General features: G+C 35.4%; 29 protein-coding genes and 1 pseudogene (1 of these 30 running past the window's edge). 26 read left to right on the forward strand and 4 right to left on the reverse strand.

The features are described from left to right. The 15 genes and pseudogenes from H561_RS22755 to H561_RS23700 form a co-directional block, all read left to right on the forward strand. A partial coding sequence (locus H561_RS22755) for a non-ribosomal peptide synthetase (RefSeq protein WP_155845840.1) occupies positions 1-2433 on the forward strand: 2433 nt, incomplete at its 5' end. Between the two features lie 8 nt (positions 2434-2441). Then, a complete protein-coding gene (locus H561_RS0117720) occupies positions 2442-6764 on the forward strand; it encodes a type I polyketide synthase (protein WP_027388225.1) in 4323 nt (1440 codons plus the stop codon). 14 nt (positions 6765-6778) lie between these two features. Continuing rightward, positions 6779-12934: a non-ribosomal peptide synthetase gene (locus H561_RS0117725; RefSeq protein WP_027388226.1), complete on the forward strand. Its 6156-nt coding sequence runs from the start codon at positions 6779-6781 to the stop codon at positions 12932-12934. Positions 12935-12941: 7 nt separating this feature from the next. Next, entirely contained in the window at positions 12942-13928 is a 987-nt protein-coding gene (locus H561_RS0117730; RefSeq protein WP_034762689.1) for a TauD/TfdA family dioxygenase, read from the forward strand. Between the two features lie 22 nt (positions 13929-13950). Next, a complete protein-coding gene (locus H561_RS0117735; protein WP_027388228.1) occupies positions 13951-27168 on the forward strand; it encodes a non-ribosomal peptide synthetase in 13218 nt (4405 codons plus the stop codon). Between the two features lie 13 nt (positions 27169-27181). Continuing rightward, on the forward strand, positions 27182-29563 hold the full coding sequence (locus H561_RS0117740) for an outer membrane beta-barrel family protein (RefSeq protein ID WP_027388229.1): 2382 nt from the start codon (positions 27182-27184) through the stop codon (positions 29561-29563). A 24-nt stretch (positions 29564-29587) separates the two neighbouring features. Further along, on the forward strand, positions 29588-30826 hold the full coding sequence (locus tag H561_RS0117745; RefSeq protein WP_027388230.1) for a glycosyltransferase: 1239 nt from the start codon (positions 29588-29590) through the stop codon (positions 30824-30826). Next, the gene (locus H561_RS22760; RefSeq protein ID WP_034762691.1) at positions 30826-31542 is read left to right on the forward strand and encodes a thioesterase II family protein; all 717 of its coding nucleotides are present in this window, start codon (positions 30826-30828) and stop codon (positions 31540-31542) included. The genes H561_RS0117745 and H561_RS22760 overlap by 1 nt, the downstream gene beginning before the upstream one ends. Beyond that, complete coding sequence (locus H561_RS0117755) at positions 31529-33145, forward strand: cyclic peptide export ABC transporter (protein WP_027388231.1); 1617 nt, start codon at positions 31529-31531, stop codon at positions 33143-33145. The genes H561_RS22760 and H561_RS0117755 overlap by 14 nt, the downstream gene beginning before the upstream one ends. A gap of 11 nt (positions 33146-33156) precedes the next feature. Next, a complete protein-coding gene (locus H561_RS0117760; RefSeq protein WP_027388232.1) occupies positions 33157-37563 on the forward strand; it encodes a non-ribosomal peptide synthetase in 4407 nt (1468 codons plus the stop codon). A 65-nt stretch (positions 37564-37628) separates the two neighbouring features. Continuing rightward, a complete protein-coding gene (locus tag H561_RS0117765; protein WP_027388233.1) occupies positions 37629-39560 on the forward strand; it encodes an alpha/beta fold hydrolase in 1932 nt (643 codons plus the stop codon). A gap of 37 nt (positions 39561-39597) precedes the next feature. Beyond that, positions 39598-40842: a DUF6625 family protein gene (locus H561_RS23425; RefSeq protein WP_051349437.1), complete on the forward strand. Its 1245-nt coding sequence runs from the start codon at positions 39598-39600 to the stop codon at positions 40840-40842. A 23-nt stretch (positions 40843-40865) separates the two neighbouring features. After that, the gene (locus H561_RS0117775) at positions 40866-41237 is read left to right on the forward strand and encodes a cysteine peptidase family C39 domain-containing protein (protein WP_027388234.1); all 372 of its coding nucleotides are present in this window, start codon (positions 40866-40868) and stop codon (positions 41235-41237) included. Positions 41238-41430: 193 nt separating this feature from the next. Then, the gene (locus tag H561_RS22770; protein ID WP_051349438.1) at positions 41431-42177 is read left to right on the forward strand and encodes a 4'-phosphopantetheinyl transferase family protein; all 747 of its coding nucleotides are present in this window, start codon (positions 41431-41433) and stop codon (positions 42175-42177) included. 393 nt (positions 42178-42570) lie between these two features. After that, a pseudogene (locus H561_RS23700) lies at positions 42571-42663 on the forward strand (integrase core domain-containing protein); the annotation flags it as partial. Positions 42664-42842: 179 nt separating this feature from the next. Here H561_RS23700 and H561_RS0117785 read toward each other — a convergent pair. Together H561_RS0117785 and H561_RS0117790 are read right to left on the reverse strand one after the other, a co-directional pair. Further along, complete coding sequence (locus tag H561_RS0117785; protein ID WP_027388235.1) at positions 42843-43736, reverse strand: cation diffusion facilitator family transporter; 894 nt, start codon at positions 43734-43736, stop codon at positions 42843-42845. 64 nt (positions 43737-43800) lie between these two features. After that, entirely contained in the window at positions 43801-44103 is a 303-nt protein-coding gene (locus H561_RS0117790; protein ID WP_228372299.1) for a winged helix-turn-helix transcriptional regulator, read from the reverse strand. Positions 44104-44270: 167 nt separating this feature from the next. Between H561_RS0117790 and H561_RS0117795 the strand changes: the two genes are divergently transcribed. The 8 genes from H561_RS0117795 (at position 44271) to H561_RS0117830 (ending at position 51438) form a co-directional block, all read left to right on the forward strand. After that, positions 44271-44900, forward strand: coding sequence for a nitroreductase family protein (locus H561_RS0117795; protein WP_027388237.1), 630 nt, complete (start codon positions 44271-44273; stop codon positions 44898-44900). A 481-nt stretch (positions 44901-45381) separates the two neighbouring features. Further along, the gene (locus H561_RS0117800) at positions 45382-45672 is read left to right on the forward strand and encodes a putative quinol monooxygenase (protein WP_027388238.1); all 291 of its coding nucleotides are present in this window, start codon (positions 45382-45384) and stop codon (positions 45670-45672) included. 3 nt (positions 45673-45675) lie between these two features. Further along, positions 45676-46500 (forward strand): SDR family oxidoreductase, encoded by an 825-nt coding sequence (locus tag H561_RS0117805; RefSeq protein WP_027388239.1) that lies wholly within the window; start codon positions 45676-45678, stop codon positions 46498-46500. Between the two features lie 42 nt (positions 46501-46542). Then, entirely contained in the window at positions 46543-47271 is a 729-nt protein-coding gene (locus H561_RS0117810; protein ID WP_228372303.1) for an SDR family NAD(P)-dependent oxidoreductase, read from the forward strand. Positions 47272-47345: 74 nt separating this feature from the next. After that, the gene (locus H561_RS0117815; protein WP_027388241.1) at positions 47346-48257 is read left to right on the forward strand and encodes a helix-turn-helix domain-containing protein; all 912 of its coding nucleotides are present in this window, start codon (positions 47346-47348) and stop codon (positions 48255-48257) included. Positions 48258-48778: 521 nt separating this feature from the next. After that, positions 48779-49756 carry an aldo/keto reductase gene (locus H561_RS0117820; protein WP_027388242.1) on the forward strand — a complete coding sequence of 326 codons (978 nt, stop codon included), beginning with the start codon at positions 48779-48781 and terminating at the stop codon, positions 49754-49756. 12 nt (positions 49757-49768) lie between these two features. Continuing rightward, the gene (locus H561_RS0117825; protein WP_027388243.1) at positions 49769-50506 is read left to right on the forward strand and encodes an SDR family oxidoreductase; all 738 of its coding nucleotides are present in this window, start codon (positions 49769-49771) and stop codon (positions 50504-50506) included. Next, the gene (locus H561_RS0117830) at positions 50503-51438 is read left to right on the forward strand and encodes a helix-turn-helix domain-containing protein (protein ID WP_316929428.1); all 936 of its coding nucleotides are present in this window, start codon (positions 50503-50505) and stop codon (positions 51436-51438) included. The genes H561_RS0117825 and H561_RS0117830 overlap by 4 nt, the downstream gene beginning before the upstream one ends. Positions 51439-51676: 238 nt before the next feature. Here the strand turns inward: H561_RS0117830 and H561_RS0117835 are convergent, their stop codons facing one another. Then, complete coding sequence (locus H561_RS0117835; protein WP_027388245.1) at positions 51677-53332, reverse strand: serine hydrolase domain-containing protein; 1656 nt, start codon at positions 53330-53332, stop codon at positions 51677-51679. A 118-nt stretch (positions 53333-53450) separates the two neighbouring features. Next, the gene (locus H561_RS0117840; protein WP_027388246.1) at positions 53451-54539 is read right to left on the reverse strand and encodes a helix-turn-helix domain-containing protein; all 1089 of its coding nucleotides are present in this window, start codon (positions 54537-54539) and stop codon (positions 53451-53453) included. An 887-nt stretch (positions 54540-55426) separates the two neighbouring features. Between H561_RS0117840 and H561_RS0117850 the strand changes: the two genes are divergently transcribed. The 3 genes from H561_RS0117850 to H561_RS0117860 form a co-directional block, all read left to right on the forward strand. Beyond that, positions 55427-55669 (forward strand): class I lanthipeptide, encoded by a 243-nt coding sequence (locus tag H561_RS0117850; RefSeq protein ID WP_027388248.1) that lies wholly within the window; start codon positions 55427-55429, stop codon positions 55667-55669. Between the two features lie 66 nt (positions 55670-55735). Further along, the gene (locus tag H561_RS0117855) at positions 55736-56962 is read left to right on the forward strand and encodes a lanthionine synthetase LanC family protein (protein ID WP_162143034.1); all 1227 of its coding nucleotides are present in this window, start codon (positions 55736-55738) and stop codon (positions 56960-56962) included. Between the two features lie 8 nt (positions 56963-56970). Beyond that, positions 56971-57671 carry the start of a lantibiotic dehydratase family protein gene (locus H561_RS0117860; protein WP_027388250.1) on the forward strand. It continues 1513 nt past the right edge of the window, so the window shows 701 of its 2214 coding nt (coding positions 1-701); it begins with the start codon at positions 56971-56973; its stop codon lies beyond the right edge, outside the window.

A 57671-nucleotide genomic window follows, 5' to 3' on the forward strand; every position in this document is an offset into this window, starting at 1 on the left:
TATGTCCAGGGAGTCTGGTCTTACCTTTTAAGTTCTTATAATGCCTCCGAAGAAGTTGTATTTGGTAGCGTGGTTTCAGGTCGACCTGCTGAAGTCCACGGTATAGAGAATATGGTAGGATTATTTATCAATACGATACCAGTATGTGCCCGAATCCGTGAAGAGGATACTCCACGAAGTTTATTAGATCAGATTCATCAGGACTCTATTCAGAATAGCCGTTATCATTTTAATAGTTTAGCAGAGATCCAGTCTTTATCCTCTTTAGGTAAAGAACTGATCAATCATATTATTGTTTTTGAGAATTATGTGAAGAATGAACAAGGGAATGCAGAAGCAAGTTCAAATGCAGGCCTATCGTCTGAGTCAGCAGGTTCTTTTGAACAGACCAACTATCCGTTTACCATTGTTGTGGTTCCTGATAACGGAAGTCTGGATATTGAGTTCCGCTATGATTCTTCCATATTTGCTCCATCTTCAATGACATCTTTATTATCTCATTTTAAAGAAGTTTTTCATCAGTTTGTAAGTGCAGCGGATACTCCTTTAAGAACACTGGATTATGTAAGTGCTGAAGAAAAGGCAGTTTTAGAATCATTCAATAATACGGAAGTTAATTATCCTGTTGATGAAACCATTGTAAGTTTATTTGAAAAACAGGTATTAAGTACTCCGGACCATACAGCGGTTGTTTACGAAGATATTTCGCTGACGTATGCTGAGCTCAATGCAAGATCAAATCAGTTGGCTCATTATTTAGGTGAAAAATATTCTATAGAGGGAGATGACCTGATTTGTATTCAATTGCCTCGTAATGAGAATATGCTGATTTCAATATTAGGGATATTAAAATCTGGAGGAGCTTACGTACCTATAGATGTTGATTATCCACAAGAAAGGATAGATTACATTTTAAGTGATACCCAGGCCAAAGCCAATATTGATGAATCTTTCCTTTTAGAGTTTGATTCTTTAAAAGAAAGATATTCCACAGAGAATCCTGAGACAGTAATCAGACCAGATCATTTAGCTTATATTATCTATACTTCAGGGACCACAGGAAATCCTAAGGGTGTAATGATTGAACATAAAAATGTAGTTCGTTTATTGTTCAATGACAAAGCATTGTATGATTTTAACAGTAATGACTCGTGGACTCTATTCCATTCCTATAATTTTGACTTTTCGGTATGGGAATGTTATGGTGCTTTACTTTACGGAGGCAGTCTTCACGTAATCTCTAAACAAACATCCCAGGATCCCGGAGCCTTCTTAAACTATCTGATCAGGAACAAGATCACCGTTTTAAATCAAACTCCTGCTGCTTTTTATAACCTGTTGGAATATGACAGTGAATTTAATAACGAGAATCTGTCATTACGCTATGTAATTTTTGGAGGAGAAGCCCTTAATCCTGTTCTGTTGCAGGATTGGCATTGTAAATATCCGGAAATCCGAATGATTAATATGTACGGGATCACGGAAACTACGGTCCATGTTACCTATAAAGAGCTTAATGCTGCGGATATGACCCGTTCTTTATCCAATATAGGAAAACCTATCCCAACGTTAGGCTGCTATATTCTGGATCCACAGGGTCGTTTGCTTCCTGTAGGAGTGAGTGGTGAGATGTATGTTTCCGGTGATGGTTTGGCCAGAGGCTACCTTAACCTAGAAGATTTAACCAAAGAAAAATTTATCGATAATCCGTTTGTGAAAGGCACTAAAATGTACCGTTCCGGTGATCTTGGAAGATGGCTGCCGGACGGTAATATTGAGTACTTAGGAAGAATTGATCATCAGGTTAAAATTCGTGGGCACAGGATAGAGCTCGGAGAGATCGACACACAGGTACTTTCTTATAGAGATTCGATCAAAAATGTCGTTACTGCTGTTAAAGAACATCAAGGCAGTAAGAACTTGGTGGTGTATTATGTATCAGACATATCGATTGATAAGCAAGAACTGTCTCAATATCTGGAAACAAAACTTCCACAGTATATGCTTCCTGGTTTTTATGTGGAACTGGATTTTATTCCTTTAACCAGCAATGGTAAGATTGACCGAAAAAGCTTACCTGAAGTGGAAAGTTCGGATCTGATAAAGAACGAATATGTGGCACCTCAGACAGAAACCGAGCAACTACTGGTTGAACTAGTAGCAAAAATTTTGAATTATCAGAAAGAAGAGATCAGTATTCAGGATAACTTCTTTGATATGGGATTAAATTCATTGTCTATTGTAAAGCTCTCCCAGCTATTACGTAAAGATTTTGGTTTAGAAATAGAAATTGCCAAATTCTTTTCTTACCCAAGTGTATCAGGGTTAGCCCACTTCATACAAAGCATGAACTCATATACTGAAGAAACGACAGCGGAAGATCAAAATCTGTCGGATCACGTAGATAACCTTATTGATAACCTATTCGATTAAATTGTACTATGCAAAGAGAATCCTTAAAAAGAGATATAGCCATAATAGGTGTTTCCTGTATGTTTTCAGGTTGCGATAATCCCCATACATTCTGGGAAAAGCTCGCCAATGGAAATGAGCTGATTGAGTTTTATACAGATCAGGAATTAGTAGAAAGCGGAATAGAACCCAAGCTTATTCAGGATCCTAATTATGTGAAAGTAAAGACATTTATTGACCATTCCGATGCTTTCGATTATACATTTTTTGGCTACACAAAAGATGAGGCCAATAGTATGGATCCACAAATCAGAATTTTACATCAGTTGGTTTGGGAAGCATTTGAAGATTCATGTTATGATCCATCAAAAATTCAGGATAAAGTAGGTGTATATCTTACTGCACCGGACAATTTCAACTGGATTGCCCATACCACCATTAATAAAAAAGATACGGTTGATCCTTTTTATTTATCACAAATCAACAATAAAAATTTCTGCAGTTCTTTAATTTCTTATAACCTGAATCTAAAGGGACCGAGTATTTTCATGGATACGGCATGTTCAAGCTCTTTGGTTGCGATGCATACAGCATGCAGGGCATTGTTATTAAGAGAGTGTTCGATGGCGGTAGCAGGAGGGATTGCCTTAAACACTAAAGATGAAAAAGGGTATATATATGAAGAGGGAATGATCTCTTCTAAAGATGGACATTGCAGGGCGTTTGATGAAGATTCAAGTGGAACAGTAACTACAGAAGGTGGTGGTGTAGTGGTCTTGAAGAGGCTGGAAGATGCTCTTAATGATAATGATCATATCTACGCTATTGTAAGAGCAACTGCTGTTAATAATGATGGGAAAAGAAAAGTAGGGTATACGGCGCCCAGCATATCAGGACAATCTGATTGTATAAAGCAGGCTCATAATTTTGCCAAGGTTTCCCTCGACGAGATTTCTTATATCGAAACCCATGGTACCGGAACAAAACTGGGAGATCCTATTGAAATAGAAGCACTTAATAAGTCTTTTAACTATGATCAATCTTTGAAATGTGCCATAGGAGCCGTGAAGTCAAACTTAGGGCATACAGGTAATGCAGCAGGAATTGCAGGAATTATTAAAACAGCCTTATCTTTAGAGAACAAGGTTATACCACCATCTTTGCATTATGTAAAACCTAACTCAGAAATAAGTTTTAGCAAAGGTCCATTTTATGTTAATACTCAGGCAAAACAATGGGAGACAAAAGACAACCGTCCATTGATTGCGGGAGTAAGCAGTTTTGGAATTGGGGGAACCAATGCTCACGCAATTTTAGAAAATTTTGTAGCTGATCATTCAAGTGATTATAGAGACAAACAGGTAAATAATGTGATAACCTATTCTGCTAAAAGACCGGAAGCTGTAAGGCAATATTTTACAAAATTAAAAAAGTTTATCACTGAAAATAAGAGAATTAACCTGTCGGATCTTTCCTATTCTTTAAACACAGGAAGAGCTCAGTTTGATTATAGAAATACAATCGTTTTCAAAGACAGAGAAGATTTATTAAATGAGTTAGAAACTAAAAAGGATTTTTACCAAAAAGCAAAATCTTCACAACAAATTGTTTTTGTTTTTCCAGGTCAGGGAGCTCAGTACTTTAAAATGGGGGAACAGCTTTATCATCAGGAAGAAGGCTTTAAACAGTATATAGATGAAGGGCTTTTAATCCTGAAGAATAAATTCAATGCAGACTATTCTCAGGTTCTGGGATATGGTAGTACTCAAACTTCTGATCCGTTAAAAATTAATGAAACTCAATATACGCAACCGTTGTTATTCCTTATTGAATATGCATTGGCAAAATTTCTTATTGAACTTGGAATAAAACCTTCATTAATGATAGGCCATAGTTTGGGAGAATATGTTGCAGCATGTATTTCCGGAGTACTTTCTTTTGAAGATGGATTATTGCTGGTTGCAGAAAGAGCTTTATTAATGAGTAAAATACCAACCGGGAAAATGGCTGCCATAAATGCTTCTTTTGAGCAGATAAAAAATGAAATCACAGATAAAGTCTCAGTAGCAGCGGTCAATTCAGATCATACAACAGTTTTGTCTGGAACAGAAGAAGATATTCAGGAGTGTATCAATATATTTAATGAAAAGAATATTACAACCACTCTTTTAAAAACTTCACATGCATTTCATTCCCGAATGATGAATGATATTGCTGCAGATTTTGAAAATTTATTTTCTGATATTCAATTGTCAGCACCTGAGATTCCGTATATATCGAATCTTACGGCCAACTTTATTTCAGGAGACGAAGCAAAATCACCTCAATATTGGAGAGAACAAATGTTGAATACGGTTCTTTTTGAAAAAGGAATTAAAAATATTCTGAAGGATCCAAAAGACTATATATTCATAGAATTAGGACCTTCTACACTAACTAATGCAATTAAACAAAACGAGTTCTATAATGATAATACGATTATCCGGTTATTGCAAAGGTCCGGGCAAAATGAAGAATTGCAATTTTTAAACAAAGCTTTGGGTGAATTATGGCAATCGGGTATTGAGATAGATTGGAGAACATATTATCAAAATCAGAAAAGAAAGAAAATTTCATTGCCCACCTATGCATTTGAAAAAAATAAACTGGATTTTCATGTCAATCCTTTTAAAAGGTTTACGGTGGACAACAATCCTTCGTCTTTAGACCTTTTTTATCAAAAAAGATGGAAGAACAGTCAGTTGTCTAAAGGCGCAAAGGAGGAAAAGGCAACATTTATTATTTTTTCTGAAAATAGTTTTGTATCACAAAGTATCCTTCACGAACTGGAAAACAGGGACATTAGCTTTATCGAATTAGAAAAAAATGAATTTTTTAAAGCAAATGGGGAGATAGATCTTGGAAGTATTACGGATTATCTGGATAAAATCAATACTACAGACCGTACTAATTATCAGATTATTTTCACCTGGAATATACAGGATGATCAATTAAGTTCCATGGTCTCTGTTTTCAGGTTGTTTAATATCATCGGAAAATTCCTCATCTCTAGTGATCTGACATTAAATTCGAAGATTACTTTAATAGGGGATTTCAGTAATATGGAGGTTAATGCAAACAGCAATACTACATTACTATCTTCATTTGGCCAGCTGTATGTCTGTGCGCAGGAAAATAAAAATATCTTCAGTTTTCTTTTAGATATTCCATCAGGGAATGATCTTCCTTATGGAAAGATCATTGATGAAATAGAATACAACTTTTCTGATCCTTTTGTAACTTATAAAGGAGACCAAAGATATGTTCCGTTTTATGAAAGATGGAGTGAGGAGAAAGGTGATGTTCAGCTGGATTCCAAAGTTATCGTTGTCATTGGAGGTTCAGGTAAGATCGGAAAAATTCTTACCGGTTACCTGTTAGAAAATAAAGCTAAAGTTGTTGTTGTAGGCAGAAAATCAATTGATCAACTGGACGAAGGATTCAGAAACAGAATAGGAAATGAAGTGTCTTACTTTACTTCAGATATTTCAGATCTGGCATCTTTAGAATCAACGATTACCCGTATAGAGCAGGAATATGGAAAAATTCATGGCGTGCTGAATTTAGCCGGGAACCCTTCAAATGATTCTTTAAAATTAGTAGAGCATCTGGATATGGAAGCAATCCAGGATCAGCTGTCTCCGAAGGTACAGGGAATCATTAATTTGTATGAAGTATTCTCCGTCAAAAAACTTGATTTTGTATGGATCACTTCCAGTTTGTCAGCAATCCTTGGCGGTCAGACTTTTGGAGCGTATTCGGTAGCTAATTCTTATATGGATTATTATATCGGAAAATCCAAACCTCAGAATTGGGTCAGCGTAAATCTGGACGGAATCAGTGATCGTGCGATAAATGAAGCTAAGCTCATTGAAATTTTTAAGACAACACTGTCTTCCAATGGACAAAATCATCAGATCATTGCATCGGCAAAAAATCCCAATCAACACCTGACCTATGCTTATAAAACGAATAACAATCCGGTAGATCCTATTTCTACCAACAACCTATACAGCACCGGGTATGTAGGACCTGTCTCTGCTATGGAAATTAAGCTTTGTGATGTATTTAATAGTTTTTTTGAACCTAAAAAAGTGGGAACTACCGATAATTTCTTCGAATTAGGCGGGGATTCATTAAAAGCAATGACCATTTTAAAGAATATCAATAAAGAATTCGATCTGGAACTAACACCGCAGGATCTTTATACTTCACCTACGATAAAAGGCCTTGCGCTTCATATTGAGATGATATCATATGTTTCAAAAACAGAAGTAAGCAATGAGCCCAACCGAAAGATAATCATTATATAAATCCTATTCTTTATATGTTAAATTTATTAGAAGAATTAAAAGGTAAAAATATTCACATCTCTGTAAAAGATAATAACCTTGTTATTGATACGACAGAAGATATTGAAGAAAGTCTTATTAAAAGAATCAGAGTTTATAAAGAGGAGATCATATCCTATATTTTAAAACATAATTCTAATAGTATAACCAAACATACCTCTACCGGAAAAGATCATCCTGTTTCAGATGCTCAGAAAAGGTTGTGGCTGCAAAGTCTTACTGAAGAGGGATCCAAATCCTATCATATCAATTTTCCTGTTGAATTTTCCTCCTCTTACGATCCGCAAGTGATGCGGCTTGCTGTTTTACAATTGATCAAAAATTTTGAGATCTTCAGAACGGTATTTCATCTCAATGACGAGGTGGAAGTAAGACAAATCGTTTTAGAAGAAAATAACATAGGATTCGATGTTGAGGTTATAGATCTTAAAGAAGAATTATCTGATATTAAGGTCATAGAAGAAGCAGTTAAAAACCTAAATTCACAGGCATTCGATCTGGGTAAAGGACCTTTGCTTAGATGTAAAATTTTTGAACTTAAAGACAAGATCGTCGCCTATTTTATCTTCCATCATATTATTATCGACGGAGTATCTCTGAATGTTGTGAAGCAAAACATTCTTACTTATTACCATGCAATAGTTCACTCAGAAGAAATAAGCGGTCCAAAGCTCCAGTATCTGGACTACACGTACTGGAAACTTGCGGGAATTAATAATGGAAATTACAATGCTGCGCAGCGGTATTGGACAGATCTTTTATCAAAGAAAATTCCAACGATCAATTTACCTTCTTATGCTAAGAGGCCTTCTGTTAAAACATTCAACAGCTACTCATTAAAAACAGTTATTTCATCAGAACTTACCCAAAAGCTGGACGCTTTTGCTAAACAGAACATGGGAACTTTAAATGTAAGTTTACTAAGCGCTGTTTATGTCTTATTAAATAAATATACTTCAGAAAATGACATTACGTTAGGAACTTTTACCTCCGGAAGAAATCATCCAAGCCTTAATGAAATACCCGGGCTTTTTGTCAATACCATCGTATTAAATAATATACTGGACCCTCAGAAAGACACTTTAACAGATACATTCAGAAAGGTAAAAGAATCTTTTACAAAAGCATTTACACATCAGGATTACCCTTTTGATCTTTTAATTGAAGATTTACACTTATCCCAGGATACTTCGAGAAATCCTTTATTTGATATCACGGTGGTTTTTCAGGATTATCTGGATAATGAATCAGCTGAAGTATACAGTGATGAAATAGAAGACATTGGATTTACAAAAAGGGCTTTTGATATCAATTTTGAGTTTATCAATAAAGGTTCATTTTTAGAAATGATTGTTGCATTTAATGCAGATGTTTATGATAAAAAGACCATTACTTCTTTTATAAATCATTTGAAACAAGTACTCCATCAGTTTGTAAGTGCTGCTGATATTCCTTTAAAATCCTTGGATTATATAAGTGCAGAGGAAAGGGCAGTTATGGATTCATTTAATCATACACAAGCAGATTATCCATCAGATGAGACAATTGTAAGTTTATTTGAGAAGCAGGTTTCAATAGCTCCAGATCATCCTGCAGTTATCTATGGAGGTATTTCTCTTAGCTATTCAGAATTAAATGCAAGATCAAACCAGTTGGCGTATTATTTACGTGAAAAGTATTCTATTGAAGGAGATGATCTGATCTGTATTCAATTACCGCGCAGTGAGAATATGCTGGTTGCAATTTTAGGAATTTTGAAATCAGGAGGGGCGTATGTACCCATATCTCCGGACTATCCACTAGACAGGACCAACTATATTTTATCTGATACCCAGGCTAAAATTAATATTGATGAATCTTTCCTTTTGGAGTTTGAATTTTCTAAAGACATATATTCGACAGAGAATCCAGAGTCTGTAATACGACAGGATCGCTTAGCTTATGTAATCTACACTTCAGGGACAACTGGAAATCCAAAAGGAGTGATGATTGAGCATGGTTCCCTGGTCAATCGACTGATGTGGATGCAATCGCGCTATCCTTTAGCTGATGGAGATGTACTTATTCAGAAAACGCCTTATACATTTGATGTTTCTGTCTGGGAACTTCTTTGGTGGTGTATTTATGGTGCAACGTTATCTGTTTCTGGACAGGGAACTGAAAAAGATCCGTCTCTTATCATAAAGACAGTAGAAAAGGATCATGTAAGTGTTATTCATTTTGTACCATCTATGTTTACGGCTTTCCTGAATCATATTGATACGTATCCTGAAGAAAAGCAAAAGCTGATAAGTCTGAAGACTGTTTTTACCAGTGGAGAGGCATTATCTGTTTATCAGAAAGAGTTGTTTTACAGACTGTTTCCTGAAAAGGTTTCATTGGTCAATTTATACGGACCTACGGAAGCATGTATAGATGTTACTTACTATGATTGTAAGAAAGACCTGGAAAACACAATAATACCGATCGGTCAGCCTATTGATAACACTCAGATGTATGTTTTAGATCATGCACATTGTATCGTACCAATAGGAGTGACCGGAGAATTGTATATTTCGGGTGATGGTTTGGCAAGAGGCTACCTGAACCGAGTAGAATTAACAGAAGAAAAATTTGTAGACAACCCTTTTACACCAGGTGCTAAAATGTACCGTACCGGAGATTTGGGAAGATGGTTGCCTGATGGTACAATAGAGTATCTGGGAAGAATTGACCATCAAGTCAAGATCCGTGGACATCGTATCGAGTTAGGCGAGATCGACAGCCAGGTGCTTTCCCTCAGTGAATCTATTAAATCTGTTGTTACAGAGGTAAAAGAACATGAAGGAGACAAGAGTTTGGTGGTGTATTATGTAAGTGATACTCCGATCGACAAGCAGGATCTGGCGAGACATCTTGAGAGCAAGCTTCCCAAATATATGCTTCCTGGTTTTTATGTAGAACTTGACCAGATTCCTTTAACAAGTAATGGTAAAATCGACAGAAAGAGTTTACGGGAAGTAAGCAGTTCAGATTTAATAAAGAATGAATATGTAGCTGCTACCAGCGAAGAAGAAAAAGTATTGGTTTCTGTCTGTGAGCAGATCTTGAAATACAGTCCGATCAGCATCCGTGATAACTATTATAATTTAGGAGGAGACTCTATAAAGTCTATTCAGATTGTCTCAAGGCTTCGTCAGCAGGGTTATAGTTTGAAGGTAGAGCATATCTTACAGTATCCGGTGCTAGAAGAGCTGGCTCGTTATATGACAACAGATGTTGCTAAAATTGATCAGTCTGTAGTTACTGGAGATAGTATTCTTACGCCTATTCAAAGGTATTTCTTTGAGAGTGAGTGTGTTACTAATAAAAATCATTACAACCAGTCTGTTATCTTAAAGAGTAGAGAAAGAATGTCAGCTTCTGTTTTAGAAACTTCTCTTAAACGTCTTGTTGAGCACCACGATGCTTTAAGAATGGTATACAGCCAGAAAGACAGGGAGTGGAACCAGCATAATGCGGGAATTGATGGGGCGCATTATCGTTTAGAGTCTTTTGATATCAAGAGTGGTAGTGAATCAGAAGAACTATCCCAATTGCAGCAAATAGGTGAGGACCTTCAGAGCAGTATAGATATTGAATCAGGCATTTTATTCCATGCAGGTCATGTCTCGATGAGTGATGGCGACCGTATCATTTTAGTGGTTCACCATTTGGTCATGGATGGAGTTTCATGGAGAATTTTGCTTGAAGATTTAGGGAAACTATATGAATCGGGAGGTCAGGGCTTATCTTTTGATCTTCCTTCCAAAACGGATTCCTTCCAGAGTTGGGGTAAAGCTTTGGATGAGTATAGCAGAAGCCTGGAATTATCCAAAGAACGTTTGTATTGGGAAGGGGTAGAATCTGAAAATTATATAGCTCTGGCTACAGATTATCCTTCAGAAGGCAAACAGATTTTAGATAAAAGCATAGGCTTTAGTTTGAGTTCAGATTCAACGAAATTATTACAGACGCGTGCCGGGAGGAAATACAGCGCAGAGATCAATGATGTTTTACTGACGGGTTTGGCATTAGCTTTACAGGATCAGTTTGGAATAACCAGGACTAAGGTGTTAATGGAAGGTCATGGTAGAGAAGTGATGAACACAGGCTTGGATATCAGTCGGACAATAGGCTGGTTTACCAGTGTATATCCTTTCAGTCTTGATATCAGCAATAACAACCAGCCTGCTTTAGTCAGTGTAAAAGAAGGTTTACGTAATATCCCTAACAAAGGAATAGGTTATGGTATTTTACATGATCTAAAAAAAGAGATCAGTTCACAGTCAAATCCTTCTGTTTTATTCAATTACCTTGGGGACTTCAATGAAGAAGGAGATAAAGCGATGAATGCGACAGGGAAATTTTCCTTCTTCCGTTATAGCTCCGAAAATATAGGTTCTTCCGTTGATCCTGTCAATTTATCAACAGATATTTTGTTCGATGTATCAGGAATGACAGTTAATGGAGAAATGAATATCAGTATCCGTTATTCAACTAAAGTATTTAAAGAAAGTACCATAGAAAATCTTTTATCTGCCTATCAGGCACACCTGGAAGCTGTAGTGAAAGAGAGTGAAGATTCATCTGTGATTCTAACCCCATCGGACCTTACTTACAAAGGATTATCCTTCAATACCATTGCAGAGATTAGTAATGGCCATGAAATAGAAGATATTTATGAGCTTTCCCCAATGCAGCAGGGATTATATTTTCATTGGTTGGTGAACGCTAAAGGCTCGGCATACTTTGTCCAGACCTCGTATAGGGTCAAGTCTACTAATCTTGATCTATCATTGGTAGAAAAGGCTTTTGGAATGTTATTAAACCGCTATACGATTCTTCGAACTTCTTTTGAAAACCGTTACGGTGAAGTACCGCTTCAGGTTGTTCATAAAAAAGCCCGTGTAGATTTCAGGCATTTGATCCTTGGATCAGAAACCGGATTGGATAACATCAAACAGGAAGATATCGATCAGGGTTTTGTCTTAAGTGAACCTACGCAGATGCGTTTGGTTGTGGTGGAATTACCAGATAATTATTACGAGTTTATATGGAGTCATCATCATATCGTTATGGATGGATGGTGTCTGAGTATTCTGATCAATGATTTTGCGACCATTTTACAGAGCCTTCAACAGCAAACTATTTTGTCGTTACCGGAAGCAGAGAAATATTCTTCGTACATCCAATGGTTAAAAAGTATTGATAAAGAAGAAGTCCTTACTTATTGGGAGGATTATCTTCAGGGAAAAGACTCTCCAACTCTGATTCCTTTTGCAAAAGAAATTCAGGAAGATACCACTCAATATGAGTTGTCGTCCCACATTTCATTTGTAGACCAGGATGTATATAAAGAGATTGTACAGTTTTGCAAAAACTCAGGAATAACATTAAATACGTATATCCAGGCAATATGGTCTTATCTTTTAAGTGCTTATAATGATTTTGATGAGGTAATTTTCGGAGCAGTAGTATCAGGAAGGCCGCCGGAAGTGCGGGGCATCGAAAGTATGGTAGGATTGTTTATTAATACAGTTCCTGTACGAGTAGCCATCAATAAAGATGAAACCCCACAAATCCTTTTGGATAGAATGCACCGTGAGTCTATCGGCAGTGCAAAATATCATTATCTAAGTTTGGCGGAAATACAGAACAAAAGTACTTTGAAGAGAAATCTCATCAATCATATTCTGATCTTTGAAAATTTCTTAATGGCTGAACGTTCAGTTGATCCTGAAAATGATAAAGATTCTGATTCCCTAAAAATTGAAAAATCTAAGTTTCAGTTGCAGACATCTTATCCTTTTAATTTTGAGGTTTTCCCTACAGATAAGGATTTAAGGATTCTGGTTGATTATAATAAAAATGTTTTTGATGACTATTCAGTGATCAATATTGTAAGGGTATTTAAGGAAATCCTTGCGTTTTTCAAAGAAAATATAAATGTCCCGTTTGCTGAAATTACTGATGAGCTGGAGAAACAGAGCATATATTTTAAAGCAATCAGACAAAAGGATATTAAAGAAATTGTGACCACTGCAGATTCCGATCTGATCAAGCAAAAGAACTCAAACAAGCTTAGTGCATTTATAAAAAATAAAAAATAATAATAATATGAACAGATTAAACAAATTAAAAAATCAAAACAGTGCTCCGGTATCTTCGGAGGAGCCTGCTTTGAAGGAATTTTTTGATGAGAATACATTTCCTTTGTTGGTTCAGCCTTCAAACCCAAATACCGGTTTAAAAAACTGGCTGATTGAGAATAACGAATATTTTAATACCTCTTTATCCGAGAATGGAGCCATCTTATGCAGAAATTTTGGAATTGATACTGTGGAAAAATTTCAGGATTTAGTTTCTGTTTTTGATCAGCCTCTTCTTGAATACAAATTTCGCTCTTCCCCAAGACATTCTCTTATGGAAAATGTGTATGTATCAACAACCTATCCTAATAGTTACAGCATCAATATGCACAGCGAAAATTCTTATGCTCCGACGCCACCCAATAGAATTATATTTTGCTGTATTATCCCTGCAACGCTGAAAGGAGAAACACCTATTGCAGATAATAGAAAAGTATTGGCATACATCAGTGATGATCTCAGGAATAAATTCCTTGAAAAAGGAATTCTGTACAGAAGAAGAATGAATGGGATGTTGGGATTATCCTGGAAAGAGGTTTTCCAGACTGAAAATAAAGATGAGGTGGAACAAGAGTGTGAAAAGAATGGAATTACCTATGAATGGCTGGATGATAATGATCTTGTGATCAACTGGAAGAAAAAGGCCATCATAGAGCATCCTGTTACCAAAGAATTAATATGGTTTAATCACGGAGTGTTTTTTAATAAATACAGTTATGATGAGGTCCTGCTTTCAGCCATAGAATCAGATGACGAGCTTCCTAATAATACCTACTTTGGTGACGGACAGGAAATCACTAAAGAAGAATATTCAGAGCTTTATGAAGCTTACCAAAAAGCAACGGTAGATTTTCCGTGGGAAAAAGGAGATGTCCTGTTCCTTGACAACTATTTGTCTTCTCATGGAAGAAATGCGTATGAAGGTGAACGTAAAATAATTGTTTCTATCTGCTAATTCCCAAAAAAATACTAAATAAATGGAGAAAATCGAAGGATATAAATTATCTGAAAATCAGATTAATTATGTGTCAAATCAGGCTAATAATGCCGACTGTCTTTATAATCAGGTTATTATTAAAGTAAAGGATCAATGTTCTGATGAGGAACTTACTTTACATATCAATGAAGCGATAAAAGAACATGAAGTATTGTTTTATACATTGTTTTCCAATAACGATCTAAACAATGCGATCCAGTATAAAGATCATAAAGAGCATGAAATCAAACGTTGGTATTTTGATACGGAAATTGATAAGGATCACTTCATCAAAGTGGTTGATAATGATTTTGACTCTCCTTATCACTATCATGAAAACAAAGCGCTTAAAATCGGAGTGGGTATTTCAGGAGAAGCTAGGTATATAGCTATAAGAATCTACTCATTATTTGGAGACCTGTATAGCTGTACCTATCTCTCTAATGAAATTATACAAAGGATAAAAGGAAGTTATGAACATCCGGAAAAAATAGAATTTTATAACTATTGCTCATGGCAAAATGAGCTTTTGGCAGAGCCCGAAGAAGAAGCAAAATTATTCTGGGAGACCTATAATGCAGATCCTGAAAATAAGATTATTCCTTTTGGGAAAAAAATCGAAGCTTTCAAGCCGGTAAGGAAAAATATAATTTCTGTTGACAAAGAAAATTATGGGAAATTAGCTAAAGATTTAGCGGAAAATGATCTGACTACTGAGTCTTATCTGTTATTGTGTTTAAACCATTATTTTTCGCAATTTTCAACAGATGATAAAGATCTGACCATCGGTTATGTAAATCAGGACAGGCCTTACGAAGAACTTGCACATACGATAGGGTATGTCAATTCCATGGTTGCGTTAAATCTGAAAGTGCATTCAGAAAATCTTGCTTTATCAGAAGCGATTAGAGAAATCAAAAAAGAGGTAGAAGCTGTAAAAAGCTGGGCTGATTACTTCACTTTAAACCGTAAAAAACAAAATACAGTTTATTTCAAATATTGCTTTGAATACGTTAATACAGGAAAAATCCTTAGCCAATCAAATGCTGATATCATCGAAACCTATTCCGTACAGGATATTTTTGATTGTAAGCTGACAGTAGTTGATTCCGGTGAAACCTTATCTGTAGATTTTTATTATAATAATGATATTTTCTCACCGGTAGAAAAAGAAATTATTGAAGAACAGTTCAAGGAAATATATGATACATTATTGTACCAGCAAAAACCTGGGCTGACTTCAGCAGACAAGAAAATTATAGCACTTGCCAATTCTACAGCAGCTAATTTTGAAGATAAAAACAGTATTGTTCATCTATTTGAGTCACAGGTTGCAGAAACTCCAGAAGCTGATGCAATTGAGTTTGATGGAAGATCATTAAGCTATCAGGAACTTAATAAAAAGTCTAATCAGCTGGCAAATTATCTTAAAACTCATTATCATATTCAGGCTAACGACCTTGTGTGTATCCGGATTCCCCGCAGTGAACAGATGATTATTTCTATCATTGGGATTTTAAAATCCGGAGCAGCATACGTGCCTGTAGATTGTGACTATCCTGCTGAAAGAATCCAGTACATTATTGAAGATAGTGGTGCGAAGGTAGTTATAGATGATGCGTTTTTATCAGAGTTTGATAAACAGAAGGAAGACTATTCAAAAGATAATCCGTCTGTGACCATTGGTTCCGGCGATTCTGCTTATGTTATTTATACATCAGGAACTACAGGCAGCCCAAAAGGAGTCAGCATCACACATTCTAATATCCTTAATTATACAGCATGGAGTAATGATTTTTATTTTACTGCAGAAGAAAGAGGTAATTGGGGGCTGTTTACATCAATTTCTTTCGACTTATCAGGGACTGCCGTTTTTTGTTCCCTTACTAGAGGAGGAAAGCTTTTCCTGGGGAATTCGGAGGACGATACTTTAGTATCCTTACTTTCAATGCTTGGAAATGAAGAAGTGGATGTTCTTAAGCTTACTCCATCTCATATTTCTTTATTAAAAAATACTGAAGTGACATCTTCCGGTCTTTCTAAAATTATTTTAGGAGGGGAAAAGCTTCATGCAGACCATATTCAGACCATCCGTTCGATCGGTGAAAACATTGATATTTATGATGAATACGGTCCTACAGAAACAACCATAGGTTGTATCGCCCGTAAGATAGAGCAGTCGGATGAAAATATCGGTCAGCCGATTTCCAACACTCAGGTTTACATTCGTAATGAGAAAAATGATCTTGTTCCAGTAGGGGTTCCGGGTGAAATATGCATAGCCGGAGCAGGAGTAGCTAAAGGATACTTGCATAATCCTGAACTCACCAATGAGAAGTTTATAGAAAACCCTTTCTCTTCCGGCTCAAAAATGTACCGTACCGGTGATCTTGGAAGTTGGCTTGCTGACGGAAATATAGAATATTTGGGTAGGATTGATGATCAGGTGAAAATCCGTGGCTATCGTGTAGAATTGGGTGAGATAGATAGTCATGTACTTTCTTATAATTCTACAATTAAGACAGTAGTTACAGAAGTGAAGGAACATGAGGGAGATGCCCATCTTGTAGTATATTTTGTATCTGATGAGCAGATTGACAAAAAAGACCTGTCAGCTTATCTTGAGAAGAAAATGCCACAATACATGCTTCCCGATTTTTATGTTCAGTTGGAACAGATTCCATTGACGAATAATGGAAAGGTAGATCGTAAAAAACTGCGGAATGTTGCTCCATCAGATCTCATAAAACAGGAATATGTTGCTCCTAGAAATGATGCTGAAAAGCAGTTGAAAGAAATCTGGGAGGAAATATTAGGAGTAGAAAATATTGGAGTTACAGACAATTTCTTTGCACTGGGAGGACACAGTTTGATTCTTATTAGAATTATCAACAAGATTAAAATTACATTTAATAAAACCATCTCAATAAAAGATTTCATGGAAAATCCAAGGATCGATCTTGTTGCCCAAAGAATATCAGGAGATGCAAATGTTGAAAGCTTTGAACCCATCCGGAATGTTGAAGAAGCTAAATATTATCCGATTACTGCTGCCCAGTACAGATTTTGGGTAATCCAGCAAAATTATGAAGCTTCAGCTACTTATAATGTGAGTGAAGCCTATAAATTAAAAGGAGATCTGGAATCATCTCAACTTGAAGAATCATTCAGGTTACTGGTTAATAGATACGAAATTCTGAGAACAATTTTCCTTAATATCAACGGAACTGTTTTCCAGCAGGTTTTACCTTTTGATAAGATTGATTTTAAAATTGAGAGTATTGATTTAACTTCCTCTCCGAATAAGGATCAGGAGTTAACCGAACTTTTAAATACCAAAAAAATTAATTTTAGATTAGATGAATTTCCTTTATTCAAAGTGTATCTGATTAAAGTGGATACCGATGAATACATTCTGTGGTTCAATACCCATCATATCATCTGCGATGGGTGGTCAAGCAATCTTTTTGCTGCGGAGATTATAAAAACGTACAATTATTTAGTACGAAATGAGTCTCCCGACTTACCAGACCTTAAAATACAGTATAAAGATTATGCTGATTGGGTAAATAAGAAAAATGTTGAAAAGAGCAGAGATTTCTGGATCAAAACTCTTTCCGATGATATAAAAAGAGTAGATCTGCCTTTTTCAGGAAAAAGAAAGAAGTATCAGACTTTTAATGGTGATAAGTTTGTATTTGTAATTCCTGGAGAAAATGTAAAAAAAGTTAAACATTTTTTACAAGGAAACAACATCTCTTTATTTACCTATTTAGTAGCCTGTACAAAAGTATTACTGAATAAATACACCCATCAGAATGATGTTATCATTGGAACAACATTCTCCGGCAGGGACCATCCAGATCTAGAAAACCAGCTTGGACTTTTCCTTAATACCCTTCCTTTAAGGTCAAATGTTGATAATAATGACTCATTCAATACATTCTTAATAAAAGAGAAAAAGAATATTATAGATGCATTTTCTAATGGGAATTATCCTTTTGACCAAATCCTTAATGAAATAAACTATCAGAAGGATATCAGAAAATCAGCTCTTTATGATGTGTCAGTAGTATTGAACAATCATAATAACATGGCTTTATTTGACGGACCAAAAGAAATGGATGATCTGGTGATCGAAAGTTATCCGATTACATATGATATTTCTAAGAACGATATTGAATTTAACTTCTCAGAAAGTGATCATGGATTATTAGGAATTGCAACTTATAATACTGATTTATATGACAGAGAGTCTGTTGTGAAGTTTGTTGATCATCTAATAAAAATGATAGAAAGTCTTGTTGATTCTGCGGATCAGCCTCTTTCAGAATTGAACTATTTAAGCTCTGCTGATCAGGAAGTACTGTTAAAAGAATTTAATGATACCTCTGTTTCATACCCTGAAAATCAAAGTATTCTTAGCTTATTTGAAAATCAGGTAAATCTTACTCCTGAAAGTATTGCCGTGGTTTTTGAGGATCTTGGATTAAGCTATACAGAATTAAATGAAAAAGCATCCAGCCTTGCTCTTCAGATGCGAGACGGATATGGGATTAAAAAAGGCGATCAGGTGGGTGTTATGCTTAACCGTGGTGAGAATCAGATTGTTTCCATTCTGGGGATATTAAAATTAGGGGCAATTTATGTACCTGTAGATGCCAATCTCCCTGAATCCAGGAAAGAAGTGACGACCTCTGGCTTGTCTTTACTGATCACTGAATCTTATTATTTCTTTGACCTTGATTTCTATGCTGGAGAATCCTTTTCCATCGATCTGGAATTCACAGAAGAAGATGCTTCAGGCTTTACATCAACAGTTTTAGAAAAAGAAGATATTGCTTATATCATTTACACTTCCGGTTCTACAGGAGAGCCAAAAGGAGTTTTAAATACCCATGGCGGTATTTTAAATACGATGCTGTTCCAGAAAGAATTCTTTGAAGTTTCCTCTTACGAAAATGTAGCCCAGTTTGCTTCTTTCTCTTTTGATGCTTCTATTTCAGAGATTTTTATGACGCTACTTAGTGGTAAGAGTCTTCATATTCTGAGCGATTCAGTGAGAAAAGATGCGTATGCCTTTGAAGAATATGTAAACAGTCATTCTATTGATCTGGTAACGCTGCCACCTGCTTTCTTCAGTTTACTGAATGTTGAAAAGCTTCAAAATTTAAAAGGTTTAATTACCGCAGGAGAATCAGCAGTGATCGGTAAGACAAAAGAATATTTAAAGTATGGTACTTTTTACAATGCGTATGGTCCTACAGAGACGAGCATCTGTGCTACCGTGCATAAGCTGGAAAAAGGAAGTGACTTAACTTCGACTACAATACCTATCGGCCAGCCTATTGCCAATACCCAGATTTATATTTTAGATGAATATGGACATTTGGTTCCTGCAGGAGTAAGTGGAGAAATGTATATATCGGGAGACGGATTAGCCCAGGGTTATCTGAACCGTGAGGATTTAACGGAAGAGAAGTTTGTTGAGAATCCATTTATTCCGGATACGAAAATGTATCGTACCGGAGATTTAGGCAAATGGTTGCCTGATGGTACTATCGAATACATGGGAAGAATTGACTACCAGGTTAAGATCCGTGGACATCGTATCGAACTTGGGGAGATCGACAGCCAGGTGCTTTCTTATAATCCAGCTATTCAAACAGCAGTTGCTGAAGTAAAAGAGCATGATGGAGATAAGAGTTTGGTGGTATACTATGTAAGTGATACTCCGATCGACAAACAGGATCTGGCTAGACATCTAGAGAGTAAACTTCCACAATATATGCTTCCTGGTTTTTATGTTGAACTTGATCAGATTCCTTTAACAAGTAATGGAAAGGTCGACAGAAAAAATTTACCTGAAGTAAGCAGTTCAGATTTAATAAAGAATGAATATGTAGCTGCTACCAGCGGAGAAGAAAGAGTATTGGTCTCTGTCTGTGAGCAGATCTTGAAACACAATCCTATCAGCATCCGTGACAACTATTATAACTTAGGAGGAGACTCTATAAAATCCATTCAGATTGTCTCCAGGCTTCGTCAGCAAGGGTATAGTCTGAAGGTAGAACATATCTTACAGTATCCTGTATTAGAAGAGCTGGCTCGCTATATGACAACAGATGTTGCTAAAATTGATCAGTCCGCAGTTACTGGAGATAGTATTCTTACGCCTATTCAAAGGTATTTCTTTGAGAGTGAAGGGATCACTAATAAAAATCATTACAACCAGTCTGTTATCCTGAAAAGCAGGGAAAGACTTTCCGGAAAAATTCTAGAATCATCTATAAAGACTTTGGTGTCACATCACGATGCTTTAAGAATGGTATACAGTCAGAAAGACAGGGAGTGGAACCAGCATAATGCGGGAATTGATGGGGCGCATTATCGTTTAGAGTCTTTTGATATCAAGAGTGGTAGTGAATCAGAAGAACTATCCCAATTGCAGCAAATAGGTGAGGACCTTCAGAGCAGTATAGATATTGAATCAGGCATTTTATTCCATGCAGGTCATGTCTCGATGAGTGATGGCGACCGTATCATTTTAGTGGTTCACCATTTGGTCATGGATGGAGTTTCGTGGAGAATTTTGCTTGAAGATTTAGGGAAACTATATGAATCGGGAGGTCAGGGCTTATCTTCCGAGCTTCCTTCCAAAACGGATTCATTCCAGAGTTGGGGTAAAGCTTTGGATGAATACAGCAGAAGCCCGGAACTATCCAAAGAACGTTTGTATTGGGAAGGGGTAGAATCTGAAAATTATACAGCTCTGGCTACAGATTATCCTTCAGAAGGGAAACAGGTTTTAGATAAAAGTATAGGCTTCAGTTTAAGTTCAGATTCAACGAAATTATTACAGACTCGTGCTGGGAGAAAATACAGCGCAGAAATCAATGATGTTTTACTGACGGGTTTGGCATTAGCTTTACAGGATCAGTTTGGAATAACCAGGACTAAGGTTTTAATGGAAGGTCATGGTAGAGAAGTGATGAACACAGGACTTGATATCAGTCGGACAATAGGCTGGTTTACCAGTGTATATCCTTTCAGTCTTGATATCAGCAATAACAATCAGCCTGCTTTGGTAAGTGTAAAAGAAGGTTTACGAAGTATTCCCAACAAAGGAATCGGTTATGGTATTTTGAACTATCTGGATAACCAATTTATATCCTCAGGTTTAGCTTCAGTCCAATTTAATTACCTTGGAGATTTTAATGAAATTGGCGATCCAGAAACTCAAGGGAAGGCCTCCTTATTTGATTACAGTTCCGAAAATATAGGCTCTTCAGTAGATTCTGCTAATTTATCTACAGATCTCTTGTTGGATGTTTCAGGGATGACGGTGAACGGAGTGATGAGTATCAATATCCGTTTCTCAGATAAATTATTTACAGAAAATACGATACAGAAACTTTTAGCGGCTTATCAGGCACATCTGGAAGCTATAGTGAAAGAGAGTGAAGATTCATCCGTGATTCTCACTCCATCAGACCTCACTTACAAAGGTTTATCATTCAGTACCATTGAGGAGATCAGTAAAGAGAATGATATAGAAGATATTTATGAGCTCTCTCCAATGCAGCAGGGATTATATTTTCATTGGCTGGTAGATTCGCATGGTTCGGTTTATTTTATGCAGACTTCTTATCTTGTTAAATCTTCAGAACTTCAATTATCACTTGTAGAAAGGGCTTTTGGAATATTATTGAACCGCCATACTATTCTTCGCACTTCCTTTGAAAACCGTTATGGAGGAGTTCCTTTACAGATTGTACATAAGAAAGCCAGAGTAGATTTCAAACATTTAATTTTAGAATCAGAACTTGAACTGGATAACATCAAGCAAGGTGATATAAATCGTGGCTTTAATTTGGGGGAGCCTACCCAAATGCGTTTGCTTATCGTAGAATTACCTAATGGTTATTACGAGTTTATTTGGAGTCATCATCATATTATTATGGATGGTTGGTGTCTAAGTATTTTGATTAATGATTTCACTACAATCTTAAACTCACTGGAACATGAGAAGGAAATCAATTTACCGGAACCCAAGAAATATTCTTCTTATATCAAATGGCTAGGGGAAGTTAATAAGGAAGTAACACTTTCATATTGGGAAAGCTACCTTGAAGGCGTAAGCTCACCAACTATAATTCCGTTTAAAAAAGAGTATACTTCATCCTCTGGCGCTAAAGTGCTTGTAAATAATAAGATTAAAATCGAAGGAGATTCATTCAGAAGAATCGAAAGTCAATGCAAGAATATAGGGATTACTATCAATACTTATATTCAGGGAGTTTGGGGATATTTACTTTCCAGATATAATGGATCAGAAGATGCTGTGTTTGGAGCAGTTGTATCTGGCCGTCCTCCAGAGCTGGAAGATGTGGAAAATATGGTAGGATTATTTATCAATACAGTTCCGGTCCGAGTAAAATATAAGAAAGAAAATACGGTTAAAGAGTTTTTCCATGAACTGCATACACAGTCTATACAAAGCAGTCCTTATCATTATTCTAATCTTTCAGATATTCAAACAATTTCAGGGCTGGGAAGTAATATGATTAACAATATTATTGTTTTTGAAAACTATCCTGTTCAGGATTCTATTGTGGAAAGCTATATTGAAAATGAAAATAGTTCGTCCATTGAGGAAATAAAGAATGTTGAAGTAGTGGATGAAACCAATTACTATTTCTTAATAACAGTGTTCCCATCTGAAGATGCAGTTGTGCTTGATATTAAATATGATGCTTCAGCATTTGATACCGTATTGATGGATAATATTGAATCACATTTTTCCAATTTGCTGAAAAATATTTTCGTAGATGCAGATAAGAAAATTTTCGAAATGGACTATTTAAGTCTTGCCGAGAAAAAACACTTATTAGAAGACTTTAACAATAAAGAAGTAAATTATCCTTCAGAAGAGAATATTATAAGCCTATTTGAATCTCAGGTGACAACTAATCCTGATCATGTAGCTGTTGTTTTTGAAGAAACAAAACTTACTTATTGGGAATTAAATCAACAATCCAATCAATTGGCTCATTACCTTCGCGAGAAATATAATATAAAGAGAGATGATCTGATCTGTATTCAATTGCCACGTAGCGAGAAGATGATAATATCAATTCTTGGGATTTTGAAATCAGGAGGAGCCTATGTGCCTATAGATAATGATTATCCTCAGGATAGGATTGATTATATAATAGAGGATACAAAGTCAAAAATAGTTATAGATGAAAAATTTTGGTTAGCGTTTGACCTTTTAAAGGATAATTATCCAGAGGAGAATTTGGATACTCATATTCAACCTACTAATCTGGCATACATAATTTATACCTCAGGAACTACAGGTAACCCTAAAGGTGTAATGATTGAACACAAAAATGTAGTGAGATTATTTTTCAATGATAATGCTCTTTATGATTTTAATAGAAGTGATTCATGGACATTATTCCATTCCTATAATTTTGACTTTTCAGTATGGGAATCATATGGTGCACTTCTTTTTGGCGGAACTCTACATGTAATTTCTAAGAGAGTTGTACAAGATGTCGGTGCCTTTTTAAATTATCTCATTACTAATAAGATTACAATATTGAATCAGACTCCTGCGGCATTTTACAACTTGGCAGAATATGATAAATTATTTAATCATGAAGAGTTAGCATTACGCTACATCATATTTGGAGGAGAAGCATTGAATCCTTATATGCTTAAAGACTGGCAGAATAAGTATCCGGGTATAAAAATGATTAATATGTATGGAATTACTGAAACTACAGTGCACGTTACTTATAAAGAACTTACTGTAAAGGATACTAGCTCTGTTCTATCAAATATTGGAAAGCCTATCCCAACACTTAATTGCTATATTCTGGATGATCAAAAATATTTGGTTCCGGCAGGAGTAGTAGGAGAATTATATATATCAGGTTCTGGATTAAGTAGAGGATATTTGAACAGGCCGGATCTAACTGAGGAAAAGTTTGTAGAGAATCCATTTATTTCGGGAAGCAAAATTTATCGCACCGGAGATCTTGGACGTTGGTTACCTGATGGCAATATCGAGTATTTAGGAAGAATTGATCACCAGGTCAAAATTAGGGGGCACAGGATCGAACTAGGGGAGATTGATAGTCATGTGATTAATTATAGCGATAGAATTAAGACTGTAGTTACGGAAGTTAAAGAACATGAAGGAGACAAGAACCTTGTGGTATATTATGTAGCTGAAGGAAATATTGATAAAGATGATTTAACGAAATACTTAGAAAGTAAGTTACCATATCATATGCTACCTAGTTTTTATGTAGAGTTGGAAAGCATTCCTTTAACCAGTAACGGAAAAATCGACCGTAAACTTCTGCCGGAAGTTTCTGCTGGTGATCTAATAAAGAACGAGTATGTAGCTCCTGCTAATCCAATGCAATGTATCTTGGTAGAAGTTTGTGAGCAGATTCTAAAACATAATCCTATAAGTATCAAGGACAACTATTACAACCTTGGAGGAGATTCTATCAAATCTATTCAGATCGTATCAAAATTAAGACAGCAAGGCTATACTCTTAAGGTAGAACATATTCTACAATATCCAGTTCTTGAAGAGATGAGCAATCATATCGTTAGTGAAGTTTCCACTATAGAGCAGTCCATAGTAAGCGGAAATGTAAATCTCACGCCTATCCAGCGTTACTTTTTTGAAAGTGAAGAGATTGTAAATAAGAATCATTATAATCAATCAATTGTATTGAAAAGTACAGAGAGACTTTCTGGGTCTATTCTGGAAAACTGTATAAAGCAATTGGTTATTCATCATGATGCCTTGCGTATGATTTATACTAATGAAAAGAATGAGTGGAGACAATCCAATGCTGATACATCAGGTAAACATTGCCGTTATGAATATTTTGATATAAGCTCTTGTTCAACCAAAGCTGAAGAACTTGAACGTTTACAATATATTGGAACATCACTTCAGAATTCAATAGACATTACCTCAGGAATTTTATTCCATGTAGGGCATGTATCTATGAGTGATGGGGACAGAATTTTGTTAATCCTTCACCACTTAGTAGTAGATGGTGTTTCATGGCGTATTCTATTGGAAGATTTGAATAATTTATATGATTCAGCTGTATTGGGTAATGCACATGTGCTTCCGGCGAAAACACATTCTTTTCAAAGTTGGAGTGCGGCTTTGGAGGATTATAGTACCAGTATATCTCTAAACAAAGAACGAAGCTATTGGGAGAATATGGAATCCGAAGAATATCCGGCGATTCCTACGGATTATCCTTTACTTGAACAACATGTTCCTGATAATAGTATAGGATTTTCTCTTGACAAAGATTCTACTCATTTATTACAAACTTATGCGGGTAGAAAGCATAATACTGAGGTGAACCATGTGCTATTAACAGCCCTGGCTGTGTCTCTTAAGGAACATTTCGGAATAAGTAAAACTAAACTAATAATGGAAGGGCATGGTAGAGAAAACATTTCATCTGATATGGATGTGAGCCGGACAGTAGGATGGTTTACAAGTGTATATCCGTTTTTATTAGATATCAGCGATCATAGCCGATCAGCCATAGCAAGTGTAAAGGAAGGACTAGGGAACGTTCCTCAAAAAGGGATCGGATATGGTATTCTGCATTATTTACAAGAAAGAATTGTTTCTTCTTCAGAACCAAGGATAATATTTAGTTATATGGGAAGTTTTGATGCTGCTGGAGGGACTGATAATAAAAAGGTGATGTTTGATTTCTCATCTGAGGATATAGGGTCAACGGTTTCTGATGAAAATTTGAAAACAGATGTTTTAATAGATGTTTCAGGAATCATAGTTTCTGGAGTACTGAATGCTAATATTCGTTATTCAAAAAATGTATTCCATGAAGCAACGATCCAAAAATTAGCTCAGTTATATGAAAAAAATATCATAAAGATTCTGGAAGAGGATGATGATGAGAATATTAATGAGTGGAGTTATGGAAATGAAATGATTGTATCTCCTAATCAATATCACTTATTCAGAAATAAATACTCATCAGTAAATTTTGATATCAATGTTCAGTCATTCGATGAAAACAGTTTTGAAAAGAAACTTAGAGCGTGTTTCTCAAAATTTCCTTCTTTAATGATGAAGTATGAGAAGAATGGTTCTCAAATTATACAGCAATACGTATCAGAAGAAGATCTTGTAATAAAACTGCAGAATGAAAGTTTACAGATCAGATCAGAAGATGAAATAAAGACTATAGGAAAAGAATTCATATTCCAACCTTTTGATATGTTCAATGGAGAGCTGATCAGAGTATTTGCTGTCAGAACAGAAACTTCCGGCATTTCACAGGCTACCGTATTTTTTGGAATTCATCACTCTTTACTAGATGACTATTCAGCTAATACTGTGAAAAATGAATTAGAAGCCTATTTTAATTCAAATGAAGAGATTACAGTTAGACCTCACTATTTTAATTTTATTGATTCTCAGGAAAAATTTTTAAAATCTGATGAAGGAATAAAGATTAAAGAAAAACAAATTAAAAGCCTACTTGAGCTACCATTACATGATGATGAAAATTCAGACAAGGAGGATGTGTATTTTCAGAAGTTTATAGTGCAGGAAGCATTTGTTAAAGATGAAGACTTCTTACATCTACAGAAAGTATCTCAGAAAGTTTCACTTCCTTTAAATGCATTCTGTTTATCAATTTTCTTAAGAATTATTACTGATTATAATAATCCAAACAAAGGTTTATTTGGTATGTTGAGTAGCAACAGGGAAAATTCGGAATATGAAAATATGATTGGCGTATTAACTAATTTGATTATGGTTCCATATCCTGATTTTAAAAATTATTCAGTTCAGGAAATAATGAAGAATTATGGGAATATGATACAATGCAGGACAGAGCAAAAAATTCCATATGAAATGATTAGAAAAGATATTAAAGATATGGATGGCAGAGATATAGAAAAAAATATTTTTGGATTCTATAGTCATTTAAGCCAAAACACAGAGAAAGAATATGCATCTTTCAATGAATCTACAGAAGAAATAACCGAATTTAATGGAATTAATCTGAAAGCATTTGAATATTCTAATGGAGTTTTAATTCAATTATCACAACCAGTATCTACTTCTAGAATAGACTTTTCAAAATACATTAAAGAATTTATGGACTTTGTAAAAATACATTAATTCAATTATTTATATGAAAAACTTTAAGTTATTACACCTTTTAATTTTACTATTGCCTGTTCTGTTTTATTCTCAATATAAAATAGAGGGCAGGGTATTAAATAAAGAAAAGGAACCTTTAAGAAATACAACAATTTTTTTTAAAACGACTACTTCAGATAATAATAGAAAAGCAATTACCAATGATAATGGAAACTTTAGTCTGGAACTTACAAAAGGGAATTATATACTGACAATCAGGAATTCAGAGTATATCTCTTTTGAAAAAGAAGTAACAATTAATTCGGACACTAAACTGGCTGATATAGAGCTTGCAACGGTATCTAAACTGATAGAAGAGGTCAAATTGACCTCTTCACCTAAAATGATTGTTCATAAGCTGGACAGAACCGTGTTTAATGTCGAAAACAATGCATTGGCAAATAGAGGTAATATTTTCGAGACATTAAAAGCTGTGCCAGGGCTCGTTCTAAAAAATGATCAGATATCAATGCTCGGAAGGGATGCTGTGAAAGTAATGATTGATGGCAGAATGATCAATTTAGGCGGGGATGATTTGAAGAACTTTTTGAAGTCCATACCGAGTGAAAATATCAAATCTGTAGAGGTCATCAGTAACCCGTCTGCCAGATATGAAGCCGAAGGAAACAGTGGGATTGTTAATCTGGTTCTTAAAAAAACTAAGAAAAATTCGTGGAATAATAATACCACTTTGACAACTGATGTAGCAAAAACAAAATATATCTTACAAACAGTAAACAACAATTTTACGTATCAAAAGAATAAAATCAGTTTTTTACTCAATACAGGATATACGTACGGTGATACCTTTACAAAGCAGATGTCAGATATTTTCTTTTCGGAACCCTATTTTTTAACCACAGAACAAAAATGGAATTATAATCAGTTTTCAGGGAGATTTTTAATAGATTATGATATAACACCTAAAACAAAGATAGGATTACAATATTTAGGAGGGGTGTACAATAATTATGTTGATGATAATATCAATACAACTGTAGTCAATAATGCAAACAGTCCTCTTTATTTTCTGAAAGGGAACGGACATATTCAGGATAAGAATAATAACCATTCATTGAACCTCCATTTGGAGCAGAAATTAGATACCCTCGGGAAAAAGTTAAATATAGATTTGGATTTTCTTAACTATGTTACAGATAAAAACAATACCATACTTTCTAACCGATATAATTCTAATTCTAATTATGAAGGAATAAATTTTTTCAATAGAGGTATTTCAAATCAGGACATCAATAATTACAGTTTAAAATTTGATATTGAGTATCCTGGGAAATTTATCAATCTAAACTATGGTGGGAAATTTGGATTTACAAAGACAGATTATCTGCTCAATAATTATGACCTTTCTATTGATAATACTTTAACTCAATCAGATCATTTTAAATATGACGAAGCAATTCAGGCTCTTTATATTAATGGTACAAAGAAATTTTCTGACAAGTGGGAAGGGCAGATCGGTTTAAGAACAGAGTATACCCAGACCAAAGGATATTCTATTATGTTGGATCAGGCAGACTACAATAAGTATCTTAAATTATTTCCATCACTTTTTATCAAATATAATATGAACGAAAAGAATAGTTTATTACTCAACTATTCCAGAAGGATACAAAGGCCCTCTTACGGGCAGTTAAATCCTGCCAGATATTATGTGAACAGCCAGATTTCCTCTATGGGTAACCCTTATCTGAAGCCTTCTTATGTAGATAATATTGAACTTTCCCATACTTATAAGAATCTGACTTCCAAATTGGCTTTTAATGTAAATTCAAATGCATATAATGTGTTCTTTAAAATGAATGACGAAACCAAAGAGCAGATCGTAACCTTTGATAATTATTTTAAAAGTTATGGCTATTCTTTATCGGAAACGTATGAATTTAATGCCCTTTCATGGTGGAAAAGTTATGTTACTCTTTTCCTGAATTATTCCCAGTCAAAGAAAACCCAGAATATTAACCTCGTTTTAAGGAACGGATTTGAATTTTTTGGATCCCTTAATAATTCATTGACTCTGAATGCGTCAAAAACGCTCACACTGGATATCAATTACTGGTATGGATCAGGAACTAATCAAAATTTGTTTCATTACTCTGAAGCCAATTCATTAGATATGGCTCTTTCTTACAAGACACCGTATAAAGGATTGAATCTAAGCATTGCAGCGTATGATCTATTTAATTCCAGTCCACGGACCATGCTGTCGGAAATTAACGGAATCGCACAGACTTACAAATCGTACGCCAATAATAGATTCTTTAGGTTTTCCATCAACTATAGTTTCGGAAATGATAAAATTTCAAAAGGAGAAAGAGCACTTGGAAATGAAAGTGAAAGAGAAAGAAGCAGATAACCATAAAAACAATAATAAAAACTTATGAAAAAAATATTGGTTTATACTGATGCATTCAGAGGAAACATAATTCCTACGCTGGGAATCAGTGAAAAACTTCATCAGATGGGGGTTCATATTCATTATATCGGTGTACCTGATGTAACAGAAATAATATCCAGGACATCATTTCCATCTACTTCTATTTTTGGGGATTATTATCCGAAAGGCAGCATATATGAATCCGGTAAAATTAATGCGGATGTTATTCGTACAATTATCGATGGTGGTCTTGATGAGTTGATTCAGGATTTTAATCCGTCAGCTATTATTTTTACAGCCTATAATCCAATCGAAGCAGCCACTTTCTATCTAAAATACAGGATAAGAACATTCCTGGTATATTGTCACTTTCCCGTTGATAACGATTTCAGTAAAACATCATTTACAGAAAAAGTAAAAGAATGGAGTAGTAATATGCTTATGGATGATGCCAACCTGGAGTCCACTAATCTTTTGATTAATTACCTTATCGGTCAGGGATATGAGATGAATTCTCTGAACGATGTTTTATCTGTTTTTGAAAACTTCTATAATGTAGTACCTGCCTCAAAAGAATTTTTAATAGAAAATGCAGTGGTCAATGGAAATGATATGTATATCGGACCTTGTATCCCTGAGCAGAATATATTTCACTTACATTATGATGTGGATAAGCTTGAAAGCGAGCTTTCTGAACAGAAAAGGTCAGGAAAAAGGATGGTTTATTGTTCATTAGGTTCGTGGGCTGAACAAATTGATAAAGAAAAAGCACAACGAATTACGCAAACACTTATCAATAGTTTTCAACAGGAATCTATGGCGGATTATATCCTTAATATATCAGCCGGAAACTTATATCATGATTATAAATCCCAGACTTCCGATAACGTAAGAATTCATCAATGGCTTCCTCAGATGACAATGCTTCAACATTCGGACCTTGCCATTATACATGGTGGAATGGGAGGCGTTAAAGAATGCATCATGCAGGAAATTCCGATGGTTGTTATCCCATTGGGACTTGACCAGTTTGAAAATGCAGACCGTGTAGCTATCCACCATTTGGGAGTGAAAATAGAAGCTCATTCGATCAATAATATAGCAATCATTTCTAGCCTTTACAAACTTCAGAATGATACTCGTATCAAAGATAATTTATCTAAAATGAAATCCAGTTTTGAAAAGGCATCGGAAGGGGATGCTTGGTCAAAATTTAACATCGAAACACTAACGACGAAATAATGAATAAACAGCTCTTTTTGCTACATTTTGCAGGCGGAAATAAGTATTCTTACAATTTTTTACAAAAAACAATAACCTCCGACATCGAATTTATTCCCATAGAACTACCAGGTCGGGGTGAAAGATTCAAAGAAAGTTTAATAACTGATAAAAAAGAAGCTATTGAAGATCTCTTTAAGAAGATAAAGAAAAAAAGAAATGATTCTCCCTTTATAATATTTGGGCACAGTATGGGTGCTCTATTGGGACTTTCTGTCACCCGCATGCTGGAAGAACAAAATGATATTCCCGAGTTTTTAATCGTCTCAGGAAATCCAGGACCTTTGGAAAATTATAAAATTCCTATAAGATATAATTTAGATGACAGCAGTTTTAAAGAAAAAATATCAGAGATGGGTGGAATTCCAGTCGAAATTCTTGAAAATAAGGATGCATTTGCATTTTTTGCTAAAATTATGAGAGCGGATTTTGAATGCATTGAAAAAGGACAGGATTATGAAAAAGATGTTATTATCAAGGCTCCTATTTATGCCATGATGGGCAGCGAAGAGTCTCTTAATACAAAAATTAAAAACTGGAAAAGATTTACAAATTCTCATTTCTATCATTCCATATTAAAAGGGAATCATTTTTTTATTCATGAGAACAGTAAGGAAATCGGAAAACTCATCAACTATTGTTTTAAAATAAAAGAGTCAAATTATGTTAAAAATTAAAACGAAGCATATCATCTTAATATCCGTGTATGCGGTTATAAGCAGTTTATTGAGTTTTGCTATTATTTATATAATAAACAATACATTATCCAATCAGCTTTCAGCAAACAGCTACATTTATATAACCTTTTTTGCTTTTGTTGTCTATGCTTATTTATTAAGTATCTTTTTTCAGAGAGAACTCAATAAAATAACCTTTGAATTGCTTTCCCAATTAGAAAAGAAATTATTCCAGAAAATACTGGATACACCATTAATAAAAATTGAAAAATTAGGAACTCAAAGGTTTTATACAGCGGTGGAAGATACAAGAACATTTTATTCACTGCCGGCTGTTGTAACTGCAGCATTTTCCTCTTTACTGATGGTGATATTATGCCTTTTCTATCTCGTCAAATTATCTCCGATATCTGCGGTAATTATTCTTGTGGCAATTTTGATAATTGCTGGAATCTATTATTTAGTAATGAATTCTTTATCAAAGTCGATAGAAAAGGTGAAGAAATATAACGAACATTATTTTGGCTATGTGCAGGATGTCATCAGTGGTTTTAAAGAATTAATGATCAGTGATAAAAGAAGAAAGAAACTACTTGAAAACTACGTATATGAAAATAGGACTGCATCGTATGCGCTGGATTTTAAAATTAGTTTTTCTTTTTTATCAATAGGACTTATCAGCCAGTATGGGATGTACATTATCATGGGCATTATTCTTTTTATTTTACCTGAATTAGGATGGTTGAAAAGAGAATTTGTAATTCCATATGTACTTGTTTTATTATTTATTGCAGGTCCTATCAATAACCTGATCAACCTTCAGGATGTTGTAACCAGGCTATTTGTAGCTAATAAACGTCTTGAAACATTTTATGAAGATTTTAAAAATGAAAAAATTGTTGATAAGCATGACAAAGAACTTGCTACCGACTTTTCAAAATTAAGCTTCAGGGATATCCATTTTAACTATAAAAATGATAATGCAGATGCCAACTTTGAGTTAGGGCCCATCAACCTTGAAATTAACAAAGGGGAAGTGATCTTTATTGTAGGCGGAAATGGCAGTGGTAAAAGTACTTTTATCAATATTCTTTCAGGGTTGTATGTCCCTGATCACGGTGATATTCTTTTTGATGAAGAAAGAATAAATTCCGAAATGGAAATCCAGAATCTTATTTCGGCGGTATTTACCAGCAATCACCTGTTTTCTCAGAACTATGATGATTACATACTTGAGAATAATCCCAAATATAAAATGTTACTTGAAACCTTTAAACTTGAAAATATAGTAAAAGACGATTCGGAAGAATCCGCCAGAAGAAGTTTCTCAAAAGGTCAAAGCAAAAGGATGGCATTGATATTTGCTTTATTGGAAGATAAACCAATCATAGTACTGGATGAGTGGGCAGCAGATCAGGATCCGTATTTCAGAAAATATTTTTATGAAGAACTGATTCCAAAATTGAAATCACAAGGTAAAACTATTATTGCTGTGACCCATGACGACAGATATTTCCATTACTGTGATAAACTTTTAAAGTTTGATTATGGAAAAATCGTCAAAGAAGATGTTCCTGCAAATTTTCAAAACGCTTACTTTTAATATTAAGACTTATGAAATTAACGCTTCCCCAACTGGATGTTTTTTTTGAACAATTATTATATCCGGATACTCCAATCTATAATATAGGAGCCAAAATAGAAATTAAAGGTGAAATACATGTTGAAGCTTTTAAGAAGGCTTATCATGAAATGATCGGTCAGCATGATGCCTATCGAAGTTTTTTCAGACAAAATGAAGATGAGGTAGAAAAATATATAAAGGAAGGAGAGCCAAGGCTTTTGCAATTTGTTGATTTTTCAAAGGAAACTGATGCTGTGAATATTGCTGAACACTATATGCAAACAGAATTTATGGTGCCTTTTGATGTATTGGGAGATGATTATCTGTATCGCTTTGTACTCATTAAATGTAGCAATGACCATTATTACCTTTTCTCAGTATACCATCATATCATTACAGATGGATGGGGAACATCTCTTATGTTCCAGAGATTGATTAAAAATTACAATGATATTCTGAAATTTGATAGGGTACAAGATCAATATCCTTACGAGTATACTACGTTTGTAAATCATGATCTGGTTTATCAGGATTCCGATGAATTTTATAAGAATAAACAATACTGGGCTGAAAGATATTCAACCTTACCTCCGGTGATCTTCAACAGAAAAGAGAATAAAGAATATTCTGTTCATGAAAGTGACAGAAAAGAATTAATAGTTCGCAGGGAAGATTATAACAAATTTATCGAATTGGGTAAAAAGCATAATTTCTCTGCATTTCATGGGTTTTTAGGATTGTTTTTCTTTTATTTTGGAAGAGTTAATCAGAGTGATGATTTAGCCATAGGAATTCCGGTACTGAACAGGAACACCAAAGCATTCAAAAAAACAGTTGGATTGTTTATGGGAGTTTCACCCTTAAGAATGAAACTGGATAATCAGGATAATTTGTTGGATCTGATCAACAATACCAAAAAGCAACTGATGTCTGATTACAGGCATCAAAAGTACCCTTTGGGAAAAATCGTAAGTGACCTCAAATTGTTTAATGAAAAAAACAAACTTTTCAATATTACATTATCTTACGAAAAACATAACTATGCAGATCACTTTGAGGGCACTAAAACGACAGTGATCCCGCTTACCAATAAATCTGAGAGATCTGCTTTAGCCTTGTTTGTAAGAGAGTTTGATGATAATGAGGATATTAAAATTGATTTTGATTACAATACCGATTATTTTGATGACTTATCTATCGAACAGTGTGTACGGCATATCAATTATCTGATCGTTAACATCGAAACATTAGCAGCTGAACCTCTGAACAAACTTTCATTTTTATCTGAAGAAGAAAAAGAAAATCTTTTCTCTTTTAATGAAAAATTTTCTTTTAAAAGAGAAGATGAAGACTCCAACAAAACATTCATTGACCTATTCTCTGAAAAAGCTTTAGAATTTCCCGATAAAGTGGCAATTGCTGATGAAAAGTTTTCTTTATCCTATGCCGAGGCTGATACGATCTCTTCCCGAATAGCCGATTATCTGTTACAGCATCATAACGATAAAAAGGCAGTAGCCGTTTTGCTCAACCGGTCGTCTCATATGATTTGTACTTTACTGGGAATTATGAAAGCTGGAAAGGCTTATATCCCTCTTGATCCAGAATTTCCTGTAAACAGGCTGCAGTATATTTTACAGGATAGTAAAGCGCAGCTTTTAATATCGGAAGAAAATATTTCTCTTAATCTTACTGATATTCAAAGAATTTTTCTGACAGGTATCTTAAGTGAAACCCAGGAAAATAAAGAAATAAAGGTTAGACCAGAGGATACTGCCTATATCATTTATACCTCAGGATCTACAGGGAATCCTAAAGGGGTGGAAATAGGGCACGCTTCATTGTTAAACCTGTTACAAAGTATAAGTGCAAAACCGGGGATAAACAATCAGGACACAATGTATTCTGTAACGACTTATTCTTTTGATATTTCTATTCTCGAGTTTTTTACACCTCTGATTACCGGTGCCACCTTATACATTGCTGGTGAAAAGATTTTGAGAGATCCATTAGCTACGATACAGGAAATTTTCGAAGTGAAACCTTCTGTTATTCAGGCAACCCCAAGTTTTTTCAAAAGGCTTCTTGGTGTAGGCTGGAGACCGGATTCTGATTTAAAAATATTGTGTGGCGGTGATCTGATCAATAATGATCTTATTGAAGAATTACTGGCATCATGCAGAGAACTTTGGAATATGTATGGGCCAACAGAAACGACGATCTGGTCTTCAACAAAAAAAATTGAATCTGGAACGTTGCCCCAGAATATTGGTCAACCCATTAAGGATACTTCTTTCTATATTTTAGATGCAGATTTAAATCTTTTTCCTGTAAATACGGTCGGAGATATTTATATCGGAGGGAAAGGGCTTGCCAAAGGATATTATCGTAATGAAGAGCTGTCCCTGGAAAGATTTATAAAAAATCCTTTCAGGAAAGAAGAATTAATGTATAAAACGGGTGATGTAGGGAAATGGAATGAACAAGGTGAAATCTTGTTTTTCGGAAGAAGTGATCACCAGATTAAGATAAAAGGATATAGAATAGAATTAGGAGATATTGAAAACCATATCAATACGGTAGAAAATATTGAAGATTCTGTTGTAGTGGTTAAAGAAGTGGAAGGTGAAAATCAGCTGGTAGCTTATCTCAAAACTCATGCACCAATTGAGGTCTCTTCTCTGTTTGAAAAATTGCAGGAAAAGCTCCCATATTATATGGTTCCTCAATTTATTTTTCCTATACAGGAGTTTCCTCTTACCCCTAATCAGAAAATAGACCGAAAGTCTCTTTCAATGAAAGCTCTTCCTTCTGATGAGCCTGTCACAAGCCAGGTCATTGAAGATGTAGAAATGATGCAGGAATTAAAAATTGTTTGGCAGGGAATCTTAAACTATAAGAATTATATTGAAGATAAAGACAATTTTTTTGAACTGGGCGGTCATTCTTTATTGATCTCCAGATTAGTGAATGTAGTAAACAAGAAGTTTTCTGTCAATCTGACGATGAAGGATGTATTTGAAAATCCTGATTTATCTTCTTTATGTCACATTATTTTAAAGAAAAATAACAGAAATAATTTGATTTTAAAGGCACCTGATCACAACATACCTTTAGCAACACCTACACAAAGAAATATCTGGTTAGCATGCCAGAGAAAAGAGATTTCTCCGTCGTATAATATGTTGATGGAGTTCGATGTTGCAGGAACGATGAATGTCGTAATATTAGAAAAAGCAGTCAGACAAATAATATCTGCTACTGAAATTTTAAGAACGAATTTTGTACTTGAGAATGAAGCCGTAATTCAGAAAATCCATTCGCCGGAAAATAGTTATTTCGCTTTGGAAGTTAACGAAGTTGTGAACCAATCTGAGTACAGACAAATAGCTGATAGATATAAGAGCTATTGTTTTGATCTTGAAAAAGAACTGTTGCTTAAAATAATGATCCTTAAAATAGGGGAGAAATATAAAATCTTTTTCCTGACTCATCATATCATTTTTGATGGAATATCAACAGGATTGTTTATCAAACAGTTGATATCCCTTTATAATAACAATTCAAGTCAGACACCAGAATTGCTGCCTGGGATCCAGTTCCGGGATTATTCAAACTGGTACTATCAGAATGCAGATCTTGACAATAATGACATTTTCTGGAAAAACTATACAGAAGGGTATCAATATGAAGCTTTTGTGAAAAAAGAAAGTGTAACTGCTGATTCTTATCAAGGGAATATATTTACAATTCCACTTGATCTGGAAGTAACGCAAGGATTATCTGATTTAGCAAAAAAGATGAAAACGACGCCTTATCTGCTTATGTTAACATCTCTGTTGATATTTTTACGCAATATATCCGGAAAAACAGATATCTGTATTGCTACAATAGACTCAGGAAGATCTGCGCTTCAGGTACAATCGCTTTTAGGTGTTTTCATTAAAAGCCTATTACTACGTGTAACATTTGGAGAAGAAGAGTTAGGTGAAATACTTCATAAAGTAACTCACGAATTTTTAAAAGTCACAAAATATGAAGAAGTTTCAGACCATTCTTTCGTGAAAAATAATGTTGATATCCTTTTTGTGACTCAAGATCCAGAGTTAAGTTATAATACAATAAGTGATTTTGCAGACTTTTCTTTACAAAATGTTTCACAGGATACCACCTACAATAAATTCCCGCTTATCATGAATGTGATCAATGAACCGCAGGGCATTCAGCTTGAGATAAGCTATAACAAAAGCTTATATAAAGACCACATTATTACAGATTTTTCGCAGGCTTACACAGATTTTCTGAAATACCTGTCAACATTAAGTTCTGAGGCTGAGCTGGAGTATAAAGACTTTTTCCACAGCAATAATCCGGTGGACATTGATTTTGACTTTTAAGGTTCAATATGATATATACAGTGATTCTATAAAAAAATTTAAAAAATAAAAATTAATAATTCTATATGAAGACCCACAGAGTAATTTTTTTACTGCTTATGATGGTATCCTCGTTTCTGTTTGCCCAGAAAGGAGACTACACAATTACAAAAACAAAACCATTTTTTAATATTGAAAACCTTAAAAATGATCAATCGGTCGAATGGGGATATCTTTCAGTTCCTGAAAACTGGATCGCTCCGTCCAGCAAAATAAAAATAGCATTTGTTGTTTTAAAGAAGAAAAAACAATCCACTCAGAAACCTCTGGTCTATATAGAAGGAGGGCCAGGACAATCAGGGATAGGTGCATTCGGGTATTTTCGGGATCACCCTTTGAGGGATTACTCAGATATTATATTGGTAGATGCAAGGGGAGTAGGGAATTCTTTACCGAAATTATGCCCGGAACTTGGAATGGATATATTTAAAATTTTATCCTCAAATGAATCTTCAGCAGCTGATGAAAAAAACAGATTGTTTGCCGCGATGAACTGTAAAAATGAGCTGATAAGAAAGGGAATCGACCCGGCCAATTATAGCAGCGTAAATATTGCCAACGATCTTCATGCACTTAAAACGGCCTTACATTATGACAAATGGAATGTCCTTGGTGTTTCATATGGCACCTATATTTCACAGGTATATGCCAACTCATTTCCTGAAGATTTCAATAAAATGATTCTGGATTCGCCGGTTGATCATATTTCTGAATATTATAATAAGATCAATGATCATTATGTGAAAGAATTGAATATATTTTTTGCGAAATGTAAGCAGAACCCTGTTGTAAATAAAAAATTCCCGAATCTTGAAAAGACGTATTATAAAGTAATAGAAGATCTGACTAAAAATCCACTAACGGTAAGTGTTCCAAAAGACTTATTGGAAAAAGGCAGTTTTACTTTTAATAGCGAAGATTTTAAGATTGTAGTTCATCAGGCCTTATATACTAAGCAGTTAATAGAAGTACTGCCCGTTATCATTACCTTGTTTCACGAAAGGGATGCAGAAACACTCAGCTCAATGGTAGGCGTATTTTCCGGCGTTTTTAAAGCATTGGACTTTGGAACCTATTATAGCATGGTCCTTAACGACGCAATCCCTTACAATTCCTTGAAATATTATGATGAGGATGCAGCCATGTATCCCGGGCTAAAAGGAGGCTTATCATTTTACAGAGCCGACTTTATTGTAGGCAGCCAGTGGAATAATAAACCAGTTCCGCCGAATGTATTAGATTATGTAAAAATGTCTAAGATTCCAACAATGATCATAGGAGGGGAATTTGATCCCATTACTCCTGTTTCAAATGCACAATCCTTGGCGGGATTACTGAATGCCCAGCTGATCATATTTAAAAATGAAGGGCATGCCCTTTTATTTGGGAAGGAAGGGAGTGATCTTATCAATAATTTCATCAATGACAAAACGCCTCTGAATTTAGGCAGTACACAAGTTATTAATTCACCGGAAGTGAAGTTTATCACAGATATTCATGTCAATTCTGGGATTACAAAACTGGCCGTACTATTATTTGGTGGTTTTGATATTCTGAAAGTAGCTCCGTTGATTCTGGCTTATGGAATTTTATTCGTTGCCATTATTTTCTTTTCTGTAAGTATATGGAGAAGAAGGAATGCAGAAAAACTGATCATGAAAACTTTCTACGCATTACTTATCATTAATTGTATAATAGGAATAGTACTTATGGCGGGGCTTATCTATGCGATCGTTTACTCTAACAATACGAATTATTTTATATGTGCTTTTGGGATTCCCGAAAAGTTTATCAATTTATTTTATTTGTTAAAAGTACATATGATCTTATCTGGTTTATCATTCATCCTATTTCTGGTAAACTACAGGCAACTTAGATACAAAATCATTGTCATTTCAGTACTATTTTCATTTATATTAATCCTATCGTATTTCTATTACTGGGGGTTCTTTAGTTAATATCATTTTTTAACCTCTAATTATTATCCTAATTATTATGAAAAAAATAGCATTTATAAATTGTTTTTTCGGAAAAACATGGCCGGATTATTTTGATTATTTCCTGAAAGGCTGTGAATATAATCCAACCATAGATTTTTACATATTTACTAATATTGCTCCTAAGTACAAAATAAAGAATGTTCACTTCATTAAGTTTGATTTACAAAAGTTTAATGAAATGGCAACGGAAAAATTAAAAATTCCGGTCAATATAAAGGATGCCTATAAACTATGTGATTTCAAGTCTTTGTATGGGGTGATCCTGCAAGAATATATTTCAAAGTATGATTTTTGGGGATATTGTGATGTCGATTTAATGTTTGGGAACATTCGTGCTTTTATTACTAATGAAATGTTAGATCAATATGATGTCATTTCTCCTGTTGATAAATATCCTGCCGGATTCTTTACCTTATATAGAAATACTCCTTTTATAAATAAAATATTCCGGTTAAGTAAAGATTTTAAGAAAATAGTACAAAGTGACCGTCACTTCTGTTTTGATGAATGTAATTTTGAATTTAATACTGTTCAGACTCAGGACATACAGTATATTGATTCTGAAATAGAAAGTATGGCCTTTCTATTAAGGAAGTTGGAACTAAGTAATAAAATCAAATATTTTCATGTAGACATGGCTCAGGAATTTTTATACAGCAGAAATACTCATATATGGAGAGATGGAAACATATACGATTTTATTACAGAAAAGCCTTATTTATTAATTCATTTTATTAATATTAAAGGTTTGCCAACCTTCCATATAGAAAAATACAATAAGGCAGCGCTAAATAAAAGAGAGACATTTTATATATCGCCTCATTTTCTTGGTAAAAATATAAAACAAAAATTTAGTTTCCAGATATTTATCAACCCTTTCCAAAAGAAGGTTAAAGATTTCATATCCAAGACCTATGCTGTTGCGTTTCGACGATCGTATGCTTTTCCTTTCATAGAAGATACACCCTACAGGTCTGCCAATCAGGAAGTATTTTTCTACAAGAAGTCTGATAAAAGTGTCGTCATGCTTACTTCAACAGGTATTTTAGACAATTACATGTACAGTGAATTTTATCTTTATCAGATCAAAAGAAATCATTACTTCTGTTGGAATAAGATTGATAATATTCAATATTTTGCAAAGTTTCATTATTTGAAAGATGAGGAGAAAGCTTATAAAATTGAAATAGAAGACCCCAATTTCATAGAAAAAGCAACAATGTATTTAATGAATAAATAGAAACATAAATTAAAATATAGATAATGTTACCTGCAGATTATAATAAGATTAAAACACACGAAATTTTTAAAATTTTTTTCCAGCATTATGAGCCAAAGAAAATAATACAGGAAGTTGATTGTGAAAATTTGGATTTTACAACGCTACACACCATTCTATCTTCAACGTTTAAAATAGAAAATGTTATCGGAAAAATAAGTATTGATGACTTAGTAAATATTCCTTTGCCCGCGATTGCATTTTTAAATATAAACGGTGGGAGTTTTGCTGTAATAAGTGAAATAACAGAAAGCCATGTGAAATGGACTTCTCCGCAATATGGCGAACAGAAAAACAGCATGAATTTATTCAAGAAAATCTATAGTGGTTTAGTATTAACATGCATTACTGTATAATGGATAGGAATTAATATCAAAATGTTTTAAATTTGCGAAGAGCTGATACAAATATCAGCCTTTAGTTTATAATTATATTTTTTTTCATTACTATTATAAGGATATATCCTCTTGTAAAAAGGTTAGTTCAAAATTCTTATATCCTTTTAAATGAAATATTTATTTTTACACCTTCATTGAAGGTGAATAAATCATGATGAGTTTATCCGTGCAAAATAGTATAGTTGCTGAAAAATTAGCTCTGCAAAGAGAAACTGAATTATTTGCTGCTGCTATTGCAGTAGTCAATAATTCACTTACTCAGCTGAAGGAAAGGCGACATTTATTTCTTCATGAAAAAGAGTTGCTCTTTTTTAATACTTTAAAGTCAGCTAAAGTACAGCATTCTTACTTACTGGGTAGATATGCTGCTAAGATGGCTTTAGGAGTATTTATGGATGCTGCTGTTTTAACAGATATATGGATAGGTTCTGGAGTGTTTCAGCAGCCTGTTCTTCATTTACCTGAAGCAGGAAATATACAACTTAGTATCTCTCACACTATAGAGTTCGGGATAGCGATAATCTTTCGGGAAGAACATCCAATGGGTGTAGATGTAGAGATTGTCAACACTGAACAGATTGAAGTGATCAAAGAGGTAATTACTTCTAATGAACAGGACATGTTACCCTTAATTGATACGGATTTTAATCAAAGCATTACTATCTTATGGACAATCAAAGAGGCATTATCCAAAGTGTTGAAAACAGGATTGATGACTTCTTTTCATTTATATGAAGTTGAAAATATAGAGTGTAATGAGGGAATTGTTGTTTGCAATTTCGTCAATTTTTCACAATATAAATCCATTTCATGGATCTCAAAAGGACACGCATGGTCTATTGTTTTGCCTAAAAAAACTAATTTAGATTTTGCAGTCATTAAACGGTTGTTTTTCTAGCGGTTATTTATAATAGGAAAAATCAAAATTAGATCTTTAACCATTAATATATTCGTAATTAAATGTAAAACGATAGACATTTTTCTATGTACGCTTCCAATTTTCAATATAAGTCACTATTATCATTGTTATTATAACGGTGTATTCATATTTGATTCTGAAAGATTAATGAGCTCTTTAAGCTAGAAATTTCAAAATTGACATATAATTTGATCATCAAACATCTATGAAAGAAATACTTTTAGATAATTATAACATTTCACTTAAGTTGATATTGAAGCGAAAATAAGTCGATCTGAAAAGAGATCAATTTACTTAATAAAAAAGTGGCTGGTGGAAAAGATAATATCTTGCCGGTAAATTATATGAAGATTATAAAGAGCAAAGAGAGCACTGGGATTTTCCAGACCGGGCAAACCTGCTGATAATGTATATATTGAGAGTTTTAACGGATCATTACGTGATGAGTGTCTTAATGTCAATTATATATAAATATTCTTTTAAAATTGATATTTTGCTCAGAAAGAAAAGTAATATATTTTTCATTTGGTTCTGCAATTTTAATCTCAACGCACTGTTCAGATTTCTCATTTAATACCTCGCTGCATTCGGTCGCTATGCTCAGTGAAAGATACCGGCTGTTTCAGATTCTGAGTTGTATCAACCTATTCAGGCTGAATAATGACGAACCGCACCAACGGAAATTCAGTTTTTATATGTTCACGAATACGTTGGATGGCCTCAGTGATCTCTTCGGTATCAAGATGGTCTCTAAAATCGATGATCAGCATCAATACCACCTCTTCCGGTGATTGGTAGGTAGATAGTATGCTCTTTGTTCTGACCACAGCTTCATCTTTTTCAGCCAGTCGGGCGATCTTTTCTCTTGTTTCGGGGGCTATTCCTTCTCCCATCAAAAGGCTTCTGCTTTCCCTGGCAAGGATAAAAGAGACAAAAACAAGGATTAACCCTACGATGATCGAAGCAAGTCCGTCTAATTCAGGGATCTGAAAAGCATGGCTGATCCCCATCAGTATCATCACAACAATCAGACCCGCCACGGCAGCGCCATCCTCAAAAACAACGAGAAAGCTTGCGGGATCTTTGCTTTTGATGATGGCATCCCACCATTTAAGGCCGTTGCGAGTCTTGTTGAATTCTTTGACGGCGATAAAAAGAGAAGTTCCCTCGAAAATAAGCGAAAGAATCAGAACGATATAGTTCCAGAACGGATCTTTCATCAGTTCAGGTTCCAGAATGTGCGAAATTCCCTGATAAATGGATAAAGCACCGCCCAGGCCGAATATCAGAATGGAAACAACAAAAGACCAGAAATAGAGTTCTTTCCCATACCCAAAAGGATGAGATTCGTCTGCTGCTTTCTTACTTCTTTTGATTCCATATAAAAGCAACAGCTGGTTGGTGGTATCAACGGTTGAATGGATGCCCTCAGAGATCATGGAAGAGCTGTTGGTATAGGCTCCTGCAATAAACTTTGTTAATGCAATCAGCAAATTGGCGGCAAGTGCACTGTAAATTGACTTATTATTGTTAGCCATTTATTGGATCATTGGGAGGGTGATAAGATTATTTTAAAACGTCAGCGTATTTTACAATTGCTTATTAAACTTTGGCCTTCATTCCGGCTATAATGCGTTTCCTGTGGATAAAGCCCCAGTCTGCTATGGTATTGGTAAGTTGTTTAAGTGATTTTCCGTAGTCTGTTATTTGATATTCTACCGCTACAGGTGCCGTGTTCAAAACATGCCGTTCAATCAGTTCATTGATTTCCAGGTCCTTTAACTCACGGCTGAGCATCTTACCGGAAATCCCTGTAACCTCTTTCAGGAGTTCGGAATACCGCATGGGTTTATAACACAGGCAGGCAATGATAGACATTTTCCATTTTCCGTTTAAAATTTCCATTGTATCGCTGATTGCCAATATTTTTTGGCTGCAATCCTTAGCTAAATCGAATTCTTGTTCCATACCATTCACCTGGTTACCCGTTTGTCACTATAACTTTTTGTCACCTGGTTACAAAGATACACATTGAAGATATAACTTTGCTTCTTCAATTTATAAATAACAAAATGGAATTAATCAAAAACTTGAAATGGCGTTATGCGGTCAAAAAATATTCAGATGAGCAGGTCAGCGAAGATAAAATCGACCGGATTATCGAAGCCATCAATCTTACCGCTTCTTCCTGCGGCATACAGCCTTACCGCCTGTTTGTAATAAAGAATCGTGAATTGAGGCAAAGGTTGGGAGAGGGGTCATTCAATGCGCAAATTCATGCTTCTTCTCATTTACTGGTTTTTGCCGGGTTCAATAAGATAACCGATGATTATATTACGGATTATGTTGAGATGACGGAGCGGCAGCGGAATTTGGAAAAAGGAGGGTTGAAGATATTGGAAGATATATTGATAGGCTATTTCTCTACCCAGACGCCCGAACAACATGCGATCTGGTCGGACAAACAAGCTTATATCGGTTTGGGAACAGCTTTGATTGCGGCGGCAGAACTTAAAGTGGACTCAACACCTATGGAAGGGTTTGATCCGAAATTGTTTGATGAAGTGTTAGGACTTTCGGAAAAAGGTCTTCATGCCTCGGTTATCATGTCGTTGGGATACCGGGATGCTGCTAATGATTTTCTGGCATCGGCTCCAAAAGCCAGACTGCCAATCAAAGAATTTTCTACCAGAATAAAGTAATACACCATAAGCGGGTAAGATTTTAAGATTTTACGTCTTAAAGATTGCCTTTCACAAAGAATCCGTCTCAGTTGTGAGACGGATTCTTTCTTTTTTTATTATGCCCAATCTATGTATTTCAATCAATGTATTCTATAAGAATATTTTTTTTGACCGATGCCAAAATCATATTGAATTAGCTATGGACCTTTCAATTATAAAAACACATCATCTTGTCATCATCAATAGGCTTCTTGCAGGTGTGAACTTTTTGGAAAAAATAAAAATACTATGTAGACCAGAAATGATATTAAAGACCAGTTTCCATTATAGTACATCTTGGTAAAATTCCTTGTATTTGGAACTGGATTTAGCTGATCATTTTTTTTAAAGAGTAATTGTTGATGTGGTAAGGTTTGAAATATACAAGCTTAGGTTTTATACAGACAATCAGTTCTGTCTCATAGCTTTTACCTTTGTCATAATAAATTATTGAAGATAAATGGTACAGGCAATCACAAAGTTTACGGTCAAAAATACACAGTGCAAAACAGAATTGGAAAAGATCTTTGAAAAACTGAAATGCGAAACCGCCAAAGAAGATGGCTTTATAAATTACGAGGTGTTTACAACAGAAGAGAGCAATCTCGTCTATTATGTGATCGAGCAGTGGACAACAAGAAATGCATTGGACAATCACGCTGACAAGGTTGCCAGTAATGGTTATCTGGAACTTACCAAGGATCTCTTAGCTGAAAGTATAAATACAGAAATATTAATTTTAATTAAATAAGAAATGGAAAACAGAAGAACGATCTTGATCACGGGAACATCCTCAGGTATTGGAAGGTCAACAGCGATTAAATTTCAAAAAGAAGGTTGGAATGTCGTAGCGACAATGCGAAGCCCTGAAAAAGAATCCGAATTAGATAAATTGGAAAATGTGATGGTGACAAAACTTGATGTGCAGGATACCAAGAGTGTAGAAGCAGCGGTAAAATTGGGAATCGAGAGATTCGGCTCTATAGACACATTGGTCAATAACGCCGGTTTTGCGGTCTTCGGCGCTTTTGAAATGGCAACACAGGAACAATTGGAGAGAATCTTTGAAGTAAATATCTACGGGCCGATGCGCGTCACTAAAGCTTTGTTACCACATATGCGCTCCTTAAAGAAAGGAACGATAATCAATATCACTTCACAGGGCGGAAGGATTACATTTCCTACCTGCAGTCTCTATCACGCAAGCAAATTTGCCATGGAAGGATTTACAGAATCTTTGGCTTACGAACTGATCCCGTTCGGGATCCGCACAAAGATCATAGAACCTGGCTCTACAGAAACCAGATTTGTGGGATCTGCGGAATTGACAGAAACTGAAGATGAGATCTACGACAGGTTCATCAAGACTGGTTTGGGGAACTGGGCAAGATACGATACAATGGCCTCCACGCCGGAACAGATAGCTGAAACGATCTACAAAGCTGCAACAGACAAAAATGATACGCTTCGTTACAGGTCTGGAGAGGATACAGAGTTTTATTTTGAAAAAAGACAAGCTTTGGAAGATCAGGAATATGTTGACTTTATGAGGAAACGTTTTATCCCAGAATATCTTTAATCAAAAATAGTCCGATATGAAAAATCAGGAAATAAAATATTAATTACGGGAGCAGGCACGGGAATGGGGCTTGCTGCAGCAAAGATCTTCCATCAAAATGGGAACGAGGTTATTATGGTGGCAAGAAATGGGGAACGCCTGATAGCTGAATCTGAAAAACTGGGAAATGGTGCTTTTTATATCACTTGTGACCTCTCTGATGAGACTCAATTAAAAAACCTTGTTGAAAACATAAGAGAGAAGCATCCAGATACCAATATGGCGTTTCTTAACGCTGGTGTTGCCACCAATTACAATCTTCTTGGTGAACAAGATGCGTTTGGGGTCAGCAAGGTCGAGATGTCGACGAACTATCATCCTGTGGTCTTTTTAACTCAGTATTTGGAAGAGATCATTGAGCAAAATTCTGATCCGATCATGATCGTGACAACCTCAGGGGTAGCTTTTGCTCCCGACCTTCTACATCCAACTTACAGTGCCACCAAGGCTGCATTACATAATTTTCTGGTTGGCTTGAGACTGGTTTTGGAGAGGAAGAGCTCTGCAATTAAACTTTTTGAACTCATGGCACCACTCGTTGACTCTCCATTTTCTAAAGGTGTGACATCAGACCTTAAAGTTGAGCCGGAAGAGGTGATCAATATAATGATCAAGGCGATTGAAAGTGACACCTATGAGATCCGTCCGGGGTTGACAGAGGAGATCTATCAAATTTATCTGAAATCACCAAAAGAAGCTTTGAAGATGGTAAATGCAGCTACAGGATATTAAATTTGTAATTTTACGATGTGAAAGAAAAGAATAGTGCTTTTTTTATTGCACTATTCATTTTTTAAAATTAAAAAATGAGTGAGAAACCATATCAGTTGATCAATGAGACAGAATCTTTTAAAGATTTCAACCATTTGAAATTAAATAAAAGTATAATCAGCAGTGACAGCCATCTTTTTCATTATTTCAATTCAGCAGATTGTAAAGATCTAAGTGCGATGCAGTACCGAAAGCGTGATTTTTTTAAGATCAGTTTTTTGCACGGCGATTACATTGTACATTTCGGAAGCGAAAGTATTCGGGTCTCCGGTGCTTCCTTTTCAATATTCCATCCAAGTATTCCATATACCATCGAGACCATAAAAGAAACAAACAATGGAGGCTATCTGATATTCACCGATCTTTTCTATGATAATTATTTTAAAGAGCCCATTAGCAGGTTTCCGCTTTTCATAAACGATAAAAAGACGATCTACTCCCTGAATCAAAAAAATGAGAACTATGTAAAGGAATTGTTCAGGAAGATCGAAACATACTCTCATTCAAATTATGACCAAAAACACCAAATGATCCTCAATAATATCAGTGAGCTTCTACATTTTGGTAATACCATCGATCCTGTTTCTGAACGTGTGCATGTGCTTTCACATAAGGAAAGACTTGTTAAAATATTTAAAGAAATTTTGGAAAGCCAATTTCCTGTCAACTCTATATTCGACAACGGTTCCTTGAGAAGTGCCAGTGATTTTTCTAAGTTGCTGAATGTTCACGTCAACTATTTAAACCGCATCATCAAGGAAACAAGTGGCAAGTCGACCACAGAACATATTAATGAGCGATATCTGAAAGAGTCACTTATCCTTATAAAGCATTCAAATTGGTCGATCTCCGAAATTGCCTACAGTCTCGGATTTAAGGATGCACCACACTTTAATCATTTCTTCAAGAGCATGACAAATGCGAAACCCTCTGATTATCGAAAGTAATGATTGCATTGTCTCTTGATAGGATTGGCCATGCAAAACTGATCTTTTCGATCATCCGCATATCAATGCATTATCAGTCCGTTCGCTTTATACTATAATTTTTTACTAAAGATAAAATACAGATGGGTATCTCATTACCATTGTGATTTTAAAGCATTTTTTTAATAAGACTTTTGAAATTTTACTATTCGTTTTATATTTTCTAACCAATTACAGTTTTTGCTGAATATTAAAAAATAATATTAGGATGAAATTACTTGCGGGAGTACAGGTCCTCTCTCTAAAAATTCCGGAGACAATCAAATCTTTGTTATCATACGGAATCTGATAATAGTTCCGAAACCTTAAGAGATCAGCGTTATAATATAGGTCATTATAGAAATAATACCTTTTTTATAGTGTCTAAAACATTTGAAAATCTGACTACAACAATTACCAATCGGGCTACTTTTTATAGAACGGCAATCAGGAATTTTGTACCTGAGATTTAAGTCAGTTTTATCAATAATAAAAAAATAATTATGCAAAAGAGAAAATTGGGAAACAGCGGATTGGATGTTTCGGCATTGGGCTTTGGCTGTATGGGGTTAAACTTTCTGGACGGGAAAGGCCTAGATAAAAAAGATGCTATAACTTTACTACAAAACGCAGTTGAAAGAGGGGTCACCTTTTTTGATACCGCAGAAGCTTACGGGCCTTACACCAACGAAGAAATTGTTGGTGAGGCGTTACAGCCTTACAGAAAAGAGGTCGTGATCGCTACAAAATTCGGATGTAAAGAGGCCCGGCCGGCAGTAGGATTAGACAGCAGGCCCGAAACGATCAGGGCAGTAACCGAAGCATCATTAAAAAGATTAAAGACGGATTACATTGATCTATTGTATCAGCACAGGGTTGACCCCAATGTTCCGGTAGAAGATGTTGCAGGAACCGTAAAAGACCTGATACAGGAGGGTAAGGTCAAATTTTTCGGCTTATCGGAAGCAAGTGCTAAAACGATTCGGAAAGCACATTCAATTCAACCTGTATCAGCATTGCAAAGCGAATATTCTCTGTTTTGGCGTGAGCCGGAAAATGAAATCATACCGACATTAGAAGAACTGGGAATTGGTTTCGTTCCGTTCAGCCCTTTGGGCAAAGGATTCCTTACAGGGATCATCAACAAAAAATTAGAGGATGTCGACCGTAGAAATATTATTCCCCGTTTCAGCGAAGAAAATATAAAGGCCAATCTGGTTTTAGTGGATGCACTTTCTGAGATTGCTCAACAAAAAAATATTACGACCGGACAATTGGCATTGGCCTGGCTCTTAGCTCAAAAGCCGTGGATCGCACCCATCCCTGGGACTACAAAATTGCATCGTCTAGAAGAAAACATCGCGAGTACCCATATTGTGTTAACATCCGGGGAGCTGTCCAAAATTGATAGCGCAGTCAGTGGAATCACTCTTGTAGGCGACCGCTATCCGGAATTTTTAGAAAAACAGATAGACAAATAAAAATTAACAGCAATGCAAAATATTACAGGAAAAGTAGTCGCCATAACAGGCGCAAGCAGCGGAATGGGTAAAGCCATCGCCATAGAATTAGCCAAAAACGGGGCAAAGGTGGTCTTGGGGGCAAGGCGGACAGAACAGTTACAGCAGATTGTTGAAGAAATTATAAGCAAAGGTGGTGACGCTGCCTTTGCGAAAATTGATGTAAAGAATAAAACCGATTTAGTTCGGTTGGTCAAAACCGCAGTTGAGAAATACGGAAAACTGGATGTCATTGTAAACAACGCAGGGATCAGTCAATTAAGCCGCATTGACGAATTGGATATGGACGGCTGGGAAGAAATGATCGACATTAACCTCAAAGGCGTTTTGTATGGGATGGCGGCTGCAATTCCCGTTTTCAGACAACAACAATCGGGACATATCGTCAATATCATTTCAACTTCAGGAATAAAGATTGTCCCCATGCAGGGCGTTTATGCAGGAACCAAAAATGCGATTCGCACGATTGCAGAGGCGTTTCGTCAGGAGTCAGACGGCACCATACGCATAACAGGCATTTCGCCGGGATTTGTGAAAACAGATTTTGCAGACAACATCAAAAACGAAGAAATGAAAACAGCGGTTCAAAAAGGAATGGAACAAATGGCCATAGATCCCATAGCCATTGCCAACGCTGTAATTTATGCAGTAAGTCAACCTAGCGATGTTGAAATTGGCGACATCGTCATTCGCCCGTCAAAACAAAATTGATTACATTCGTAAACGAAATGCAGCAACAATCCAACCTCAGTCACATTAACAGTATATCGCAATTGGTACGGGTCTTAGGACTTCCTGCGCCACTGCATCCATTGATCACCCTGGTGGATTACAATACTGTTTCGGTTGATAGTTTCCCGAAAGGGCAAAAAGTAAGTCTTGATTTCTATAAGATTTCCTTTAAGCCTACGTTTACGGGACACATAAAATACGGACAGGGCTATTACGATTTTGAAGAAGGCGGATTGGCATTCCTGAAGCCCAGACAAATTGTTTTTCCGCCGGAAGACCTAGAAAGCTATGAAGGGATCGCTTTGTATTTCCACCCGGACTTTATCCGGAATTATCCGTTAGGAAAAACAGTAAGTCAATACGGCTTTTTCTCTTACGATGTTTCGGAGGCCTTGTTTTTATCGGCAAAAGAAAAAGAAATCATAGCCCATTTATTTGCTGCCATAGCCGGTGAATTAGCCAACAATATAGACCGTTTCAGCCAGGATGTGCTGGTGTCGCAAATCGAATTGTTATTGAATTACAGCAACCGTTTTTATAACCGGCAATTTATTACCAGGAAGGCAGTCAATCACGACATCATCACTTCTCTGGATCAACTTTTAAACCGGTATTTTGATGAAGAAAACAGTCTGAAAAACGGTTTGCCCTCCGTGAAATACATCAGCACGGAATTAAACCTGTCCCAGCGCTATCTGAGTGATATGCTGAGTTCACTGACCGGACTGAATACCCAGCAATACATTCAGAATGCCATCATAGAAAAAGCCAAAGAAAAATTATCAACGACCCATCTGTCCGTTTCGGAAATTGCTTATGGATTGGGCTTTGAACATCCGCAGTCTTTCAGCAAACTTTTCAAGACCAAGACTAATGTTTCGCCTCTGGAATTCAGGCAGTCATTTAATTGATACACTACAATTCTTTATGCTCGTTCATTTTCAGATTTGTCAGATTCCTGAGTAAAGAAACTGATGGCCTGAAGCGTTACAATCCAAAGGCAATTCTGTTTAAAAATATCTGACTGATTTGGATTTTTAAAACAACCGCCTTTAAATATTTTAAAGGCGGTTGTTCAAGAAATACAGGGATGAAAGCAATGGTTTAGAACTTGTATATACATCGCTCAATTCATGTTTTTACAATTGCTTATCTGATCCTTACAAATAAGATATGATTTAAATTTTGCCCTGACAGAGAGAATCCGGTGATCTTTTCTTTTGTATTTTTCTGAAAGACAAGCTTTCCGAAATATCCTTCATCCGAATAAAAACTGTTCCTGGCAAACGGATGTAGAATGATGCCGTTATTCGAGCTGTGCCGTGCGACCAATTCATTATTTTTGACTATTAGTTCATATTCGGTATTGAATTCTTCATTTTTGTAAATACCTGCAAATTTTATAAGGTCTGCCTTATTGAGCTTTGGCGGAGTCACTTTTACTTTTTTACCGGCGTATTTAAAATCAGCGATGTGATAAGTACAAATGCCATGATCAAATGAAAAGTAGCTGACCGGCAGGTACGGATTGGTGAAACGGCCATCTCCAATGACAGGTAATTGCATCTTTTTGTCACTGCCGAAAGCCTGGTAATAGAGGGTATTGTTTTCAGCGATGATGTTAAACAGTGATCCCGGGAACATTTCATAAGTCCCTGTGAACTGTTTCAGTTCCTGTGTCGTGTAATGGGTCTTTATGAGTAACGGCGTTTCTATTTCGTATTCTTTTAAAAACAGATCGACAATCTGATAAACCAATTCGAACGGTTTGAAATCACCGTTATTTCCCAGAATGATGACTGAAAACTGATATTTTGGAACCGTTAGGACGTAACAACGATAACCCGCATCGCCGCCGCCATGAAATACAAGTTCCAACCCTTTGTAAGTTTTGGTTTCCAATCCCAATCCATATCGGTTGGTTTCTCCGGAATTGAGTGTGGAAGGCTTTATCATTTCACCAAAGATCTCTCTGTGTTCTGAAGACGGATATTGCATATTGACTATCCATTTGCTGAGGTCTTTAAGGGTTGTGCTGACCCCTGATGATCCGTTGGCCATCAGATTTAAGGCGTAATTTTCGTATTTCCCGTTTTTTAAGCGATAGGAATACGCTTTATTTTTAACAATCAGAGAGGGTGTGTCAACAGCCAGGCTATGGAACATTTGCAGCGGAGTGAAGATTTTATCTTTTAATACGTCCTGAAATGGCTTCCTGCAGACCCGTTCGATGATCTCGGCAAGCAAGGCAAAGCCCGTATTGTTGTATTCGAACTTTTCACCGGGTTTAAAATTGACCTGTTTGATGTGAAGCAGCATGGCCACAACGTCTTTATGGGTCATCCGGTCACCCGGTTCTATCCCTTTCAGTTGCGCTAACTCATGAAGGTTAGGTAAGCCGTGGGTATGATTTGCCAGTTGCCGGAGACTTATTCTGTAGGGAAGGCCTTTTAATTCGGGCAGGTATTTTCGGATATCGTCATCTAATGAAAGCTTGCCTTCTTTTTCTAATGATACGGCAAGAAATGCCGTGAATTGTTTCGAAACAGATGCGATGTGGAAAGCAGTAGAATCCGTAATGGGTATTTTATATTCCATATTGGAGATCCCTCTTTCACCGCTGTAAATGGTTTTTCCCTGTTCTATGATCGCCAATGCAACGCCTGGGCTGTTCTTTTGATAGGAATGTTCCAATAAAGAATCCGCTTTTTTTAATGGTTGTGCTCTGTTGTAATTTTGAGCAAAGCATACATTATAAAATAATGCCAAAGCAAGCAGTAATGTGACTTTAAATAACGGTTTCATTTGATTCAAAATTTAATTTGAAACAAAGTTGAGCTTCTGATCTATTGTAGAAGTCCGACTATCGGTAACCGAACCTATTTCTACTGACCAATGGGTCCGATTAAAAGTCGGACGCTGTCTAAGTATCTGATCTTCTGTAGCCTGAGGGGGTGACGCCTGTTTCTTTTTTAAAGGCAGTATAAAAAGATGATTTGGAATTAAACCCCACCCGGTACAAGATTTCGAGGACCGTCAGATGGGGTTGGTCTTTCAAAAGGATTTTGGCCTCCCTGATCCGGTATTCATTGATAAAATCAAAAAAATGTTTTCCTATTTGTTGATTGATGAGTATAGACAGTTCCTTTTCGGGCATGCCCACCTGTGCAGCCAGCTTTTGCAGGGTCAGGCCCTCATCCAGATGAGGTTTGTTCTGCTCCATATAAGCGATGAGCTTTACTGTACCCGGATTAGGAATGGTGTTCTTATCGGGGATGGATGTTTTTTTTTCAGTTAAGGTTTCAATGGGCTCCAGGTATGATTTAACGCCTGTAAAAAGCTGGGGGCTGTATAAGGCTTTCAGGACAAACCAGCAGATGGTAAATAAAGCAACGCTGCTGATCGCCAGGTAAATGTATTGTAGAAAGCTTTGATCCTGTCCAAGATATAAGAGTCCTAATTTCGCCAGTACAAAAAGATGGGCAAAAAAGAAGAATACCGTGACCTGAAACAGCCATCTGTAGATGCCGTTATCGTCATTCGAATAGTTCTCAAGATAGACGGCTTTGTAGTTCTTCAAACTCAGGAATATGAGGATGATATAAGCATAATACTGTATTTCCCCTGTGATCGTAAAGAGGGTAAAACGCTGATCTGATATGGACGTTAATTTGAAAACAATTAAAAATCCAAGGAACAGCAGGGTGTGGATCAGATGTTTTGGCTTCAGCTTAAAATCAGAATAACAGGTGGCAAGGACATACAGGTAAAATGCAGGCATCTGCAACAGGGAAGAGCATACCTTTACTATTTTAAGATCAGGATGACCGGAAAACAGATGACCCAGAAAAAAACCGGTAAAGTCAAATGCGGTCAGCAAAAGAAAAAGGGCGAATAATTGATTGGCGGGTTTCTTATTGCTTTTGACCGTAAAAAGAAAGACAGAAAACAGCAGCATCAGAAAAACGGCGAGTTTTCCCAGACTGCTGATCAGTTCAATATTTTTTTCCAATTGATTATTTTAAAATTAAAAGACAAATGTAGAGATAAAAGTAACAGGCTGAATAATGACAAAACGGATCAATGTAAAATCTCTTTTTATATTGGATGACATAGGTGATCTCTTCGGTATCTAGAGGCTCTGTAAAATCATACCAAATTACCGGGAATAACTTGATTACTGCCCGATATTTTGATTGATCTGAAATCCTGATCCGGGAGATCCGGCAAAAAAAGTTCCAGCTTGGTTGGGTCATCACTCAATAAGATAAATGCGCTGATGACCGTTGGATCTTTTCGGGGATCTGCAGGATTCAGCAGGAATCCTTTTAAAAACCTGGATACAAATTTGTTTAAGTTTGATCCAGATTTGTCCTGCCGAAGCAATACATCTGTTATCAAACTTTTTTTCCTTATAGTGAGAATGATTATTTATCTGAGATTTTAATTGTAGGCATCATAGATCAATATTTTCTGTATTCTGTGTTTTCATTATTAAACTAAAAATCATATTATTTGTTAACAATAAGTGTTAGCTAAGTCATGCTTTTCCCGCAGGAAGTTTAGAAATATGCCGGAACAGAAAAGATTTTGTAAATAATATAGATCGAAATTAACCCAAATCAGACGGTTTATCAACAAATATGAATGAACAGCAACAATAGTATTGATTTCTATTTTACAAATAACAATAACTGATTATCAATATATTAGAATTGTTTAATTTCTTAATTGGTATGTCGTAATTTATAAATAAAGACTACAACCATTTTTATATTCCGATCTGAGTCGATAATTTTGAAATCAGAGTTAAGCAATGCACTTTTCGACAATGAAGATCTTTTATAAAACCGGAATGATAAAATAAACAATTTAAACAGTAAAATAATATTAATCACTATGAAACAAAAACTGACCCTAAACAAAGAAAGAATTACAAAATTAACTGCAGAGCAATCGGCTTCAATTCAAGGAGGAGGTAGCGCAGGGAGTACTAACAGAGGATTTACCTGCTGCATGTGTACGGGTGGAGACCAAAACACCTACAATTCTTTTGACAGGTGTCCTCCAGGGAATGATACCAAGCCGGTTGATGGCCTGACCCCAATTTATCAGTCTGAACAGAATCAGGGAATCTGTTAAGATTTCAAACAAATTAATTACTGAATGCTCTACAAATGTAGGGCATTTCTTACTATTCTTAAAATCATGAATTTATCAAATAAAATTAATGAAATAGAAGATTTCCTGGATGGCATCCTGCAAAATCCATCATATAATAATGATATTTCTTTGTTTACAGGTATTGGAGGCACTCCAATATTTTATGCTCTTTTATATGAATATAAAAAAGATAAAAAGTATCTTAATAAAATCGATGCATTTATTGAATTTTCTTTTGAATATCTAAATAACAATAACAATGTTATTGGCTTAACCTATTGCGATGGACTGTGTGGATTTGGCCAGATCCTTAATTTCTTAACAGAAAAAAACTTAACGGAAATAGATCTAAGCGAAGCTTTATATTCCATAGACGAAATAATATATCAAAACATAAATCATTTTCTGGCTCAGGCAGATAAATTAACTCATGAGGATAAGGTTGAACAAATTGATTTTCTTCATGGTGTTTTTGGTCTTGCACATTACTTAATCTCACGTCCTAAAAACTCAAATCAGGAAATATTATTTAATCTCTTTGACAAACTTGCTGAAATTATAGAAGATGAATGTAACCTTACGTTGACCGTTAAGGATGAAGTCAGTATCAATGATAATACCCACAAAACCAATATAGGATTAGCTCACGGGCATATTTCATATCTACTGATTTTTTCAAAATTTTATGAACGGTATCCGGATAAAGTCAACATCAAAAAGGTTATAAAAAAATCGGCTTATACGGTGTTGTCATTTAAAAACAAAGATTCTCAAAGTGATCATATCTTTCCGGGAATAGCAGTAAATGGCCAAACCGCTAACTATGATGTTCATTTGGGATGGTGCTATGGAGATCAATCTGTTGCTTTCGGGTTATATAAAGCAGGAACAATATTAGAAGATGATGTCTTGATTGATATTTCAAAAAAAACGGCTTCTTCCACTCTGAATAGATTGGATTTAGCAGCGGCCCAGGTATTTGATGCCGGGTTTTGTCACGGAGCGTCAAGTGTCGGATATTTACACTTAAAATGGTACTTGCTGACTCATAATAAGGATCATTTAATTGCTTACCATCAGTTTATTAAAGAAACGTTAGCTTTTTGTGAATTTAATCAAGGAATAGCGGGGTACAAAAAATATAATGGTCCGGATAATTATAGTAATAATGTGGGAATGTTAGATGGGTTAATTGGGGCTGGAATTTTTTTACTGGATGCCAAGCTGGAAAATAAAGATTCTGACTGGGATTCATTTTTTTTACTAAATTAAACTGATGTATGAAAAAAAAATTATATAAACCATTTGAAAATTATTTACTAAGAACTCCTGTTTTGTCACTGAATTTTTATAAGAATCTGACGGCAGAACCAATAATCAGCGATAATACATTTAAGAACCTAATTACAGACCTAACCATAAGAGAAGCTGTATTTTTAGCTTCCCCGTCTCTTTTGGCAGAGTTTGATAGTTGGCTCAATAATCCGAAAAAGGACGAAGCAAAGATTGAAAAATTAAAATATACGTTGTTAAAATATGTTTCAAGAATGTCATCAAGGTGTACTCCTTATGGTCTTTTTGCTTCCTGCTCAATAGGTCAGCTATCTTCTGATACAGACATCAGGCTTAATGACAAGTCAAAGTATAAACGTCATACCCGTTTGGATATGAACTTTATGGTCTCATTATATTATGAACTATTAAAAATAGAAGAAATAAGAAACAGTTTAAAACTGTATCCAAATACAAGCCTGTTCAAAATCTCTGATAAATACCGATATGTAGAATATCACTATAAAAATGGCAGTAGGCAATATGAGATTGTTGCAGTTGATTATTCAGAATATCTAGAAAAATTAATCACAGCCGCCCAGACCGGAGTTACTAAAAAAGACCTGATTAAAATATTAATGAATATGGGTTTCGAAGAAAACGAGTGCGAAGAATTTATCGACGAAATAATTCTAAGTCAGATTTTAGT

Source organism: Chryseobacterium gregarium DSM 19109 (assembly GCF_000430845.1).
Classification (GTDB): Bacteria; Bacteroidota; Bacteroidia; order Flavobacteriales; family Weeksellaceae; genus Chryseobacterium; species Chryseobacterium gregarium.

What these genes read in the sequence shown, in the direction of transcription:
- H561_RS0117725 (WP_027388226.1), top strand. Translation starts at nt 6,779, where the DNA reads ATGTTAAATTTATTAGAAGAATTAAAAGGTAAAAATATTCACATCTCT.
- H561_RS0117850 (WP_027388248.1), top strand. Translation starts at nt 55,427, where the DNA reads ATGAAACAAAAACTGACCCTAAACAAAGAAAGAATTACAAAATTAACT.
- H561_RS0117745 (WP_027388230.1), top strand. Translation starts at nt 29,588, where the DNA reads ATGAAAAAAATATTGGTTTATACTGATGCATTCAGAGGAAACATAATT.
- H561_RS0117730 (WP_034762689.1), top strand. Translation starts at nt 12,942, where the DNA reads ATGAACAGATTAAACAAATTAAAAAATCAAAACAGTGCTCCGGTATCT.
- H561_RS0117720 (WP_027388225.1), top strand. Translation starts at nt 2,442, where the DNA reads ATGCAAAGAGAATCCTTAAAAAGAGATATAGCCATAATAGGTGTTTCC.
- H561_RS0117795 (WP_027388237.1), top strand. Translation starts at nt 44,271, where the DNA reads ATGGAATTAATCAAAAACTTGAAATGGCGTTATGCGGTCAAAAAATAT.
- H561_RS0117740 (WP_027388229.1), top strand. Translation starts at nt 27,182, where the DNA reads ATGAAAAACTTTAAGTTATTACACCTTTTAATTTTACTATTGCCTGTT.
- H561_RS0117735 (WP_027388228.1), top strand. Translation starts at nt 13,951, where the DNA reads ATGGAGAAAATCGAAGGATATAAATTATCTGAAAATCAGATTAATTAT.
- H561_RS0117805 (WP_027388239.1), top strand. Translation starts at nt 45,676, where the DNA reads ATGGAAAACAGAAGAACGATCTTGATCACGGGAACATCCTCAGGTATT.
- H561_RS0117760 (WP_027388232.1), top strand. Translation starts at nt 33,157, where the DNA reads ATGAAATTAACGCTTCCCCAACTGGATGTTTTTTTTGAACAATTATTA.
- H561_RS0117835 (WP_027388245.1), bottom strand. Translation starts at nt 53,332, where the DNA reads ATGAAACCGTTATTTAAAGTCACATTACTGCTTGCTTTGGCATTATTT.
- H561_RS0117785 (WP_027388235.1), bottom strand. Translation starts at nt 43,736, where the DNA reads ATGGCTAACAATAATAAGTCAATTTACAGTGCACTTGCCGCCAATTTG.
- H561_RS0117775 (WP_027388234.1), top strand. Translation starts at nt 40,866, where the DNA reads ATGTTACCTGCAGATTATAATAAGATTAAAACACACGAAATTTTTAAA.
- H561_RS0117825 (WP_027388243.1), top strand. Translation starts at nt 49,769, where the DNA reads ATGCAAAATATTACAGGAAAAGTAGTCGCCATAACAGGCGCAAGCAGC.
- H561_RS0117790 (WP_228372299.1), bottom strand. Translation starts at nt 44,103, where the DNA reads ATGGAAATTTTAAACGGAAAATGGAAAATGTCTATCATTGCCTGCCTG.
- H561_RS23425 (WP_051349437.1), top strand. Translation starts at nt 39,598, where the DNA reads ATGAAAAAAATAGCATTTATAAATTGTTTTTTCGGAAAAACATGGCCG.
- H561_RS22760 (WP_034762691.1), top strand. Translation starts at nt 30,826, where the DNA reads ATGAATAAACAGCTCTTTTTGCTACATTTTGCAGGCGGAAATAAGTAT.
- H561_RS0117755 (WP_027388231.1), top strand. Translation starts at nt 31,529, where the DNA reads ATGTTAAAAATTAAAACGAAGCATATCATCTTAATATCCGTGTATGCG.
- H561_RS0117815 (WP_027388241.1), top strand. Translation starts at nt 47,346, where the DNA reads ATGAGTGAGAAACCATATCAGTTGATCAATGAGACAGAATCTTTTAAA.
- H561_RS0117765 (WP_027388233.1), top strand. Translation starts at nt 37,629, where the DNA reads ATGAAGACCCACAGAGTAATTTTTTTACTGCTTATGATGGTATCCTCG.
- H561_RS22770 (WP_051349438.1), top strand. Translation starts at nt 41,431, where the DNA reads ATGATGAGTTTATCCGTGCAAAATAGTATAGTTGCTGAAAAATTAGCT.
- H561_RS0117800 (WP_027388238.1), top strand. Translation starts at nt 45,382, where the DNA reads ATGGTACAGGCAATCACAAAGTTTACGGTCAAAAATACACAGTGCAAA.
- H561_RS0117855 (WP_162143034.1), top strand. Translation starts at nt 55,736, where the DNA reads ATGAATTTATCAAATAAAATTAATGAAATAGAAGATTTCCTGGATGGC.
- H561_RS0117820 (WP_027388242.1), top strand. Translation starts at nt 48,779, where the DNA reads ATGCAAAAGAGAAAATTGGGAAACAGCGGATTGGATGTTTCGGCATTG.